At 64.0% G+C, this 57,416-nt stretch carries 54 protein-coding genes (2 of these 54 cut by a window edge); 32 read left to right on the top strand and 22 right to left on the bottom strand.

What is annotated here, in order from left to right:
- The 11 genes from npdG to selA all read left to right on the top strand — a co-directional run.
- Window positions 1-323 carry the end of an NADPH-dependent F420 reductase gene (npdG, locus tag JHW40_RS21155; RefSeq protein ID WP_090611446.1) on the top strand. 346 nt of this gene lie to the left of the window's left edge, so 323 of the gene's 669 nt are visible here — the last part of the coding sequence; its start codon lies beyond the left edge, outside the window; the stop codon is at window positions 321-323.
- A gap of 31 nt (window positions 324-354) precedes the next feature.
- A complete protein-coding gene (locus JHW40_RS21150) occupies window positions 355-1,356 on the top strand; it encodes a TIGR03842 family LLM class F420-dependent oxidoreductase (protein ID WP_090611445.1) in 1,002 nt (333 codons plus the stop codon).
- Between the two features lie 193 nt (window positions 1,357-1,549).
- The gene (locus JHW40_RS21145; RefSeq protein WP_090611444.1) at window positions 1,550-2,566 is read left to right on the top strand and encodes an ABC transporter substrate-binding protein; all 1,017 of its coding nucleotides are present in this window, start codon (window positions 1,550-1,552) and stop codon (window positions 2,564-2,566) included.
- 29 nt (window positions 2,567-2,595) lie between these two features.
- A complete protein-coding gene (locus JHW40_RS21140; protein ID WP_090611443.1) occupies window positions 2,596-3,384 on the top strand; it encodes an ABC transporter ATP-binding protein in 789 nt (262 codons plus the stop codon).
- The gene (locus JHW40_RS21135; protein ID WP_090611442.1) at window positions 3,384-4,148 is read left to right on the top strand and encodes an ABC transporter permease; all 765 of its coding nucleotides are present in this window, start codon (window positions 3,384-3,386) and stop codon (window positions 4,146-4,148) included. The genes JHW40_RS21140 and JHW40_RS21135 overlap by 1 nt, the downstream gene beginning before the upstream one ends.
- Window positions 4,145-4,801 (top strand): adenosylcobinamide amidohydrolase, encoded by a 657-nt coding sequence (locus tag JHW40_RS21130; RefSeq protein ID WP_419182486.1) that lies wholly within the window; start codon window positions 4,145-4,147, stop codon window positions 4,799-4,801. The genes JHW40_RS21135 and JHW40_RS21130 overlap by 4 nt, the downstream gene beginning before the upstream one ends.
- A gap of 235 nt (window positions 4,802-5,036) precedes the next feature.
- Window positions 5,037-8,117 (top strand): formate dehydrogenase-N subunit alpha, encoded by a 3,081-nt coding sequence (gene fdnG, locus JHW40_RS21125; protein WP_090611441.1) that lies wholly within the window; start codon window positions 5,037-5,039, stop codon window positions 8,115-8,117.
- The gene (gene fdxH / locus JHW40_RS21120; RefSeq protein ID WP_090611440.1) at window positions 8,114-9,097 is read left to right on the top strand and encodes a formate dehydrogenase subunit beta; all 984 of its coding nucleotides are present in this window, start codon (window positions 8,114-8,116) and stop codon (window positions 9,095-9,097) included. Before fdnG ends, fdxH begins: the two co-directional genes overlap by 4 nt.
- Window positions 9,097-9,807 carry a formate dehydrogenase subunit gamma gene (locus JHW40_RS21115; protein ID WP_090611439.1) on the top strand — a complete coding sequence of 237 codons (711 nt, stop codon included), beginning with the start codon at window positions 9,097-9,099 and terminating at the stop codon, window positions 9,805-9,807. The genes fdxH and JHW40_RS21115 overlap by 1 nt, the downstream gene beginning before the upstream one ends.
- A gap of 98 nt (window positions 9,808-9,905) precedes the next feature.
- Window positions 9,906-10,817: a formate dehydrogenase accessory protein FdhE gene (gene fdhE / locus JHW40_RS21110; RefSeq protein ID WP_090611438.1), complete on the top strand. Its 912-nt coding sequence runs from the start codon at window positions 9,906-9,908 to the stop codon at window positions 10,815-10,817.
- Window positions 10,817-12,193, top strand: a complete 1,377-nt coding sequence (gene selA, locus JHW40_RS21105) for an L-seryl-tRNA(Sec) selenium transferase (protein ID WP_090611437.1) — start codon at window positions 10,817-10,819, stop codon at window positions 12,191-12,193. Before fdhE ends, selA begins: the two co-directional genes overlap by 1 nt.
- Here selA and JHW40_RS21100 read toward each other — a convergent pair.
- The gene (locus tag JHW40_RS21100; protein WP_090611436.1) at window positions 12,160-13,845 is read right to left on the bottom strand and encodes a thiamine pyrophosphate-dependent enzyme; all 1,686 of its coding nucleotides are present in this window, start codon (window positions 13,843-13,845) and stop codon (window positions 12,160-12,162) included. The genes selA and JHW40_RS21100 overlap by 34 nt on opposite strands.
- Window positions 13,846-13,979: 134 nt before the next feature.
- Here JHW40_RS21100 and JHW40_RS21095 point away from each other — a divergent pair, with 134 nt between their 5' ends.
- Window positions 13,980-14,804 carry a glycosyltransferase family 2 protein gene (locus tag JHW40_RS21095; protein WP_244519154.1) on the top strand — a complete coding sequence of 275 codons (825 nt, stop codon included), beginning with the start codon at window positions 13,980-13,982 and terminating at the stop codon, window positions 14,802-14,804.
- Here the strand turns inward: JHW40_RS21095 and JHW40_RS21090 are convergent.
- A complete protein-coding gene (locus tag JHW40_RS21090) occupies window positions 14,801-15,787 on the bottom strand; it encodes a bile acid:sodium symporter family protein (RefSeq protein WP_090611435.1) in 987 nt (328 codons plus the stop codon). The genes JHW40_RS21095 and JHW40_RS21090 overlap by 4 nt on opposite strands.
- A gap of 510 nt (window positions 15,788-16,297) precedes the next feature.
- Here JHW40_RS21090 and JHW40_RS21085 point away from each other — a divergent pair.
- Genes JHW40_RS21085 through JHW40_RS21065 form a run of 5 tightly spaced genes read left to right on the top strand, consistent with a single transcriptional unit; the run spans window position 16,298 to window position 21,704 of the window.
- Window positions 16,298-17,467 (top strand): nucleotide sugar dehydrogenase, encoded by a 1,170-nt coding sequence (locus JHW40_RS21085; protein ID WP_090611433.1) that lies wholly within the window; start codon window positions 16,298-16,300, stop codon window positions 17,465-17,467.
- Between the two features lie 39 nt (window positions 17,468-17,506).
- Window positions 17,507-18,508, top strand: coding sequence for a glycosyltransferase family 2 protein (locus JHW40_RS21080; protein ID WP_170851786.1), 1,002 nt, complete (start codon window positions 17,507-17,509; stop codon window positions 18,506-18,508).
- A gap of 14 nt (window positions 18,509-18,522) precedes the next feature.
- Window positions 18,523-19,818, top strand: coding sequence for a glycosyltransferase family 2 protein (locus JHW40_RS21075; RefSeq protein ID WP_090611431.1), 1,296 nt, complete (start codon window positions 18,523-18,525; stop codon window positions 19,816-19,818).
- Complete coding sequence (locus JHW40_RS21070) at window positions 19,815-20,663, top strand: hypothetical protein (protein ID WP_090611430.1); 849 nt, start codon at window positions 19,815-19,817, stop codon at window positions 20,661-20,663. The genes JHW40_RS21075 and JHW40_RS21070 overlap by 4 nt, the downstream gene beginning before the upstream one ends.
- 54 nt (window positions 20,664-20,717) lie before the next feature.
- Complete coding sequence (locus JHW40_RS21065) at window positions 20,718-21,704, top strand: hypothetical protein (protein WP_090611429.1); 987 nt, start codon at window positions 20,718-20,720, stop codon at window positions 21,702-21,704.
- Between the two features lie 61 nt (window positions 21,705-21,765).
- Here the strand turns inward: JHW40_RS21065 and JHW40_RS21060 are convergent, their stop codons facing one another.
- From JHW40_RS21060 to JHW40_RS21050, 3 genes are read right to left on the bottom strand one after another with little or no spacing between them, the layout of a single operon-like run.
- Window positions 21,766-22,500 carry a hypothetical protein gene (locus JHW40_RS21060; protein WP_139208142.1) on the bottom strand — a complete coding sequence of 245 codons (735 nt, stop codon included), beginning with the start codon at window positions 22,498-22,500 and terminating at the stop codon, window positions 21,766-21,768.
- Window positions 22,497-23,771, bottom strand: coding sequence for a GSCFA domain-containing protein (locus JHW40_RS21055; RefSeq protein WP_272849134.1), 1,275 nt, complete (start codon window positions 23,769-23,771; stop codon window positions 22,497-22,499). Before JHW40_RS21055 ends, JHW40_RS21060 begins: the two co-directional genes overlap by 4 nt.
- 23 nt (window positions 23,772-23,794) lie before the next feature.
- Window positions 23,795-24,811 carry a LacI family DNA-binding transcriptional regulator gene (locus JHW40_RS21050; protein ID WP_090611426.1) on the bottom strand — a complete coding sequence of 339 codons (1,017 nt, stop codon included), beginning with the start codon at window positions 24,809-24,811 and terminating at the stop codon, window positions 23,795-23,797.
- Between the two features lie 111 nt (window positions 24,812-24,922).
- Between JHW40_RS21050 and JHW40_RS21045 the strand changes: the two genes are divergently transcribed.
- The 14 genes from JHW40_RS21045 (at window position 24,923) to JHW40_RS20980 (ending at window position 38,227) form a co-directional block, all read left to right on the top strand.
- On the top strand, window positions 24,923-25,936 hold the full coding sequence (locus tag JHW40_RS21045; protein WP_090611425.1) for a TRAP transporter substrate-binding protein: 1,014 nt from the start codon (window positions 24,923-24,925) through the stop codon (window positions 25,934-25,936).
- A 1-nt stretch (window position 25,937) separates the two neighbouring features.
- Entirely contained in the window at window positions 25,938-26,450 is a 513-nt protein-coding gene (locus JHW40_RS21040) for a TRAP transporter small permease (protein ID WP_090611424.1), read from the top strand.
- Window positions 26,447-27,724 (top strand): TRAP transporter large permease, encoded by a 1,278-nt coding sequence (locus JHW40_RS21035; RefSeq protein ID WP_090611423.1) that lies wholly within the window; start codon window positions 26,447-26,449, stop codon window positions 27,722-27,724. Before JHW40_RS21040 ends, JHW40_RS21035 begins: the two co-directional genes overlap by 4 nt.
- A gap of 3 nt (window positions 27,725-27,727) precedes the next feature.
- Window positions 27,728-28,267 (top strand): VOC family protein, encoded by a 540-nt coding sequence (locus JHW40_RS21030; RefSeq protein WP_090611422.1) that lies wholly within the window; start codon window positions 27,728-27,730, stop codon window positions 28,265-28,267.
- A 3-nt stretch (window positions 28,268-28,270) separates the two neighbouring features.
- Complete coding sequence (locus JHW40_RS21025) at window positions 28,271-29,527, top strand: RuBisCO large subunit C-terminal-like domain-containing protein (protein ID WP_090611421.1); 1,257 nt, start codon at window positions 28,271-28,273, stop codon at window positions 29,525-29,527.
- Window positions 29,528-29,531: 4 nt separating this feature from the next.
- Window positions 29,532-30,764 (top strand): four-carbon acid sugar kinase family protein, encoded by a 1,233-nt coding sequence (locus JHW40_RS21020; protein WP_090611420.1) that lies wholly within the window; start codon window positions 29,532-29,534, stop codon window positions 30,762-30,764.
- A gap of 115 nt (window positions 30,765-30,879) precedes the next feature.
- A complete protein-coding gene (locus JHW40_RS21015; protein ID WP_272849133.1) occupies window positions 30,880-31,014 on the top strand; it encodes a hypothetical protein in 135 nt (44 codons plus the stop codon).
- A 214-nt stretch (window positions 31,015-31,228) separates the two neighbouring features.
- Window positions 31,229-32,737 carry an ABC transporter substrate-binding protein gene (locus JHW40_RS21010; RefSeq protein ID WP_090611419.1) on the top strand — a complete coding sequence of 503 codons (1,509 nt, stop codon included), beginning with the start codon at window positions 31,229-31,231 and terminating at the stop codon, window positions 32,735-32,737.
- An 87-nt stretch (window positions 32,738-32,824) separates the two neighbouring features.
- A complete protein-coding gene (locus JHW40_RS21005) occupies window positions 32,825-33,766 on the top strand; it encodes an ABC transporter permease (RefSeq protein ID WP_090611418.1) in 942 nt (313 codons plus the stop codon).
- Window positions 33,766-34,629, top strand: coding sequence for an ABC transporter permease (locus tag JHW40_RS21000; protein WP_090611417.1), 864 nt, complete (start codon window positions 33,766-33,768; stop codon window positions 34,627-34,629). Before JHW40_RS21005 ends, JHW40_RS21000 begins: the two co-directional genes overlap by 1 nt.
- Window position 34,630: 1 nt before the next feature.
- Window positions 34,631-35,755, top strand: coding sequence for an amidohydrolase/deacetylase family metallohydrolase (locus JHW40_RS20995; protein ID WP_090611416.1), 1,125 nt, complete (start codon window positions 34,631-34,633; stop codon window positions 35,753-35,755).
- A 21-nt stretch (window positions 35,756-35,776) separates the two neighbouring features.
- A complete protein-coding gene (locus JHW40_RS20990) occupies window positions 35,777-36,772 on the top strand; it encodes an ABC transporter ATP-binding protein (RefSeq protein WP_090611469.1) in 996 nt (331 codons plus the stop codon).
- Complete coding sequence (locus JHW40_RS20985) at window positions 36,769-37,731, top strand: ABC transporter ATP-binding protein (protein WP_090611415.1); 963 nt, start codon at window positions 36,769-36,771, stop codon at window positions 37,729-37,731. The genes JHW40_RS20990 and JHW40_RS20985 overlap by 4 nt, the downstream gene beginning before the upstream one ends.
- Window positions 37,721-38,227 carry a RidA family protein gene (locus tag JHW40_RS20980; protein ID WP_090611414.1) on the top strand — a complete coding sequence of 169 codons (507 nt, stop codon included), beginning with the start codon at window positions 37,721-37,723 and terminating at the stop codon, window positions 38,225-38,227. Before JHW40_RS20985 ends, JHW40_RS20980 begins: the two co-directional genes overlap by 11 nt.
- On the opposite strand, the gene JHW40_RS20975 is transcribed toward JHW40_RS20980, so the two are convergent.
- Complete coding sequence (locus tag JHW40_RS20975) at window positions 38,215-39,015, bottom strand: IclR family transcriptional regulator (protein WP_090611413.1); 801 nt, start codon at window positions 39,013-39,015, stop codon at window positions 38,215-38,217. The genes JHW40_RS20980 and JHW40_RS20975 overlap by 13 nt on opposite strands.
- Window positions 39,016-39,100: 85 nt before the next feature.
- On the opposite strand from JHW40_RS20975, the gene JHW40_RS20970 reads away from it, so the two are divergent.
- Window positions 39,101-40,324 carry an aminotransferase class V-fold PLP-dependent enzyme gene (locus tag JHW40_RS20970; protein WP_090611412.1) on the top strand — a complete coding sequence of 408 codons (1,224 nt, stop codon included), beginning with the start codon at window positions 39,101-39,103 and terminating at the stop codon, window positions 40,322-40,324.
- A 280-nt stretch (window positions 40,325-40,604) separates the two neighbouring features.
- Here JHW40_RS20970 and JHW40_RS20965 read toward each other — a convergent pair whose 3' ends face one another.
- From JHW40_RS20965 to JHW40_RS20890, 16 genes are all read right to left on the bottom strand, one after another.
- On the bottom strand, window positions 40,605-41,066 hold the full coding sequence (locus JHW40_RS20965; protein WP_090611411.1) for a hypothetical protein: 462 nt from the start codon (window positions 41,064-41,066) through the stop codon (window positions 40,605-40,607).
- A gap of 13 nt (window positions 41,067-41,079) precedes the next feature.
- Window positions 41,080-43,692, bottom strand: coding sequence for a type VI secretion system ATPase TssH (gene tssH / locus JHW40_RS20960; RefSeq protein ID WP_090611410.1), 2,613 nt, complete (start codon window positions 43,690-43,692; stop codon window positions 41,080-41,082).
- Window positions 43,693-43,707: 15 nt separating this feature from the next.
- Entirely contained in the window at window positions 43,708-44,670 is a 963-nt protein-coding gene (gene tssG, locus JHW40_RS20955) for a type VI secretion system baseplate subunit TssG (protein ID WP_090611409.1), read from the bottom strand.
- Complete coding sequence (gene tssF, locus JHW40_RS20950; RefSeq protein ID WP_090611408.1) at window positions 44,667-46,577, bottom strand: type VI secretion system baseplate subunit TssF; 1,911 nt, start codon at window positions 46,575-46,577, stop codon at window positions 44,667-44,669. The genes tssG and tssF overlap by 4 nt, the downstream gene beginning before the upstream one ends.
- Window positions 46,574-47,158 carry a type VI secretion system baseplate subunit TssE gene (locus tag JHW40_RS20945; protein ID WP_139208141.1) on the bottom strand — a complete coding sequence of 195 codons (585 nt, stop codon included), beginning with the start codon at window positions 47,156-47,158 and terminating at the stop codon, window positions 46,574-46,576. The genes tssF and JHW40_RS20945 overlap by 4 nt, the downstream gene beginning before the upstream one ends.
- A 130-nt stretch (window positions 47,159-47,288) precedes the next feature.
- Window positions 47,289-47,786: an Hcp family type VI secretion system effector gene (locus tag JHW40_RS20940; RefSeq protein ID WP_090611406.1), complete on the bottom strand. Its 498-nt coding sequence runs from the start codon at window positions 47,784-47,786 to the stop codon at window positions 47,289-47,291.
- A 37-nt stretch (window positions 47,787-47,823) separates the two neighbouring features.
- Window positions 47,824-49,314 (bottom strand): type VI secretion system contractile sheath large subunit, encoded by a 1,491-nt coding sequence (tssC, locus tag JHW40_RS20935; protein ID WP_090611405.1) that lies wholly within the window; start codon window positions 49,312-49,314, stop codon window positions 47,824-47,826.
- Between the two features lie 2 nt (window positions 49,315-49,316).
- Entirely contained in the window at window positions 49,317-49,835 is a 519-nt protein-coding gene (gene tssB, locus JHW40_RS20930; protein ID WP_090611404.1) for a type VI secretion system contractile sheath small subunit, read from the bottom strand.
- A 74-nt stretch (window positions 49,836-49,909) separates the two neighbouring features.
- The gene (locus JHW40_RS20925) at window positions 49,910-51,238 is read right to left on the bottom strand and encodes a type VI secretion system protein TssA (protein ID WP_090611403.1); all 1,329 of its coding nucleotides are present in this window, start codon (window positions 51,236-51,238) and stop codon (window positions 49,910-49,912) included.
- A 12-nt stretch (window positions 51,239-51,250) separates the two neighbouring features.
- Window positions 51,251-52,384, bottom strand: coding sequence for a type VI secretion system-associated FHA domain protein TagH (gene tagH, locus JHW40_RS20920; protein WP_090611402.1), 1,134 nt, complete (start codon window positions 52,382-52,384; stop codon window positions 51,251-51,253).
- Between the two features lie 5 nt (window positions 52,385-52,389).
- The gene (locus JHW40_RS20915; RefSeq protein WP_244519152.1) at window positions 52,390-52,974 is read right to left on the bottom strand and encodes a DUF6931 family protein; all 585 of its coding nucleotides are present in this window, start codon (window positions 52,972-52,974) and stop codon (window positions 52,390-52,392) included.
- 140 nt (window positions 52,975-53,114) lie between these two features.
- Window positions 53,115-53,840 (bottom strand): SDR family oxidoreductase, encoded by a 726-nt coding sequence (locus JHW40_RS20910; RefSeq protein WP_090611401.1) that lies wholly within the window; start codon window positions 53,838-53,840, stop codon window positions 53,115-53,117.
- 8 nt (window positions 53,841-53,848) lie between these two features.
- Window positions 53,849-55,471 (bottom strand): FGGY-family carbohydrate kinase, encoded by a 1,623-nt coding sequence (locus tag JHW40_RS20905; RefSeq protein WP_090611400.1) that lies wholly within the window; start codon window positions 55,469-55,471, stop codon window positions 53,849-53,851.
- A 22-nt stretch (window positions 55,472-55,493) separates the two neighbouring features.
- Window positions 55,494-56,225 carry an SDR family oxidoreductase gene (locus JHW40_RS20900; protein ID WP_090611399.1) on the bottom strand — a complete coding sequence of 244 codons (732 nt, stop codon included), beginning with the start codon at window positions 56,223-56,225 and terminating at the stop codon, window positions 55,494-55,496.
- Window positions 56,226-56,262: 37 nt separating this feature from the next.
- A complete protein-coding gene (locus JHW40_RS20895; RefSeq protein WP_090611398.1) occupies window positions 56,263-57,231 on the bottom strand; it encodes an ABC transporter permease in 969 nt (322 codons plus the stop codon).
- Window positions 57,221-57,416: the final stretch of a sugar ABC transporter ATP-binding protein gene (locus JHW40_RS20890; RefSeq protein ID WP_090611397.1), read on the bottom strand. The gene runs 1,307 nt beyond the window's last position; 196 of the gene's 1,503 nt are visible here — the last part of the coding sequence; its start codon lies beyond the right edge, outside the window; the stop codon is at window positions 57,221-57,223. Before JHW40_RS20890 ends, JHW40_RS20895 begins: the two co-directional genes overlap by 11 nt.

Raw genomic sequence — 57,416 nt, 5'->3', positions numbered from 1 at the left:
AAGGGTCCGCGACCGAGGCCGCGCAGGCGTTGCTGGGTGACGATATCCCGGTGGTGGGGGCGCTGCACAATGTCTCGGCCAGAACGCTGGGGACGCTGGACCAGCCGATCAATTGCGACATTCTGGTCTGCGGCAACGATCTTGAGGCGCGGCGCAAGACGATGGCGCTGATCCGAAGGCTGGGGGTCGAGGCCTATAACGCAGGCGACGCGCAGGCCGCCCGCTGTATCGAGGCGATCACGCCGATCCTGATCCGCATCAACATCTCGAAAGAGGTGCCCTTCAGCCATGCGGGAATCCGCATCTGGGCCCCCGAACACTGACGGAAAAACGATGACAGGGAGAGTTAGAGAAATGGAATTTGCAATCTGTTTCAAGGGCTTCGTCGAACCGAACCGGGCAAGGGCCCTGGTGCGGCAGGCGGAAAACGCGGGCTTTGCCTATTGCTGGTTCTATGACAGCCATATCCTGTGGCGCGAAAGCTATGCCGCGATGGCGATGTGCATGGAACACACCACGAAGATGCGCTTCGGCCCCTGCGTGACCAACCCCAATACCCGCGAATGGTCTCATGCGGCGTCGCTGTTCGGCTCGCTGGCCAAGCAGTCGGGCGGGCGTTTCGATATCGGTCTGGGCCGGGGCGACAGCGCCGTGCGGGTCATGGGCCGCAAGCCCGCCCCGCTGGCCCGGCTGGAGGAATTCGCCCATGTCGTCAAGGCGCTGGTCCGGGGCGAGGCGGTGCAATATGGCGAAACGCCCGAGCCGGTGCAGTTCCCCTGGGCCGATGGCTATGAACTGCCGGTCTGGGTCGCGGCCTATGGGCCGAAGGCGCTGTCCTCGGCCGGGCGGGTGGGCGACGGGCTGATCCTTCAGATCGCCGAGCCCTCGATCGTGAAATGGCTGGCGGACGAGGCGAAGAAGGCGGGCACCGAGGCCGGGCGCGACATGTCGAACTATCGCGTCATGTCGGCCGCCCCCGCCCATACCGGCCCGATGGACGAGGCGCTGGAAAAGACCCGCTGGTTCCCGGCGATGGTGGGCAACCATGTCGCCGATATCGTCGAGAAATACGGCGCCGATACCGACAGGGTTCCGGCCAGCCTGACCAGCTATATCGAGAACCGGCGCGGCTACGATTATTCCAAGCATGGGCAAAGCGATAACCCCTATCTGGACTTCATCACCGACGATATCGTCCAAAGCTTCTGCGTCCTTGGCACGCCCGAACAGCATGTCGAGAAGATCCGCGAATTGCAGGCGGCGGGCACGACGCAGTTCAACATCTATCTGGACAGCGGCGACGAGGAAAAGATCATCGCCGATTACGCCGAAAAGGTGATCCCCGCCTTTCGCTGACACCACCGGCCCGGCCATGCGGGATGCCGCATGGCCGATACGACGATGATGCGCATTTTCTGGACACAAGGCGCAAGGATCGTGCAAGACTGGTAGCCGATTCACTTTTGCCCGGCTTTTCAGCCGCTTGCCCTTCACCAGCCGACGACTGTCTGGCAAATGATGTGCAAGACAGACGAACAGGAGCTTCGCCATGCCCGTTTCCGCCCTTCGCGGACTGACCGCAGCCACGTTTCTGGCCCTGACCGCATCGGCGGCAGCCGCCCAGACCCCGATGGCCTTTACCCTCGACTGGAAGTTCGAAGGCCCCGCCGCCCCCTATACGCTGGCCATCGAACAGGGCTTTTACGCCGAAGAGGGCCTGACGGTCGAGATCAGCGAGGGCAACGGTTCGCTGGATGCGATCCCGAAGGTGGCGACGGGGGCGTTCCCGGTCGGGTTCACCGATGTCAGTTCGCTGATGAAGTTTCTGGACCAGAACCCCGATGCGCCGGTGACGGCGGTGATGATGATCTATGACAAGCCGCCCTTCGCCGTGGTCGGACGCAAATCGCTGGGGATCGAGGAACCGAAGGACCTTGAGGGCAAGGTGCTGGGCGCCCCGCCGCCCGATGGCGCCTGGGCGCAATTCCCGATCTTTGCCGCCGAACAGGGGCTGGACATGGACCAGATCACCATCGACCCGGTGGGTTTCCCCGTGCGCGAACCGATGCTGGCCGAGGGCAAGGTGGCGGCGGTCACGGGCTTTTCCTATACCTCGTCGCTGTCCACCGAACGGTTGGGCGTGCCTGCCGATGATCTGACCGTGCTGCTGATGGCCGATTACGGGGTCGAGCTTTACGGCAATGCGATCATCGTCAATACCGATTTCGCCGAGGCCAACCCCGAGGCCGTGACCGGCTTCATCCGCGCGACCGCAAGGGGCTGGAAAGAAGCCATCGCCGATCCCGAAGCCGCCATCGCCACGCTGGCCTCGCGCAACCCTGCCTCGGACAGCGCGCTGGAACAGCGCCGCCTGATGCTGTCGGTCGAGGGCAATGTGCTGACCGATTACGTCCGCGAACATGGCATGGGCAATATCGACCCCGAGCGTTTCGCCCGATCCATCGAGCAGACCAAGACCGTCTATGACTTCCAGTCCGAACCCGACGCCGCCCGCTTCTTCGACGCCTCTTATCTGCCCGATGACGGCAGCCTGATGATCGAGTGACAGGCAAGGCAGCGGGCGGACCCGGACGGATGCAGGATCTGATCGAAATCAAGGGCGTCAGCCACGCCTATCAAACGCGACAGGGGCCGTTGCCGGTGCTGGACGGGCTGGATATCTCGATCCCCAAGGGAGAGTTCTGCGCCGTCGTCGGCCCCTCGGGCTGCGGCAAATCCACCCTGACGCGGCTGATCTCGGGGCTGATGAAGCCCGCCAGCGGCGAGGTCTGGCTGGAGGGGCAGAAGGTGACCAGCCCGCGCAAGACCGTGGGCATGGCGTTCCAGAACCCGGTCCTGCTGGAATGGCGCACGATCATCGACAACGTGACCCTGCCGCTGGAAATCGTCGCGCCAAAGACGACCAGGGCGCAGGCGCACGACCGGGCCATGCATCTGCTGGACATGGTCGGGCTGAACGGATTCGAGAACAAGCGCCCGTCCGAGTTGTCGGGCGGGATGCGCCAGCGCGCCAGCCTGTGCCGCGCCATCGTCCACAAACCCAGCGTGCTGATCATGGACGAACCCTTCGGTGCGCTGGACAATTTCACCCGCGAGGATCTGTGGCAGACGATGCGCGACCTGCGCGCCGCCGAAAGTTTCACCTGCGTGCTGATCACCCACGACCTGCGCGAAAGCGTCTTTCTGGGCGATCAGGTGGTGGTGCTGTCGGGCCGCCCTGCCCACACGCAATTTGTGCTGAATGTCGATCTGCCCGCCGATCGCAGCATCGACATCCTCTATGAGCCGAAGGCGGTCGAGATGCTGCATGTGCTGCGCGATCAGATCCGTATCGCGCAGGGCCGCGACGGCGAGGTGCATTGATGGAAAGTTTTCAGAAGATCGCCGTTCCGCTGGCGGCCATCGCCGTCTTTCTGGCGCTGTGGGAGTTCGTCGTCTGGATCAATGGCTGGCCGACCTACAAGATGGCGGCGCCGTCCGATCTGCCCGCCGCCTTCTGGAAGTTCCGCACCATGTTCATCGACATGGGCTGGCAGACGCTGTGGCGCACGGTTCTGGGCCTTGGCCTTGCGGTGATCTTCGGCACCGCCCTTGGCATGGTCATGGGCTTTTCCCGCATCGCGCGCGAGGGGCTGTATCCGCTGCTGGTCGGCTTCAACGCCATCCCCAAGGCGACGCTGGTGCCGGTGATCGCGCTGATTTTCATTGGCCAGCACGACCTGAACACGGTGCTGATGGCCTTCATGATCTCGTTCTTTCCCATCGCCGTGTCGGTCGGCATCGGCCTGTCCACGCTGGAGCCCGAATATCGCGACATCCTTGCGGCGCTGGGGGCGTCAAAGCTGACCATCTTCCGCAAGATCGCCCTGCCCAAGACCCTGCCAGAATTTTTCGGCGCGCTGAAGGTTTCGGTCACCTTGGCCTTCATCGGCACCAATCTGGTCGAAATCGTCTCTCCGCATGGGCGCGGCCTTGGCGCGTTGTTCCTGTCGGGACAGATCAACAGCGACTATCCCCTGATGTTCGCGGTCCTGATCGCGCTCGCCTTTCTGGGGATCGTCCTCTACTACGCCGTGGTCGCGCTGGAGCGGATCTTTGCGGGCTGGGCCGAGCGCGCCCCGAATTGACCGACGCGCCGTCATGGCGGACCTGCGATCCGTGGCTGATCGTCGATCTGGGGCGGATGCGGCGGGTGCTGTCCTTCGCGCCGCACCGGCCGGGGCTGGTCGATGCCCGGCATCTGCTGTGGCGTCAGGTGCGTGATGCCGATCTGACGCCGGGGTTTGACGCCTGCGACTGGCTGGCGGCAGAACTTTCGCGGATCGGACATGCCGGTGACGTGGCGATGATGACCTCGCGCGACCTTGGCCATCTGCAACAGGCGCGGGTCGGCGCGGTCACCTGTCTGGCGACGGTCGGGCTGGGCAATGCCGAGCGGGTCGGCCATCACCGCGACACCCCGCGCAAGGGCTGGGGCACGATCAATCTTGCGTTGCTGATCGAGGACGGCCTGACCGACGCCGCCATGATCGAGGCCCTGACCATCGCCGCCGAGGCACGAACGGCGGCGATCCTCGATTGCGGGCTGCGGATCGGCAGCGGTTTTGCGACCGGAACCGGCACCGATTGCATCGCGCTGGCCTGCGATTCCGGCCCGAAAACCTTTGCCGGAAAGCATACCCGATTGGGGCGCGATCTGGGGCGCGCGACCTATGACGCGGTGCATCGGGGCGCACAGGCATGGATCGGGGTTCACGGCAACCGGCTGAATGATGCCTGATCCGTGCAGCCAATTGCGCGCAAACCCTTGCCATGATGCGACTTTGCATCACAGCCCGTCAGAATCACCAGAATTCCGACCAATTGTTCAAATTCAACACTTGCTTGGACATGCAGTGGCATACACGGATAAGTTACGGAAAAAAAACGATCTGCCTGCTTGATCCTTGACTTATGCCCAAGGAAAGGGCGACGATAGTCTTACCCATCTTGACGACAGGTACGAAGGAGGTCCCATGAATATCGACCTTTCGCGCCGCGGATTTCTGCGGCTTGCGGGGGCGGGGGCGGCGGCGACCACGCTTGGAGCCATGGGCTTCGGGCAGGCAGAGGCTCAGGTGGCTGCGCATGTGCGCAGCTTCAAACTGGCCACCACCACCGAAACCCGCAACATCTGCACTTACTGCTCGGTCGCCTGTGGGATCATCATGTATTCCAATGGCGATCTGAACGCCGGCGAGAAGGCAGAGTTGATCCACATCGAAGGCGATGCCGACCACCCGACCAACCGTGGCACGCTTTGCCCCAAGGGCTCTGCGCTGAAAAGCTATGTCAACGCGGAAACCCGGCTGACGCATCCGCGCTATCGCGCGCCGGGTTCGGACCGGTTCGAGGAAATCTCGTGGGATGAGGCGTTCGACAAGATCGCCCGCGCCATCAAGGACGACCGCGATGCCAACCTGATCGAGACGGATGACAAGGGCACGCCCGTCAACCGTCTGACCACGACCGGTTTTCTGGCCGCATCGGCCACCACCAATGAAACCGCATGGGCGACCTGGAAAGTGGTCCGCTCGCTCGGGATCGTAGGATTCGACAACCAGGCGCGCGTCTGACACGGCCCCACGGTGTCCAGTTTGGGCCCGACATTTGGCCGTGGAGCGATGACGAACTCCTGGACCGATATCAAGAATACCGACCTCGTTGTCATCATGGGCGGCAACGCTGCTGAAGCGCATCCCTGCGGCTTCAAATGGGTGACAGAGGCCAAGCACCATCGCGGTGCCAAACTGATCGTCGTGGACCCGCGCTTCAACCGCTCGGCTTCCGTGTCGGATTACTATGCCCCGATCCGCCCCGGTACGGACATCGCCTTCCTGATGGGGGTGATCCGCTGGTGCATCGAGAACGACAAGGTGCAGTGGGACTATGTCCGCAACTATACCAATGTCGGCTATCTGGTGCGTGCGGATTTCGGCTGGCAGGACGGCATGTTCACCGGCTATGACGAAGAAACCCGCAGCTATGACCAGACCAGTTGGGAATACGAGTTGGGCGATGACGGCTATGTCGTCAACGACGAGACCTTGCAGCATCCGCGCTGCGTCTGGCAGTTGCTCAAGGCGCATGTCGATGTCTATACGCCCGAATTCGTCGAGAATGTCTGCGGAACGCCGAAGGATCGTTTCCTGAAGATCTGCGAGATGATCGGCGAATGCTCGACGCCCACCAAGACCATGACCTCGATGTATGCGCTTGGCTGGACACAGCATTCCAAGGGGTCGCAGAACATCCGCGGCATGGCGATGTTGCAGCTGTTGCTGGGCAATATCGGCGTTCCGGGCGGCGGCATGAACGCACTGCGCGGGCATTCGAACATTCAGGGTCTGACCGATGTCGGCCTGATGTCGAACCTTGCGCCGGGCTATCTGGCCATGCCACGCGAGAACGAGGTCGATTTCGAGACCTATATGTCCACCCGTGGCAACCAGCCGCTGCGGCCCAACCAGATGAGCTACTGGCAGAACTATAACAAGTTCATGGTCAGTTTCCTCAAGACGCTGTGGGGCGATAATGCCACGGCCGAAAACGGCTGGGGCTATGACTGGCTGCCCAAGCTGGACATCGCGGAATATGACGGCCTGCGCATGTTCGACATGATGTCGAAGGGCGAGGTGAACGTCTATTTCTGTCAGGGTTTCAACCCGATCCTCGCCTTCCCCAACCGGGGCAAGCTGACCGAGGCCTTCTCGAAGCTGAAGCTGCTGGTGGTGATGGACCCGCTGGAGACCGAAACCGCGTCGTTCTGGGAAAATCACGGCATCCACAACGATGTGGATACCGCCTCGATCCAGACCGAGGTGCTGGAGCTGCCTACCACCTGCTTTGCCGAGGACGAAGGCGCCACGGTGAACTCGGGCCGGTGGCTGCAATGGCACTGGGCGGGGGTGACACCTCCGGGCAGCGCCAAGACCGATATCGCCATCATGGCGAATATCTATCAGCGCGTGCGCAAGCTTTATGAGGAAGAGGGCGGCAAGGCACCCGAGCAGGTTCTGAACCTGGACTGGAGCTATGAGGACCCGCTGCATCCCAGCCCGGCAGAACTGGCGATGGAGCTGAACGGGCGGGCGCTGGTCGATGTCTTCGACCCCGAGGAACCCGGCAAGAAGATCCTCGAAGCCGGCCAGCAATTGTCTGGCTTCGGCGAGATGCGCGACGATGGCACCACCACCGGCGCCTGCTGGATCTATACCGGTTGCTGGACCAAGGATGGCAACATGATGGCGCGTCGCGACAACAGCGACCCGTCGGGCATGGGCACCTATCTGAACTGGTCCTTCTCTTGGCCCGCGAACCGCCGCGTGCTGTATAACCGGGCCTCTTGCGATATCGACGGCAAGCCCTGGGATCCCAGCCGGACGCTGATCGAATGGGATGGCGAACGCTGGGTCGGCAACGACGTGCCCGACATCGCCGTCACCGCCAATCCACGCGAGGTCGGGCCGTTCATCATGAACCCCGAGGGCACCAGCCGGTTCTTCTCGCGGCGTCTCATGCGGGACGGGCCTTTCCCGACCCATATGGAGCCGTTTGAAAGCCCGGTGGCCAATCCGCTTAACCCCGGCATGCGCGGCAACCCCGTTGCCCGGATGTTCGAAGGTGACGTGGCGCAGCTGGGCACCAGTGACGAATTCCCCTTCGTCGCGACGTCCTATCGCCTGACCGAGCATTTCCACTATTGGACCAAGCACAACGTCACCAATGCGGTGACGCAGCCCGAGTTCTTCGTGGAAATCAGCGAGGAACTGGCCGCCGAACGGGGCATCCGCAAGGGTGGCCGGGTGCGCGTCTGGTCCAAGCGCGGTCAGATCTGGGCCAAGGCGGTCGTCACCCGGCGGATCCGTCCGCTGGCCTGTGACGGCAAGCAGGTCCATGTCGTGGGGATACCGATCCACTGGGGCTTCAAGGGCGCCGCGCGCAAGGGCTTCGGCCCGAATACGCTGGGGCCGTTCGTGGGTGATGCCAATATCAACACCCCCGAATTCAAGGCCTTCCTTGTGAATATCGAACCCGCAGAGGAGCCGGTGGCATGACCAACACAGCCGACTTCCCCACCACCGCCGTCGCGAACCCTCCGGTTCAGCCGATGGAGGCCAATTTCGGGGCGCGCGATGTCATGCGCGTCTCGGCCACAACCACCCAACCCACGCCGGATCGCGAGTTGACCAAGCTGGCCAAACTGATCGATGTGTCCAAATGCATCGGCTGCAAGGCCTGCCAGACCGCTTGTGTCGAGTGGAACGACACCCATCCCGCGATCGAGGAGAATGTCGGGGTCTATGACAACCCGCATGATCTGACGCCCGAGATGTACACGCTGATGCGGTTCACCGAATATGAAAACCCGGTGACCAACGATCTGGAATGGCTGATCCGCAAGGACGGCTGCATGCATTGCGAGGATCCGGGCTGCCTGAAGGCCTGCCCGGCCCCCGGCGCGATCGTGCAGTACACCAACGGCATCGTCGATTTCATCTCGGACAACTGCATCGGCTGTGGCTATTGCGTGAAGGGCTGCCCCTTCGACATCCCGCGCATCTCGAAGACCGCGCATGTGTCGAAGAAATGCACGCTCTGCTCGGACCGCGTCGCCGTGGGTCAGGGGCCGGCCTGCGCCAAGGCCTGTCCCACGCAGGCCATCGTCTTCGGCACCAAGGAGGACATGATCACCCATGCCGAAGGCCGCATCGCCGATCTGAAATCGCGCGGCTATGACAATGCCGGGCTTTACGATCCCGAAGGCGTCGGCGGCACGCATGTGATGTATGTGCTGCACCATGCCGACCAGCCCTCGCTTTATGCCGGATTGCCGGATGATCCGCGGATATCTCCGCTGGTCGAAGGCTGGAAGGGCCCGGCCAAGACTGTCGGTCTGGCAGCGGCCGGTCTGGCGGCGGCGGGCGCGGTGCTGCATGGCCTGTTGGCACGCGCCAACGAGGTCAGTGCCGAAGAAGAGCATGAGGCCGAGGAACTGGTCGAAGCGTCCGACCACGATGACGAGAGGGGGGCGTGATGGCTGTCAAACGTGTCTATTCCGCCCCCGGCGACAGGATCGAGGCCAAACACCCGGTGCTGGTGAACCGCTATCGCGGCTTTACCCGCGCCAATCACTGGCTGACGGCGATCTGCATGATCCTGTTGCTGATCTCGGGCTTTGCCTTCTTTCACCCGTCGCTTTACTGGATGACGGGGCTGTTCGGCGGCGGGCAGAACGCCCGCTGGATGCACCCGATCATCGGTCTGGTGCTGGTCGTCAGCTTCATCGGCCTGTTCATCCAGATGTGGCGGCTGAACCTGCCCGCCCGCGAGGATGTGGAATGGAGCCGCAAGATCGGCGATGTCATTCAGGCGCGCGAGGAAAACCTGCCCGAGCTTGGCAAATACAATGCCGGTCAGAAAATGGTGTTCTGGGGCATGACCTTCCTGATCCTGACCATGATCCTCAGCGGGATCGTGATTTGGGAACAATATATCTATCTGTGGGAAGGTTACGCGCCCTTCTTCGCCTCGATTCCGGTGCGCCGGGTGGCGGTGGTGATCCATGCGATGGCGGCGGTGGGGTCGATCCTGATCTTCATCATCCACGTCTATGCGGCGATCTGGACCCGTGGCACCATCCGCGCCATGACCCGTGGCACGGTGACCGGCGGCTGGGCCTTCCGTCACCACCGCAAATGGCTGCGTGAACTGGCTGGACGCGGGACCGACCGGCCGTCAGAATAGGCGTGACCACACTGACAACAGACGGCCGGACCCTTCGCCCCCGCGTCGGGTCCGGTCTGCATTGAATGAACCGGCCTGCCCACGCCGATGAGGATTGAATGACCGATAATCTGCAACCCGACCCCTCGATGATCGGCGGTGTCCCGCAGGCGCCGCTGGCCTTTCTGCCCGACCCGGTCAAGCTGTTCCAGACCCGCGCCAAGCGCTTTGCCTTTCTGGCCGAAACCAGCGAACTGGCGCCCTACCTGCGCTTTCTGGCCGATATGTCGCGGCTTCAGGCGCGTCTGGCGGTGACGCTGCCGCCGGTTGCCCCGTTGCCCGACGCACGCCGCGATCAGGCCCGCGCCGCCAATATGCCGCCGATCGACCGCCGGGCGATGCTGCACGACGCGGCCCTTGCCGATACGCTGGCCGCGCTGACCGAGGCCGCGCTGGAGCTGGAGATGCCCGACGAGGCGCGGCTGGCCCTGAACGCGGTGCGCGCCGCCGATGACGCCGACCGGCAATGGCTGCTGGAAAACATCCTGTCCGACACCATCCCCGAAGACAGCCCCGCGCCGCATCTGTTCGTGGCCTGCGCGGTGCAGGTGCATATGGCCCGGCTGGCCGCGACGCTGGATGCCGAGCGGCTGGTGCCGGTGGGGGTGGGCACCTGTCCGACCTGCGGCGGACGGCCCGTCACCTCGTCCGTCATGGGCGCGCAGGGGATCGAGAATATCCGCTATGCCACCTGCGCCTGCTGCAATACGCAGTGGAACGAGGTGCGGGTGAAATGCCTGTGCTGCGGCTCGACCAGGGGCATGACCTATCGTTCGGCTGAAACCACCGACGCGACCGTCAAGGCCGAGGTCTGCAAGGAATGCAAGTCCTGGGTCAAGATCTTCTATCAGGTTCGCAATGCCAGTCTGGAACCCGTGGCCGATGATGTCGGCAGTCTGGGGCTGGACATTCTGATGAAAGAGACCGAATTCAGAAAGGGTGGCTTCAACCCGTTTCTCGCAGGTTATTGATGGATGGTTTTCGCGCGCTTCCCTCGGTCGATCAGTTTCTGCTGACGGATGCCGGGCAGGCATTGACCGCGCAGCATGGCCGCACCGCCACGCTGCTGGCGCTGCGGGCCCGGCTGGACGCCGCGCGGGCCGAGATCGCCGCCGGGGCGGATGGCGCGGATGTCGCCGCCGGGATCGCGGCGGCGGTGGCGGCGGATCTGGACGCCGCCAGCCGCTCCGGGCTGCGGCCGGTGCTGAACCTGACGGGCACGGTGCTGCATACCAATCTGGGCCGCGCGATTCTGGCCGAACAGGCGATCCGCGCCGCCAGCACTGCCATGGCCCATCCGCTGGCGCTGGAATTCGATCTGGATGGCGGCGCGCGCGGCCAGCGCGACGACCATCTGCGCGGGTTGCTGTGCGAGTTGACCGGGGCCGAGGACGCCACCATCGTCAACAACAACGCCGCCGCCGTGCTGATCGCGCTGAATACGCTGGGTCAGGACCGCGAGGCCATCGTGTCGCGCGGCGAGCTGATCGAGATCGGCGGCGCCTTCCGCATGCCCGACATCATGTCCCGCGCCGGAACAAAACTGGTCGAGGTCGGCACCACCAACCGCACCCATCCGCGCGACTACGAGGCCGCGATCACGCCCGAAACAGGGGTGATCCTCAAGGTCCATACCTCGAATTACCGCATCGAGGGCTTCACCGCCGAGGTCCCTGCCCCGCGCCTGTCCGAAATCGCCCGCAAGGCCGGGGTGCCGCTGCTGAACGATCTGGGCGCGGGATCTCTGCTGGACCTGTCGCGCATCGGGCTGCGGCGCGAACCGACCGTGGCCGAGGCGGTGGCCGAGGGCGCCGATCTGGTCACGTTTTCGGGCGACAAGCTGCTGGGCGGCCCTCAGGCGGGTTTCGTCGTCGGCCGCAAGGACCTGATCGCGCGGATCAACAAGAACCCGCTGAAACGCGCCATCCGGCTGGACAAGATCCGCATCGCGGCATTGGAGGCCACGCTGCGCCTCTATCGCGATCCCGACACGCTGCTGGAACGGCTGCCGACCTTGCGCATGCTGTCGCGCCCGCAAGCCGATATCGTCGCGCAGGCAGCGCGGTTGCAGCCGCAGGTGGCGCGGATCGTCGCGGAATGGGGCTTTGACGCCGCCATCTGCGATTGCGCCAGCCAGATCGGCTCGGGCGCGTTGCCGGTCGATACCATTCCCAGCGCCGGGCTGCGGCTGACCGGCACCGGCGGCGATGCGCCCGACCGGTTGTCTGCCCGGCTGCGCGCCGCGCCGGTTCCCGTCATCGGCCATATCCGTGACGGGGCGCTGATCCTCGATCTGCGCTGTCTGACCAGCGATCAGGCGCTGCTGGAGGCGCTGTCCGCCGCGTGATGCGCCGCCATCGCCGCTTCTCGCATCTGGGTGAGGGTCTGGCGCGGCGTCAGCGCCTCGGCCGAGATATTCAGGTCCAGCACCGCGCCGGTGGGTGAGGCCAGCGCGCGGGCGAAGGCGGCGGCAAAATCGCCGGTCTGCCCGACCCGTTCGGCGTAAAAGCCATAGGCGCGGGCCAGCATGGTGAAATCGGGGTTCTGCATCGTCGTGCCCGAGACGCGACCGGGATAATTGCGTTCCTGATGGGCGCGGATCGTGCCATAGATGCCGTTGTTCAGGACCAGCACGATGGGCTGCGCGCCCGCCTGCATGGCGGTGCCAAGTTCCTGACAGGTCATCTGGAAATCACCATCCCCGGCAAAGCAGACCACGACGCGATCCGGCGACTCCAGCCGGGCGGCGATGGCCGCGGGCAGGCCATAGCCCATCGCGCCCGATTGCGGCGCCAGCAGCCGCGCATTGCGCCCGAAGGCAAAGAACTTGTTAGGCCAGATCGCGAAATTCCCGGCACCATTGGTGATGATCGCATCCCCGGGCAGGGTGTCGCGCAGATGGGCCATGACCGCCGCCATATCGACGGGCGAGGGCTGGGCGGGGGCGGTCAGGCTGTCCTGAAAATCACGACGAGCCTTCGCGCGCCAGGCGCCCCAATCGCCGCTGACGGGGGTCAATGCGGCGGCAAAGGCGTTCGGCCCGGCATGTATCCCCAGCGCGGGGCGATAGATCTTGCCGATCTCGCGGTCCGAGCCGTGGACATGGATCAGCGCCGAAGCCGGGACCGGCACATCCAGCAGGCCATAACCATCCGTCGTCATCTCTCCGAAACGGACATTGACGGCAAGGATCACGTCCGCATCCCGGATCAGCGCCTTGACATGCGGCGGCATGCCCACCCCGGCCTCGCCCGCATAGACGGACGAGTGATTGTCGAACCGGTCCTGATACCGGAAGGCGACGATGGCCGGAATATCGCTGGCCTCGGCAAAGGATTGCAGGGCCGCGCGGCCCTCATCGCTCCAGTTGCAGCCGCCCAGCAGGATCAGCGGACGCGCCGCGCCGGCCAGCATCTCGCGCGCCTGCGCCAGTGTTGCAGCATCCGGGGCCGGTTCCGCGATAAGGGCGGGACCGGGCAGCGGCGACCGGTCGGTCCGGCTGGTCAGCATATCCTCGGGCAGCGCGACCACGACCGGACCGGGGCGGCCCGTTGTCGCGGTGATCCATGCGCGGGACAGGATTTCGGGGATGCGATCAACATCGTCGATCTCAACCGCCCATTTTGCCATGCTGCCGAAAACGGCGCGATAGTCGATTTCCTGAAACGCTTCGCGCCCCTTCATATCCGTGCCGACCTGCCCCACGAACAGGATCATCGGCGCGGAATCCTGCATGGCGGTATGCACCCCGATCGAGGCATTGGTGACCCCCGGCCCCCGCGTCACGAAGCACAGCCCCGGCTGACCGGTCAGCTTGCCATGCGCCGCCGCCATGAATGCCGCGCCGCCCTCGTTCCGGCACAGCACGAAATCCAGCCGGTCCTGCACATCGTAAAGCGCATCCAGCACCGCCAGATAGCTTTCGCCCGGCACTCCGAACCCACGCCGCGCCCCCAGCGCCACAAGGCTGTCCACCAGCAGCTGTCCGCCGTTTCGCATCGCCTGATCCTCCTGTCCGGCTTTTTCCAAGGCGTGACACGCAAATGATGTGCCTTCAACCCCGCCGTCGCGACGCGGTTGACCCATTTCGCCCCGCACCGCATAACCCCCTTGATCGCAACAAGGAAACCGCCGTGCTCAGCGTCATCATTCCCGCCCATAACGAGGAGGGCTGGATCGGCCCCTGCCTTGATCACCTGCTGCAAGAGCCTGCCCCCGACGCAGGGGCCGAGGTGGTCGTGGTTGCCAATGGCTGCACCGATCGGACGGTGGAACTGACGCAGACGCGGGCCGGGCAGGCAGAGGCGCAGGGCTGGGGATTTCAGGTGCTGGACCTGCCCGGGCTGGGCAAACCCGGCGCTCTGAATGCCGGGGACCGGGCAGCTTCGGGCGATATGCGACTGTATCTGGACGCGGATGTCCGCATCGGCCCCGGCGTCATCGCCGGGCTGGTGCGGGCGTTGTCCGGGTCGCAGCCGCGCTATGCCAGCGCCCGGCCACGCATCGCCGCGGCACGATCGGGCCTGACCCGGCATTATGCGCGGTTCTGGCAGCAGTTGCCTTTCGCGCAAAGCCCGGCGCCGGGTTTCGGTCTGTTCGCGGTCAACGCAACGGGGCGGGCACGCTGGGACGAGTTTCCGCGGCTGATCTCGGACGATACCTTCGTGCGGCTGCTGTTTCGTCCCGGGGAACGGATCGAGGTTAAGGGCAGTTATGAATGGCCGATGGTCGAGGGGTTCTCCGCATTGGTCCGGGTGCGGCGCAGGCAGGATGCCGGTGTGGCCGAGATCAATCGGCTGCATCCCGACCTGATCGCGAATGAGGCCAAGCCCCGGTTGACCAAAGGCGCCCTGATCGGGATGGCGCTGCGCGATCCCGTGGGCTTTGCGACCTATGTGGCGGTGTCGCTGGCGGTTCGTGCAAAACCGGCGGACGGGCAATGGACGCGGGGCCGCTAGGCCGCGTTCCGCCGTGCCACCTGCTGAGAACGCACCATTTTCTGAGAGATCGCCGAACACAGCAGCAATTGCGTCATGTGATAGATCATGATCGGCAAGATGATCGCGCTGACCTGGGCTGCGGGAAACAGCGCCATCGCGATGGGCAACCCGCTGGCAAGGCTTTTGGTCGCACCGCAGAACAACAGCGCCGAGCGGTCCGCCTCGGACAGCCCGGCCAGACGTCCCGACAGCCGCATGATCGCCACGACCATCAGCAGGAACAGCAGCACGATGGCAAAGGTAATCGCCAGACTGGTCGCGGGAATCGTTGACCAGACGCCCGCCATGGTGCCCGCACTGAAGGCCGCAAAGACGATCAGCAGGATCGAGCCGCGATCCACCACCATGCTGATCATCCGGTGACGGTTGATCGGCCCCGCGATCCAGCGCCGCATCAACTGGCCCAGAATGAAGGGCAGCAGGATCTGCACGCCAATCTTCTCGATGGCCTCCAGCGTGACCCCTGCCCCCTCGATCTGGATCAGCCGGGTGACCAGCAGCGGCGTCAGCACCACCCCCAGAATATTCGACAGCGAAGCCGCGCAGATCGCCCCCGCGACATTGCCCCCGGCGATCGAGGTGAAGGCGATCGAGCTTTGCACCGTCGAGGGCAGCACCGCCAGAAACATCAGCCCCATGGACATTTCCGGCCCCAGCACCCGACCGAACACCGCAATCAGTGCCAACCCCAGCAACGGAAACAGCAGATAGGTCGCGCCAAAGGTCATCCCCTGCAGGCGCCAGTTCAGCAGCCCCGCCCTGACGGCCAGCGGATCCAGCTTGCCACCATAGAGGAAAAACAGCAGCGCCACCGCCCCATAGGTGACATGGCCCAGAATCTCGGCCCCGATACCGCGCGCGGGCAACAGCACACCCAAAACCGCCGTCACTAGCAGCAGGATCATATAGCCGTCGATCCCCAATCGTCTGAATGCGTTCATCGGTTCGTCCGCCTGTGCCCGGCGTGTCCCTGCCGTAACTCCGCCCGCAACGCAAGTGCAGGAAACAGTCAACCACAAGGGTTCCGGTTCGAAATCCATTGATCGCCAAAGCCGGAAGCTGACGGCTGCGGCGAGAACGATGGCCGAGGCGCTACGATCTTTCTTCGTAAACCGAGGGGCATGCTATCGCAAAGATGCCGTGCCCGCCGATATCGATAGGCGAATTTCGCGGCGGCGCGGGTTTCGGGCCATACCCTGATCCGGCAGACGCGTTTCATCCGCTGTGACCGCAGCCAGTGGGACCGCCAGATCGTCGATAAATACCTGCGCGACAACGGGCTGCGGGTTCAGAAATGGCTGGATCCGGACGGGCTGAAACTGCGCAAGACGCTGCTGGAAAAGGGGTGACACGGGGTCTGCGAACATCCGGGCATGGGAAGTTTCTTGAACCTGACGCGACTGTATGGTTCAGGGGCTATCGACGCGACCCCATTTCGAGCAGGAGCTTACATGACGATCATCGCGGTTGCAGGGCTTGGCTATGTCGGGCTGTCGAATGCGGTCTTGCTGGCGCAGTCGCACGAGGTGCGGGCGCTGGACATCGATGCGCACAGGGCGACGCAGGTCAATGCCCGGACATCGCCCATCGAGGATACCGAGATCTCGGAGTTTCTGGCGGGGAAGGATCTGATCCTGACGGCCACGACCGACCCCGCGACGGCTTTGGCCGGGGCGGAATTCGTCGTTATCGCCACGCCCACGAATTATAATCCCAGCAGCAACCGTTTCGACACCTCGACGGTCGAGGCAGTGATCGGCGATGCCCGCCGCCTTGCCCCCGAAGCCACCATCGTTGTCAAATCCACCGTGCCGGTCGGCTTTGTGACCCGGATGCGGGCCGAGACGGGGTATGACGGCATCATCTTCTCGCCCGAGTTCCTGCGCGAGGGGCGCGCACTTCATGACAACCTCTATCCCTCGCGGATCGTGGTCGGCGATCACAGCCCCGCTGCGCGGAGATTTGCCGATCTGATGGTCGAGGGGGCGATCCGCAAGGACATGCCCGTGCTGCTGACCGGCCCGGTCGAGGCCGAGGCGATCAAGCTGTTTTCCAACACCTATCTGGCGCTGCGGGTGGCCTATTTCAACGAACTGGACACCTATGCCCTGCGCAATGATCTGAACACCCGCGAGATCATCGACGGCGTCGGCCTGGACCCGCGGATCGGGGATCACTACAACAATCCCAGTTTCGGCTATGGCGGCTATTGCCTGCCCAAGGACACCAGGCAATTGCTGGCCAATTACGAGGATGTGCCGCAAAACCTGATCTCGGCCATCGTGCAGTCGAACACCACCCGCAAGGACTTCATCGCCGAGCAGATCCTGTCGCGAAAGCCCTCGGTGGTGGGCGTGTACCGACTGGTGATGAAGGCCGGGTCGGACAATTTCCGGGACAGTTCCATTCAGGGGATCATGAAGCGGATCAAGGCCAAGGGCATCGAGGTGATCGTCTATGAGCCGATGTTGCAGGAGGACCTGTTTTTCAACAGCCGGGTGCTGCGCGATCTGGACGCCTTCAAGGTCGAGGCCGACCTGATCATTGCCAACCGCCGCGCCGACGCACTGGTTGACGTCGCCGACAAAGTCTATACTCGCGACCTGTTTGGTGTCGATTGAGACCATAAGCGAAGCCCGATGCCCATAGAGGAGCTCTGTATGAACGCGGCTGCTGCCCGGAAGGATGGCCCTGATCTCAGCGTGATCGTGCCCGTCCATAACGCCGAAGATCACTTGCCAGAACTGGTCGGGCAGGTTTTCGCGCTGGAAGATTCCGGGCTGCGTTGTCAGATGATCTGCCTTGACGACGCATCGTCGGATGACAGCGTCGCAGTCCTGCGCGATCTGGCACAGCGCCATCCCGGCCTCGAAATCATCGAGCGGACGGAGAACCGCGGGGCGGGTCACGCCCGCAACGACGCCTGGCCGCATGCCTCGGGGCGCTATACGATCTTTTTCGACGCCGACGACACGCTGCATGGCGAGGTGCTGGCCGAGGCGATCAGTGACATGGATGCCGATCCCGAGGTCGATGTGGCGGTCTTCGCCTACCGCTATGAGCGCGAAGAGACGGCAAGTTTCACCGACATGGGCTATGAGGATCAGAAGATCCTTGAACAGTTGTTGCAGGGCGGGCGGATGACGATCGGCTCGGTCGAGAACATGGCCCGGCTGCTGGGCTTCACCAACTATCCCTGGAACAAGCTGCTGCGCACCGGTCACTACAAGCGCGCGGGGATGCGGTTCGGCAGCACCAAGGTGAACAACGACATCCTTGGCCATTGGCACAGCCTGCTTCTGGCCCGGTCCATCATGGTTTGCCGGGCGGTCAACTGCACCCATATCGTGCATCCGCAGGGCAACAACCTGACCAACGCGTTTGGCGCCGAGCGCCTGACGATGTTCGATGCGCTGGAGGAAACCTACGATTTTCTGGAAGGCCGTCCCGATCTGCGCCGCCGGTACGCGCATCATTTCTGGGCGCTGGCCAATCGTCTGGTGCGTTGGGCGCGCCCGCGACTTGATCCTGCATTGCACCTGCAATTCGAGGCACGCTATGCGGATCTTCTGGGACGGCTTGATCTTGGTGATCTGACGCGGATGCGGACCAAGCATGCGGCGGACCTTGCCGATTCGCTTGTCAATCATCTGACCCGCTGAGAAAGATTCCCGTCATGCCCAAGATGTCGATCATCGTCACCGCCTATAATATCGACGCCTATATCCGGCAAAGTCTGGACTGTGTTCTTGCCCAGACCTTGCAGGATATCGAGATCATCGTCGTCGATGATGGCTCGACCGATGGCACAGCGGATATCATCCGCGAATATGCGCAAAAGGACGCGCGCATCAAACCGATCCTGTTCGAGACAAACACCATCGGCGGCGTGGCAACGGCGGCGAATGCCGGGATGGATGCCGCGACCGGCGATTTCATCGGCTTTGCGGATGGCGACGACATCTATGATCCGCAGATGTTCGGACGGCTTTACGATGCCGCGGTGGCACATTCCGCCGACCTGGCCATGTGCGGATATCAGTTGTTGGACGTCTCGACCGGACAACTGTCGGATCCGGCCGATATCGACCGCTGGCGCGCCTATCCGCAGGAAACCGCGCTTGAACTTGACGACACGACGCGGCGGGCGATGTTGCGCTTCGTCTCGGTTCCGTGGCGCAAGATCTATCGCCGCGATCTGGTCGAGCGGATCAATCTGCGCTTTCCGGTCGGCGATTACTTTTTCGAGGACAATCCCTTCCACTGGGCCTCGATCCTTGGCGGGCAGCGCATCGTCCTGATCCCTGAAAAGCTGTGTCAGCACCGCGTGGCGCGGGTGGGACAGACCATGGCAACCGTGGACAGCAAGTTGTTGAAGATATTCAAACATCACGACAACATCCGCGATTGGCTGCGCCATAACGACCAAGAGGATAACTATGGCAAGGACCTTCTGGCCTGGACGGCGAACCAGCTGTCATGGGTCAGCCAGCGCGCCGAAGGACCGCTGATCCGAGAGCTTTATGACGCGCTGCGCCCGGTGATCGACCAGTATGATCAGGACGCCATCGAGGATTTCGGCGGCAGAAATGGCCGGGGCCGCACCTTCCTGATGCTCAAGGCGCTGAGGGCAAATGATTTCGCGGATTTCACCCGGATCGTGAACGCGCAATCGCAGCGTGGTGGCCAAAATGCAGGACCGCACCGCCCCGGCACACTTGTTTCGCGTGGCCTCTATCACCTTAAATATTCCGGCGTCCGCGAGACGATGCGCATGGTCGGGCGCTATCTTTCTGCCAGAACCGGTATCGGTCCGATCCGCGTCGGCCGCCGGGAGGTTCAGGATAAGCATCGCGTGACGAATGAGGATCTGATCGCCGCCCTGTCCATCCTGCAACGCGATATTCGCAATCTGCGGGCAGAGGTACGGGCCGCGCGTCAGGATTCGCCGCGTCGAGAAGGTGACCAATGAGCCAGCCACAAGCGCGCAAGCCGATCCTGTGGCTGGGTGCCCACAAGACCGGAACGACATTCCTGCAAAAGGCGCTGATGCTGTCGCAAGAGGCGCTGGTTCGTCATGGGCTGCGGTACATGGATCTGGACGAATTCCGGGCCAAATACACGCGCCCATTGCTCTATGGGCGTGGTTTTGGTCGGGCCCCGGAGCCCGATGACGATCTGAATCTGATCTTTGACGAAAATATCCCCGGCCTTGTTCAACACGCGCTGAGTGCGAAGGGATTGTATCCCGATATTGCCGCGCGAAGCCGCAAGGTCTGCGCCCATTTCGGATTGCATGATCCCGATATCTATTTCGGGGTGCGGAATTATGTGGGATTCCTGCCGTCGCTTTATTGCGAGGCGCTGAAATCCACGCCCTATCGACCGTTCGATCAGTTCTATCGGGCAGGGCGGCATCGTATTGACTGGAACGATGTGCTCGACCAGTTGCGCCAGGCATTCCCCAATTCCCGGATATATGTTTATTTCTATGAGGATCTGCGCGGCAACGAAGCCCGGCTTCTGTCGCAGATAACCGGCGTGGCTGAATCGTCGTTCGTTATTCCCGAGAAGATTTCAAGGCCGGGATTTTCGCATGCCGCCGTTGAATCCCTCTTTGAGTTGAGCAAATCCGGACCGGTGACGAGAAAGGATGTATTTTCGGCCATATCTCGTTATCGGAAGGGAAAAAAATTCCCATCATATCAGCCATTTGATCAGGATGAGATTGATGATCTGGGCGCCCGATATCAAGACCATGTGGCGCGGCTGCGGCTGCGTGATGATATCGCTCGCATGGAACTGTCGCGATATTGACCGGGGAACGCCGCAACGATACCGCAGACGCAAGGCAAAAGAGTTGCGCGAATCGTGAGAAAGATCATCATTCATATCGGTCAACCCAAGACCGGCACGACGGCCCTGCAAAGGGCGCTGATACGCAACCGCAGGCCTCTGCTTCGACAGGGCTTTCTTTATCCCAAGCCAAAATTCGGCAACAATCACGGGGTGCTGACCGTTCCATTCGCGCGCGGTGTTCAGCGATCGATGGTCGGGCATCTTGGGAAGGACTATCAGCAGGCACGCCAGGTCGGGATGGATCATTGGCGCGCCGTCGCCGCCGAAGCGGCCCGGAACCCCGATACGACACTTGTTCTGTCCAGCGAGTTCTTCTTTGCCGCACCCGATCTTGGCCAATTGCCGGGCCTGATCGGCGAGTTGTTCGGCACCGAGGCACAAATCGAATTCGTCGCCTATCTGCGCACCCCTTCGGAACATTTCATCTCGCTGGTCCAGCAAAAGCTGAAGGCCAGCCACAAGCTGCCTCCACCCGGTCATGGCCGCCTGAAACGTCTGAAGGATCTGGCGCTGATTGCGCCGGTCCATGCCCGCAAATTCGCACGCGACACGCTGACGGACGGCGATATCGTCGCGGATTTCTGCGCATATTGCGGTATCGACAGAACCCGGTTCCGCCGCGCCGCCGGTGAGGCCAATATCAGTATCTGCGCCGAGGGCATGGTGCTGATCCAGGACTATCGCCGCCGCCATCATGCAGATGCGTCCAATGTATTTACCAAGGACACCAATCGCCTGCTCCGCGCCATTGCAGCCGAAGAGGCCGCCCATCCCGGCTGCTATACACGACCCAGACTGCGGCCTGAATTTGCCCAGTGGATGGATCAGGACACGCCCATCCTGACATGGCTGAACCGAAAATACGGTGTCGATCTGCGCAAGGATCACGGCGTGCCTGCCGATCTGATGCGCGATGTTGCCGGGGTGGAGGATGTGACCGATCTGGTCGCCTTCGATCCCGACGCGCTGGCGCGGCTTCGCAGCGCCGTCAGTCTTTGACCATCACAGGGACCGTCGCGCGAATAGGCGACGGCCGGATATGTGCCGGGGTCGAAGAAACCTATCGTGCCGACAACAGGTACTTGTCCTTGATCGTCGTCAGCAGCGGCAGAAAATGCGTCAACCATACCCTGCCATATTCCTTGTTCATATGCAGGCGTTCGCCACTGTCATGCGCGGCCAGACCCTCTCCGGGTACGCGCAGCCTTACAGATCCCTCGCCATATTCCGGGCGGGTCGCCGAGCCATCAAGGATCGTCTCTGCCGGTTGTGGCACCAGCGTTGCGGACAGCGGCGAAAAGACAACCCGCTGAAGCAGGTCCATTTCGTCATGGTAATCCTTCAGTCGCGGCGCGGACTTGCCATCCTGCTGCGTCGGCAAGGGGCAAGGACAAATAAAAACCGGCTTGTCGGTGATTTTCCGCAGCCGGATCAGAAGACGCTCCGACAATAGGCGTTTGCGCGCGCGCTCAATCGTGACCCGATCTGCGAAGGCCGAACTGAACCGCGCCGCACCACCGCCCTTCAACTGTGCCTTGCCATAGCCGTAAACCAGGAAGGCATCGTAATCATTCGGGCGGACGGACCGTTTCCCGCCGGACGTCAGGGCAATCTGATCCGCCAGGATGTCGTCCAGAGGAACAAGCTCGTCACCACGGACCTGCAACTTGCCGATCCGCCCGCCGCGTGCTGCGAAAAACGTCAGGGCGATATCGGGGTGATCTGCGGACATCTCGTCCCAGGCAAGTTTCAAGGCGGCGGAATGGCTGTTCGAAAGCACACACAAGCGTATCATTTCCGGTCTCCGAATGCGGCCAGAAGTTGCTCTTCGCAGACCAGATCGTCGGCACTATCCGCCAAGGGCTGCCGCTTAGGCCGGGACTGCCGCCTCGGGGCAGCTTCTGCTTCGCCCGTTCCGAACTTTGTGGCCATGTCCCGGAAAAAGCTGTTCATGACGAAATCGACGCCCTTTGGCTTTACGCTGCGCAGGTTGGGCTCGAAGAAGGCTCCGCGGAAGACCGGGCTGGTGATGATTTCATAGGACGGAAAGTAATCCACATCATCGCAGCGATCCGCGAAATGTCCTGCAACGGCACGCAGCACGGATTTTGACTGCGTCGTCGCCGTCAGGACATGCTGCCCCGAGGCCGTGGCGGTCAGCGGAACCGGAGAGACGGTCAGGATGAACCGCAAGCCCGGATTGGCAGCGCGAAAGATGTCAAACGCCTCTTCAAGCGCCGTGACGATCCTGTTGTAGTCAAGATTCTCGAACTGGTGCTTTTCCGGGTCGAAACGTCCGCCAGCCGTGCCCGGGCACATGGGATATTCATAACCGCCCTGTCCATTGATCCACCTTTCGGTCAGGCCAAGCGTAAACACGAAATACCGCGCCTCCAGAACGCTTTTGCGGAACGCGCGCAGGGTCACGCCGCGCATCCTGCGCATCTCGTCGGCCGAGGCAAAGCCGTCGGGTTCGATCCGGGGGCGGAACGGATCGACGGCGCGGCCCGCATCCAGCCACACCTCGTCAGGGGCTTCGGCCTTGCCAAACGACCAGCGCGCCCATTGCAGCAACAGCGTCGCGGTATAGATATTCGCCGTCCGGCTGGAAAAGACCCGATAGTTGTATTCGCTTGCCGTCTCGTCGGACACATCCTCGGGCGGGTTTTCGGTGCTGAGCCAGCGGTATTTCCGCGCCTTCAACGCGCGCCCGATATGCTGCGCGAAGCAGGAACCATAGGTCACGACGTTGTCGGTCCGCTCGATCAGGAATTTGGGCTGCCACAACCCCGCGATGTCATGCCGAGCCGGCTCGGCGACAGCACTTCGCCAGAACGCGGATGCAGGAAGGGCCGAATAGGGGTTCATCTCTCGCTCCTTGACAATCGTGGCGCGGGAAACATGACCTGCCCCCTCGCAGGCCGACATATCCCAGGTGATTTGGCATTTGCCGGTAAGGTCGCGTAAATTTATGGATGAAACAAGCGCTTTGGCGCATTGCTGTCTCTGTCCTCGCGCCGGACGGGTCTGAGAGCGCGCAACCGTTTCGCCACTGGCCGGCCCCATCCGGCGTCACGGTCGATGGCCAGTCACGGCAGATTCGTCGGAAAGATGAACTGCAACGGCAGAAAAGACGGGGCCGCCACTGCATGAAGCTGATCCACCATCACCTCCATCAGGGATCGGCTGCGCTGGGTCAGAACCGCGCTCATCACCCCTTCGGCCAGCAATTGCCGCGTGCCGGGGCTGAGGCCGTGGCCGATCAGCTGGACCTGACCCGCGCGTCCGCGACGGCGCAGTTCCGCCCCGATCCCCTCTGACGCGCCGCCGACATTATAGATCCCGATCAGATCCGGCGTTCTGTCCAGCAATTCCGCCGTCAGCCGCGCATTGATCTGCGGATCGTCCTGCCCTTCGACCGTGCCCGCAAAGCCGAGGCATGGCCAATCCCGCCCGATCAGCTGCTGAAATCCAAGTTCGCGTTCCACATGGGCCCGGTAATGACGCGTCGCGGCAACAAGGGCGATCTTGCCACCTTCGGGCGGCGCGGCGCGGGCCATCAGGAAGGCCGCCGTGCGCCCGGCCGCCAGATTGTCGATGCCGATATAGGCCTGCCGCCGGCAGCCGGTCACGTCGCTGATCAGCGTCATCACCGTCTTGCCGGCATCGACCAGCGCATTGGCCTCGTCACGGACCAGCGGATGATCCACGCCAAAGAAAGCCACCGCATCCGCCTTGCGCCCCAGACGCCGCAGGCAACGCACCATGTCATCGGGCGCCATCGAATCGACAAGAAAACTCTGGATCCGCGCGCCGCGATCGCGCGATTGCGACCAGATCCGCAGGTCGTCGTTCAGCCCCCGGATATAGGAATTCGCACCCCCCGGCAGCACCACGACCAGCCGCAGCCGATCGCGACGCGCCAGCCGCGCCAACTCTGCATCGGGCAGATAGCGACATTCGGCGGCGGCGGCCAGAACACGTTCGGCGGTGGCGCGCCGGACATTCGGGCGGCCATGCAGCACCCGGTCCACCGTCGCCTCGGACACCCCGGCCGCGCGGGCGATCTCGCGGATACCGGCACGGTTGGGTGGCGCGCGATCCATCAAAACCCCTCAAAAAACTGTCGTTGTTGGCTCTATGCACTTCCCATAATGTTTTCGTCAATGCGCGGCGTTCGAAAGCCTCGTCGCAGAATCTGCTTTCGGGAGGGGAAGATGACGAATTCGATCCGCATTTCGCGGCGGGGTCTGTTGATCGCCGGTGGCGCCGTGCTGGCAACACCATATCTGGGCAAGGGCGCAGCGGCGGCAACGACCCTGCGTTATGGCCATATGCACACGCCGAATTCCATCGCAGGTGCGCAGGCGGAATGGTTTGCCGAAGCGGTAGCCGAGAAGACCGGCGGCGAGATCAATATCCAGATATTCCCCAACTCGCAGTTGGGAAAACTTCAGGAACTGGCCGAAGCGGTCTCGACCGGCTCGATCGCATTCTCGCACAATACCGCGGGGGCGATCGGTTCGCTTTATGCGCCCTTTGCCGCATTTGATACGCCCTATCTCTATCGCGATATCGATCACCTGCTGGCGGTGACCGATGCCGGCGGCCCGGTCATGCAGTCGCTGAACGACGGGCTGATCGCCGCATCCGGAACCCGGGTGATTTATGGTTTCTATTTCGGGACCCGACACCTGACCACCAATCAGGCGACCCTCAAACCCGGGGATCTTGCGGGCCAGAGGATCCGCGCCATTCCCTTCCCGATCTATATGGCGACCGTCGAGGGGCTGGGCGCCGTGCCGGTGCCCGTGGACTGGTCCGAGGTGCCGACCGCGCTGGCCACCGGCGTCGTGCAGGGACAGGAAAATCCGCTCAATGTGATCCTGACCGCCAATCTGGCGGATGTGCAGTCGCATCTGATCCTGACCGGCCATACCTCGGCTGCGCAGATGGTGATGATGAATGACGATGTCTGGCAGGGTCTGCCCGAGGCGCATCAGCAGGCCATCGCCGAAGCCTCGTCCGAGACGCGCGCCCGTGCCTCGACCGAGATGCAGGCATCCGAAGCCACCGATCTGGAGGCGTTGCGCGAACGCGGCATGACCATTGTGGACGAAGCCGCCGGGCTGGACCTTGATGCCTTCCGGGACAGCGTGAAAACCCGGATCGCGGGCGAGTTCGACAGCCAGTATGGTGAATTCTACGCCGAAGTCGCCGCGATTTCCTGAGATGTCCGATATCATCACCCCGCCCGAACCAGCGCCCGCCCCCCGGGCGCTGGAATGGATCTCGACCGCCCTTCTGACCGTGGCCACCGGCCTGATGCTGCTGATCGTCGCGTTGATCGTCGCGCAAATCGCGGCGCGCAATATCTGGAACATGGGTCTGCCCCGTGCCGAAGAGATATCGCGGCTGGCCGGGGTTCTCTGCGTCTATCTGACCGCGCCGGTTCTTGCGCTGAAGGGGCAGCATGTCGCGGTTGATGTCTTCGTCAACCTGCTGCCCGCAATGCCCAGAAAGCTGTGCCTGATCCTGGCCGAGCTTTCGATCATCGCCTTCGCCGCGATGAGCATCTGGGGCGGATACCTCTATCTGTTTCGGGCATGGCGCTTTCGCACCGCCGCACTGGGGATGCAGAACATCTGGTTCTATGCCCCGATCCTGGCCAGCCTGCTGCTGCTGATCGTCATGGCGGCGTGGCGCATCCGGTCGCTGCTCAAATCCGAAAGGAGCGCGTCGTGACGCTGACCCTTCTGATCGGCTTTGCCATCCTTCTGGTCATCGGCGCCCCGATCGCCGTCGCACTGGGTTTGTCGGCGGGCTTTGCGATCTTCTGGCATGACCTGCCGCTGTCTGTCCTGCTGCAACGCGCCGTCAACTCGATCGACAGCTCGCCCCTTCTGGCGGTGCCGATGTTCATTCTGGCCGCCGGGTTGCTGACCGCCACCGGCGTCACCCGCCATATGTTCGATCTGGTGCGGATGGTCGTCGGGCGCGTGCGCGGCGGCATGGCGCATGTCAACGTGCTGCTGTCGCTGGTCTTTGCCGGGATGTCGGGGGCCGCGCTGGCCGATATCGGCGCGATGGGCGCCATGCAGGTCCGCGAGATGGTGGCGCAGGGTTACAGCCGTCGCTTTGCCGCAGGGCTGTCGATTGCCGCGGCCACCATCGGTCCGATCTTCCCGCCCTCGATCCCGCTGATCATCTTTGCCACCGCGGCCGAGGTTTCCGCCGTGAAGCTGCTGCTGGCCGGTATCCTGCCCGCCTTCATCATCACCGCCATGCTGATGGCGTATATCGCGCTGATCGCCCGTCGCCATAACCTGCCGCGCGATGATGTTTCGCCGACCTTCCCGGCATTCGTGAAACTGTCGGTGATCTCTTTTCCCGCGCTGCTGACGCCGGTTCTGCTGATCGGGGGATTGCTGTCGGGGATGTTCGGCCCGACCGAGGCCGCCGGGATCACCGTGGCCTATGCGATCCTGATCGGTTTTCTGATCTATCGCAGCCTGACCATTCGCGCGCTGGTCGAGGCCACCCGGGACACCGTTCTGGCCACCGCGAACATCCTTTTTGTCGTGGCGGCGGCAGCGGTCTTTGCATGGGTGCTGACCATGGACCAGATCCCGGCAAGGGCGGGGGCATGGCTTCTTGGCATCTCGGACAATCCGCTGGTGCTGCTGCTGATCCTGAACCTTGTGCTGCTGGTGGCGGGGATGTTCCTCGAAAGCATCGCCGCCATTCTGATCATCGCCCCCATCGTGACGCCCGCGCTGATCCAGGCCGGGGCGCCGCCCGAACAGATCGGCGTGGTCATGGTGCTGAACCTGATGATCGGCCTGCTGACCCCTCCGGTCGGCATGAGCCTCTACATGATGTCGATCGCGGCCAAGATGCCCTTCGGCGAGGTCGTGCGCGGTGTGGCGCCCTTCTTTCTGCCGCTTTTCGTGGCGCTTGTTCTGGTCACCCTGTTTCCGGGCCTCAGCGCCTGGCTGCCCAACTATCTGATGGAGTAACCCATGAGCCACTTTCTTGGCCCGATCCGCCAGCTTGGCTTCGTCGTCCCCGATATCGAGAAGGCCATGCAACACTGGTCCGAGGTAATGGGGGTCGGTCCCTTCTTCTATAACCCGCGCGTGCCGATCGAGGATTACATTTTCGAGGGCCAAAGCCATGAGCCGCACAATTCCGTCGCGCTGGCGAATTCGGGCTATATCCAGATCGAGCTGATCCAGTGCCGCAATGCCGTGCCCTCGTGCTACAAGGAATTCACCGATGCCGGGAACTGGGGGTTGCAGCACACCGCCTGCTGGAGCGAGGATTATGACCGCGATCTGGCGATCATGGAGGAACGGGGCTTCCGCGTGAAGATGTCGGGCAAGGTCGGCGAGGACGGGCGTTTCGCCTATTTCGACCGCGAGGCCCATCCCGGCACCTGCATCGAGCTGTCCGAGGTCAGGGGCCCAAAGGGCCGCATGTTCGACATGATCCGCGCCGCTGCCGACGGCTGGGATGGTCAGGATCGCGTCCGCCCCTTTCCTGACCTGTCGAAGATCTGACCCATGATTCGTGCGACCTATATCGTGGAAACGCCCTGCCCCATCGCCGATGTCGCGGCGATGATGGCCGGGGAACAAAGCGCGGGCACCTTTGTCCGCGTCGATGGCGAAACGGACGAGTTGCGCGCGCGCTTTGGTGCCGTGGTCGTCAGCACCGGGCAGATTGGACATTCGCAAACCCCCACGCTGCGTTCGGCATGGGTCGAGCGGAAGGGGTTGAACGGCCCCTGTGGCGTTTTCCGTGTCGTGATCGACTATCCCGAGGACAATGTCGGCGTGAACCTGCCCACGCTGGCATCGGTCGTGGCGGGCAACCTCTATGATCTGGGCGAGGTTACGGGCCTCAAGCTGATAGATGTCGCGGTGACGCCCGGGTATCGCGCCCGGTACGAGCTGCCGCAGGTCGGGATCGACGGCACGCGCGCCCTGAGTTCGGTCCCTGACCGGCCCCTGTTCGGCACGATCATCAAACCGAATATCGGCCTCTCGCCCGAGGATATCGCCGATCTGGTCGCAAGGCTGTGCGAGGCGGGGGCCGATTTCGTGAAGGATGACGAAATCGCGGGCACCCATCCCCATGCCCCGGTGGATGCGCGTATCCGCGCCGTGATGGACCGCGTGCGCCGTCATCGCGACCGGACCGGCAAACTGGTGATGGTCGCCTTCAACATCACCGATGAAACGGATGCGATGCGCCGCCACGCCGATCTGCTGGCCGCCGAGGAAGGGACCTGCGCGATGGTTTCCCTGAACTGGGTGGGGCTTTCGGCGGTGCAGACGCTGCGCCGGCATTCGCCGCTGGCGATCCACGGGCACCGGAACGGCTTTGGCGGCATGGGCCGGCATCCGCTGCTGGGGATGGGGGTGCGGGCCTATCAGGCGCTGTATCGGCTGGCCGGGATCGACCATCTGCATGTTCATGGCATGGGCGGCAAGTTTTCCGACCTTGACGAGGACGTGACCGAAGCCGCGCGCCATTGTCTGACGCCGATGGCGGCGGGTGATGACCGGGTGATGCCGGTCTTTTCATCCGGTCAATGGGCGGGAACGCTGCCGCATACGCTGGCCCGGATCGGATCGGACGATCTGATGTTCCTGTCGGGCGGCGGGATCATGGCGCATCCCGACGGCCCGGCGGCGGGGTTGGCCTCGTTGCGTCAGGCGCATGAGGCGGTGGTCGCGGGCATCCCGCTGGAGCAATACGCGCGAACTCACGCCGAACTCGCACAGGCCATGACCCGTTTCGGCGCGAAGGGCTGAGATCGTGGCCTATGTATTTGTGGCGGATGACTTCACCGGCGCGTCCGATACGCTGGCGACATTGGCACGGGCGGGGCTGAAGGCGCGGCTGTTTCGCGACCTGCCATGTCCCGCCGATTTGGAGGGGCTGGATGCCTGGGGGATCGCAACCGATGCGCGCGCGCTTGGACAAGGGCGGATAACGGCGCTGGCCAGCCGTCTTGGCAGCGGCCTTGCGGATTTTGCGCCCGATTTCCTGCATCTCAAGATCTGCTCGACCTTCGACAGCAGCCCCCGGACGGGCAATTTCATCCTGATGGCCCGGATCATGGCCCGCGCCCTCGGCATCGCCAATCTGGCCATCATCGGCGGGCAGCCCTCGCTGGGTCGTCATGCGGTGTTCGGAACGCTTTTCGCGCGTGGCCCGGATGGCAGAACCCACCGCATCGACCGCCACCCCGTGATGTCGGTCCACCCGGTCACCCCGATGCTGGAGGCCGACATGCTGCGGCACCTTGCGCAACTGGGGCTGGAAGGGCTGGAGCTCGTGCCCCCCGGCGCTGCCGGCAGCAGCTTTCCCCGCTATTACGACGCGCTTGGTCAGGCCGATGTCGAAGCTGCCGGACGCGACCTTGCGGCGGCCAACAGCCGCTGTCTGGTGATCGGGTCATCCTCGGTGGCCGAGGCCTGGCTGGCCGCCCATGACGTCGTTCCGGCCAGCCCAGCCGGCCCGGCTGCAAGCGGCGATATGGCCGGTGGCCGCCCGATCCTTGCCTTTGCGGGCAGCCGATCATCGCTGACCACCGCGCAGATCGCCGCCGCAAAGGGTTATGACAGGTTTCCGATCACCCCGGCCGACATGCTTGCCGGAGGCCCCCGGCTGGACGAGGTCCAGAGCCGGATCGCGGCACAACTGACGAAGGGCCGGAACTGCATCGCATTGCTGACCGCCGACCCTGCCGGGCCAGTCTCTGCCGCGGATCTTGCGCAGGCCTCGGCAGGATTTGTGGCCGGGCTGGTCGGGACCTGCCATCCCGGCGGTCTGGTCGTGGCGGGTGGCGACACCTCCAGCGCCATCGTCGGGCGGCTGGCCCCGGCATGGCTGGATTTCGCGGGCATGATCTGCCCCGGCGTTCCGGTGCTGAAGGCCAAGCTGTCCGGGCGCTGCCTGCCGATGGCGCTCAAGGGCGGGCAGATGGGAGAGATCGACTTCCTTGATCGCGCCCATGCCGTGCTGCGCGGCCAGATCCACGCCTGAAGGCCCTCGTTCCCGTCGCAGTCGATATCGTGGATCAGAAGCTTACCATTCGGTATGGCATCGTTGGGCAGGCCCCCGGATTGCGTGATCGGATGATGTTGAGCGGGAAAAACCGATGAACACTCGGGACGCCGATCTAACCGTGCCGGGTATCGGCGGCGTGTTCTTCACTTCGTCGGGGATCCTGCATGCGCTCGCAGCCGGGGACGACGCGGCCTTGCCGGCGCTTTGGCCGCTGGATCTGCGCTGACGCCTTCTCCGCCGGACAGCGTTCTATTCCTGACACCGCCGCTGCCGATGAGGCTGGCGCAATGATTTGCCGCAGGCTCATCGCCGCCCGTTCCGTGCAGGCATTGCCGCCCGTATTCCCCAATTATGGATGATGGTTGACACTTATGGGCGCCGTCATCTTTACTCGTTACAGAGGATTATACACCATTATAAAAGAATACAGGGAGCCTCAGATGACATTCCGCGCCACCTGTCTGGCCAGTGCCGCTGTTTTCGCAGTTTGCGCCGCCGGACCTCTTGCCGCACAGAACAAGGTCGATGTCGCCATTGTCGGCGATCCCGACACGTTCGACCCGATGATCTCGACCAAGGATGTGGTCAGCATCGTCACCCAGCATTTCATGGAAACGCTCTATACCTTCGACGAAAGCTGGCAGGTCGTGCCGCTGCTGGCCTCGGACATGCCGACCATCAGCGAGGACGGGACGACCTATACCATCCCGCTGCGCGAGGGCGTCAGTTTCCATGACGGCTCGCAGATGGACAGCGCCGACGTGGTGGCATCGCTGAACCGCTGGCAAGAGGTCGCAAGCCGGGGCATGGCCATCGCCGACCGGATCAGCGGTATCGAGGCCACCGGCCCGGCCGAGATCACCATCACCCTCAGCGAGCCCTATGCGCCGCTGACGACGCTGCTGGCATTTTCCAACTCGGCTGCGGTGATCTATCCCGAAGAGATCATCGCCCCCCAGATCACCGACCCGATCGGCACCGGCCCCTATCGGATGGAGGCGCATCAGCCCGACCAATATACGCAACTGGTCCGCTTTGACGACTATGCGCAGCCGGGCGAGGCCGCAGGCGAACGGGCGCAGACCCCCGACGAAATCCGCTTCATCCCCGTTCCCGATACCAGCACCCGGATCGAGGGGCTGCTGTCGGGACAGTTCGACTATGCCGACAGCCTGTCCACCGAAGCCTTCGGGCGGATCGAGGCGTCCGATGTGGCCGAGCCGGTCCTGCTGGAGGCCTTCGGCTGGCCCCTGTTCGCGGTGAACCACAAGAAGGGGCTGATGACGGATCTGAACATCCGCCGGGCGGTGCAGGCCGCGCTTCCTTATGACGACATGCTGTTTGCGGCCTTCGGGGACGAGAAGTTCTTCCAGACCGATGGCGCGCTCTATCCCGAGGGCTGGCCGTGGCACAACGAGGCGGGGATCGAGCTTTACAACATCAACGACCCCGAAAAGGCCGCCGAATATCTGGATGCGGCGGGCTATGACGGTCAGCCCCTGCGCATCCTGACCTCGCGCCAATACGAGTTCCATTACCAGATGGCAGAGGTTGCCCAGATGGCGCTGGAAATGGCGGGTTTCACGGTGCAGATGGACGTCGTGGACTGGGCGACGCTGGCGCAGAACCGCGACAACCCGGATCTGTGGGACATCTATATCACCCATTCGCCGTTCCTGCCGGAACCGACGCTGACCTCTTCGCTGTTCGCCACCGCCCGCGAGGGCTGGGCCAATCCTGAAAAGGAAGCGATCCTCGAACGGTTTACCGCCGAGTCCGATCCCGATGCGCGCAAGGACATCTATGCCGAGTTGCAGCAACAGCTTTATGAAGATGTGGGTCTGATCAAGATCGGCAACTTCAACGAAGTTCAGGGCAAGTCGCGGTCGCTGACGGGGGTGACGCCCTCGCCCTGGCCGACCTTCTGGAACGCATCGAAGGACCAGTAACGCCGGACGCAAGCCGGGCCGCGCAAGCGTGCGGCCCCTTTCCCCGATGGCCGGGCCGCCACCCTTCGCAACGCATCGAGACTTGCCATGCGCAGCTATCTTCTTCGTCGCCTGATCGGCATGGTCGTCGTCATCTTTCTGGTGCTGACCATCACCTTCGTGCTGGTCCGACTGGCGCCGGGCGATCCGGCGGCCCTGATGCTGGGACCCGATGCCGCGCCGGCAGAGGTTGCCGCCCTGCGCATCCGGCTGGGGCTGGATCAGCCCATTGCGGTTCAATATCTGACCTTTCTGGGCAATATCCTGCGCGGTGATCTGGGCCAGTCGCTGTTCTTCAACCAGCCGGTCGCCACGGTCCTTGCCAGCCGGGCCGAGCCGACGATCTTTCTGGCCCTGTTTTCGCTGCTGGTGGCGCTGGTGATCGCGACGCCCATCGGTATCTGGGCCGCCTATCGGCGCGGCTCGTTTCTGGACCAGATGTCGATCACCTCGGCGATGCTGGCGGCCTCTGTTCCCAGTTTCCTGACCGGGCTGGTCTTTCAGCGTTACCTTGCCACCGATCTGGGCTGGTTCCCGGCCTCGGGCTATGGCGGCGCGGGCGCAAGCTTTACCGAGCGGATGCGCCATCTGATCCTGCCCGCGATCACGCTGGGGATCACCAATTCGGCACTGATCCTGCGCTTTACCCGCGCCTCGATGCTGGAAATCCTTGGCGAGGATTACGTCCGCACCGCCCGCGCCAAGGGCATGACCGAGCGCCGCGTGATCCTGCGTCACGCGCTGAAGAACGCGGGCATTCCGATCATCACCGTGATCGGGCTGACCTTCGCGCTGCTGGTCTCGGGCGCGGTCGTGACCGAGCGGGTCTTCAACCTGCCGGGCATGGGCAATCTGGTGGTGAACGCGGTGCTGCGTCGGGATTATCCGGTGATCCAGGGCACGCTGATCGTGGTCGCGGCGCTTTATGTGCTGGTGAACCTGGCCACCGATCTTCTTTATCTGGTCGTTGACAAGAGGGTGAAATACTGATGGCCGGTCCCGCCCCTGCCGCCTTCGCGGCCCCCGGTTTTCGCAAACTGCTGTTCCAGCGCCCCTCGGTCGTCGTCGCGCTGATGCTGTTTTTACTGATCGTCGCCACCTGTTTTCTGCTGCCTGCCCTTGGCGTCACCAGCATCGGCGGCATGTCGGTCAGAAACCGCCTGACACCGCCCGGCGCCGAATACATGCTGGGCGCCGACGCATTCGGGCGCGACGTGCTGGGCCGCCTGCTGGTCGCGGGACAGACATCGCTTGGCATCGGGCTGGGGGTGGCGCTGCTGTCCTCGGCGGCGGGGGTGGTGATCGGGCTGGTCGCGGGATTTTTCCGCAGGCTCGACACGCCGCTGTCACGGCTGATCGACGCGATGATGGCCTTTCCCGATATCCTGCTGGCGCTGTCGCTGGTGGCGATCTTCGGCGGCTCGATGGTGAACGTGATCCTTGCGCTGTCCGTGGTCTATGCCCCGCGTATCGCCCGGATCGTGCGGGCATCGACCCTCGTCATCCGAGAGTTGCCCTATGTCGAGGCCGCCCGCGCCCTTGGCACCCGCACGCCCACGATCATGGTCACCCATGTGCTGCGCAATATCCTGTCGCCGATCATGGTGCAGGCCACCTTCATCTTTGCCTATGCCATGCTGGCCGAGGCCGGGCTGTCCTTCCTTGGCGTGGGCGTCGATCCGAAGATCCCGACCTGGGGGATCATGATCAACGAGGGACGGCAATATATCGACAACGCCTTCTTTCTGATCCTCTTTCCCGGCCTTGCCATCGCCCTTTCGGTTCTGTCGCTGCAAATCGTCGGCGACGGGCTGCGCGATGCGCTGGACCCCAAACTTGCCAAGGAGACCTGAAGTGCCGCTGAGACTGACGAACTTCAAGGCCGTGGGCTTCGACGCCGTGCCAGACGAGATCTTCGTCGATGCGTCGGGCAATGTCGCGGCGGCACCGTCCGAGGGGGCCCGGGTGATGGACCTGAACGGCGCCTGGCTGTCGCCCGGCTGGTGCGACCTGCATGTTCATGTCTGGTATGGCGGCACCGATATCTCGGTCCGCGCCTCCGAGGCGGGCCGTCCGACCGGCGTCACCGCCATGGCCGATGCCGGATCGGCGGGCGAGGCCAGTTTCCACGGGCTGCGCGAATATGTCATCGACCCGGCCAGCGAGACGATCAAGGCGTTCCTCAACATCGGCTCGATCGGGCTGGTGGCCTGCAACCGGGTGCCGGAACTGTCCGACTGGCGATCCATCGACATCGACCGCACGCTGGCGGTGATCGAGGCGAACCGCGACGTGATCTGCGGCATCAAGGTCCGCGCATCCGGCGTCATCGTCGGCAGCTGGGGCATCACCCCCGCCAAGATCGCCAAGCGGGTGGCGGAAATGGTGAACATGCCGCTGATGGTCCATGTCGGCGAACCGCCCCCCCTGATCGACGAGGTATTCGAACTGCTGACGCCGGGCGATATCGTCACGCATTGCTTCAACGGCAAGGCGGCGGGTTCGATCCGCGACACCGAAGCCCTGTTCCGGATGGCGCAGGACATGGCGGCGCGCGGCATCCTGATGGATATCGGCCATGGCGGCGCGTCGTTCAACTTCAAGACCGCGCGGGATTCCATCGCGGACGGGCTGCGCCCCTTCTCGATCTCGACAGATCTGCATCAGCATTCGATGGCGAAGCCGGTCTATGACATGGCCACCACCGTCTCGAAACTGCTGGCCGTGGGGCTGAGCTTCGAAGATTGCATAAACGCCACGACCGACGCGCCCCGCTCGGTCCTTGGTCTCTCGGGCAGGGACGGGCTGGCACCGGGAACAAGGGCCGATTTCACGGTCTTTGATCTGGAGGACGCCGCCATCGACGTGATGGACAGTCAGGGCAACCACATGGTCATGGACCGCGTGTTCGAGCCGCGCATGACCATTCTGGGCAGCGATGCCAGACCCGCCGCGCGCCGCCTGCCACCCGAACGCTGATGGAAGGGGAATGCGATGCAGATGCCTGACGACATGATCCTGTCGGTCGAGGGGTTGCGGGTCGGCTTTGGCCGTGGCGCCGCGACCGTCACCGCCCTGCGCGATGTCAGCTTTACCCTTGGGCGGGGCCGCACGCTGGCGCTGGTGGGCGAAAGCGGCTCGGGCAAGTCGGTCACCTCGCTGGCGCTGATGGGGCTGCTGCCGCCTTCCGGGCGGATCCTGTCGGGACGGCTGAACTTTCGCGGCCGCGATGGCACCGTCACCGACCTGACGCGGCTGGGCGCGGCGGGTTATCGCCGTCTGCGGGGGCCGGGTCTGTCGATGATCTTTCAGGAACCGATGTCGTCGCTGAACCCGCTGTTCACCATCGGCGACCAGATCGGCGAGATGCTTCTGCTGCATGAAGATGTCACCGCCGCCGAGCGCAACCGGCGGGTGATCGAGATGCTGGAACTGGTCGAAATCCCCGGCGCTGCGGCGCGCGCGAAAACCTATCCCCACGAATTGTCGGGCGGGATGCGCCAGCGGGTGATGATCGCCATGGGCCTGATCTGCAACCCGGACCTGCTGATCGCGGACGAGCCGACGACGGCGCTGGACGTGACCATTCAGGCGCAGATCCTGGACCTGATGCGGCGGCTTCAGAAAGAGCTGGGCATGTCGATCCTGTTCATCACCCATGACATGGGTGTGGTGGCGGAAATGGCCGATTACGTGGCGGTCATGTATGCCGGCGCGGTGGTTGAACAGGCCGGGGTGATGGATCTTTTCGACCATACCCGCCATCCCTATACGCGCGGCCTTCTGGCCTCGATCCCGCGCGACGATCTGGCGGCGGATGAGCGGCTGGTCCCCATCCCCGGTGCGGTTCCCTCGCTGACCGCGCTGCCGCCGGGCTGCGCCTTCGCGCCCCGATGCAGCCATGCGCAACCCGAATGCCGTCAGCCCGTCGCGCTGGAGAAAAAGGCGCAGGGCCACCTTTCCGCCTGCATCTTCGATTTCGCGGGGGCGGCATGAGCGACGCGCTGCTGCAAATCCGCAACCTGACCAAGCGGTTCGAGACCCCGTCCGGCACCGTCCACGCGGTCGAGAATGTCAGCTTTGACATTCCGCGCGGCTCGATCATGGGGCTGGTCGGCGAAAGCGGGTCGGGCAAGACCACTCTGGGCCGCACGCTGCTGCGGCTGATCGAACCGACCAGCGGCGAGATCCGCTTTGACGGCACCGACATCACAACGCTGAATGCCCGGGCCATGCGCGACATGCGGCGGCGGATGCAGATCATCTTTCAGGACCCGGTATCGTCGCTGAACCCGCGCCTGAAGGTGGGCGACCTGATCGCCGAGGGCCTGCGTGCCTTCCGCATCGGCAGGGGTCGGGACCGCCGCGATCGGGTGGCCGCGCTGCTGGAAGAGGTCGGCCTCAGCCCGGATCACATGAACCGCTATCCGCACGCCTTCTCGGGCGGGCAGCGCCAGCGCGTCGGCATCGCCCGCGCGCTGGCGCTGGAACCGGATTTCATCGTCGCCGACGAAAGCGTCTCGGCGCTGGATGTGTCGATTCAGGCGCAGGTGCTGAACCTGCTGCTGGACCTGCGCGCGCGCCGCAACCTGACGATGCTGTTCATCGCCCATGACCTGTCGGTCGTGAACTATCTCTGCGATCAGGTGGCGGTGCTGTATCTGGGACGGCTGATGGAGATCGGGCCGACCGGCAGCATCCAGCGCGCCTCGGCCCATCCCTATACGCGGGCGCTGAACTCGGCGATCCCGCAGCCCGATCCGCGTGCCGCCCGCAACCGCACCCCGCTGCAAGGCGACATACCCAGCCCGCTGGCACCGCCGTCGGGCTGCGTCTTCCGCACCCGCTGCCCGCATGTCGCGGAATACTGTGCTTCGGGCAGGCCCGAGGCGCATCTTCTGGGCGGGCAACACCACAGCTATTGCAAAAGAACCGAGGAACTTTATGGACAGTGACGCGCTGGCGACCAGCCCCGAGACCCGCCTTGCCGCAATGGGCATTACCCTGCCCAGGACCGCGCCGACGCCGATCGGATCGTTCCGAAATGTTCGCCGCTCGGGCAACATGGTCTATGTCTCGGGCCAGGGTCCGGTCCTGGCCGATGGCTCGCTTCATCGCGGCAAGGTCGGCAGCGAGGTGACGGCCGAGGAAGCCCGCGAACATGCGAAACTGGTGGCGATCAACATCCTGTCGGCGCTGCGCGACGCGCTGGGTTCGCTGGACCGGGTGGGGGGCGTGGTCAAGCTGTTGGGGCTGGTCAATGCCGACCCGGATTTCGAGCGGCACCCCTTCGTCATCGACGGCGCCTCTGACCTGCTGGCCGAAATCTTCGGCGAAAGCGGCATCCACGCGCGGTCGTCCTTTGGCGTGGGCTCGCTGCCCAACCGCATCTCGGTCGAGATCGAGGCGATCTTCGAGGTCTCGGCGCAACTTGCGGATCAGCCGCGATGATGCAGGCCAAGCGCCCTTTCGACCGACCGCGCGGCTTCGCGCACCTCGTGCGAGACCATCTCGAATTTTTCGGGCACGCGATGCTTGGGCATGACCACCGACAGCGTCAGCTCGCAAGTGCCGTCCAGCCCGCGAATGGGCGCGGCGATGCAGGCCACCTGATCCTCGGACGTGTCGATCTGCACCGACAATCCGCTCAGGAAATCCTCGCGCGAGATCTGCGCCAGCTTGACCGGATCGGTTTCGGCCAGCCCGGTATTCGAGGGCCGCGCGTGGTCGCGAAACACCGCCAGCCGCGCATGGTCGGGCAGATGCCCGATCAGCAGCCGCCCCGAGGCGGTCCAGTTCAGCGGCACCCGCGTCCCGACATCCGAGGTGACGCGGAACGGCCCGGTGCCCTCGGCCATCGCCACCACCTGCATCATGCCGTCGTCGCGGGCGCAGATCTGGACCATCTCGCCCACCCGCTCATTCAGCGCGAACATCGCCCGTTCGGCCTCGCCGAAGGCGCTCATCCGGGCGCGATAGGCAAGGCCATAGCGCATCAGCCGCGGCCCCAGCCAGACCCGGCCATCACCGCTGCGCGACAACATCGCCCTTTCCTCAAGCTCATCGATCAGCTTGTAAACGGTCGAGGGCGGCGCCCCGGTCACCTTGGCCAGCTCATAGGCCGTCATCGGCTGGTGCCGCTCCGACAGGATGTCGAGGATTTGCAGCGCCCGGTCGATGCCGCTGGTGCGCGACCGCCGCGGCGGGTCACTCGTTTCCTTCGCCGGTTCGATCTTCATTCGACCACCTGCCATCGCGCCTTCCATCCTTTTGGCGCAAATACCACAGTTATGGAATTTTCCACAAGCACTGAAAGACGGAACCATGCTTAGAAATACCGACTATCCGATCGACTGGACCTGGCACGATGCCGAGGGATACGGCCGAATGGTCAATGTTTCAGGGACGATGACCTCTTTGGGGGGGTCGATCACCTCAGAGCGCGTGGCCAGGGCAACCGCCGCCGCCATGCCCCGCTTTGCCCGTATCCACGAGATGCAGGCCCGCGCGTCAGAGGTCATCGCCCGCCTGACCGGCGCCGAAGCGGGTTTCCTGACCGCCTCGGCCAGCGCCGGGATCACGCTTGCGGTGGCGGGCGCGATCACCGGCATGGACCCGGCCCGGGCCGAGGCGCTGCCCGCAGATCCGGGTCCGCGCAAGGCGGTCGCGGTGCAGATGGGGCATCTGTGCGAATATGGCGCGCCGGTTTCTCAGGCCATCGCGCTGGCCGGGGCCACGACGCGGATCGTCGGCCAGTCCACGCTGGCCAAGGATTATCAGCTTGAGGCCGCGCTGGACGACAGTTGCGCCGCGGCCCTTTACGTCGTGTCGCATCACGTCGTGGATTACGGGATGATCCCGTTCGACACCTTTGTCGAGATCGCCCATGCCAAGGGCGTGCCGGTGATCGTGGACGGCGCGTCGGAATACGACCTGAAAGGCTTTCTGGCCAAGGGCGCGGATGTCGCCATTTATTCGGGCCACAAGTTTCTGGGCGGCCCGACCTCGGGGATCGTCGCGGGCAGAAAGGACCTGATCCGCGCCGCCTATCTTCAGAATATCGGCATCGGCCGTGGCATGAAGATCGGCAAGGAAAGCATCGCCGGGGCCATCGCCGCGATGGAGGAATGGATGGAACGTGATCACGACGCCATCCGGGCCCGGGAAACCCATGCACTGGAGATGTGGCAGGCCGCCATCGCCGATCTGCCGGGCATCACCCCGATCCGCATCCCCGACCCGACGAACAACCCGCTGGAACGGTTGCAGGTATGGGTCGATCCCGCGCAGGCGGGCGCCTCGGCGGCGCAATTCGCCGAGGCGTTCGGCCGCAATGACCCGCCGCTGATCGTGCGCGGGCACGAGGTCGAGCAGGGCTATTTCCAGCTGGACCCCTGCAACCTGATGCCGGGACAGGCCGAACTGGTCCGCGATGTGTTGGTGAACGTCCTGTCCGACAGCAGCGCGGCCGCCAAAATAAATATCCGCGCCGCTTTGGCCGCCGCGCGAAATGGCGGCACCGAGGCCTATATGAACTGGCTTTCCTGAAAAGCCCGCGGGCGTCCGGGACCGGGCGCTCTGACCGATCTGGAACAGATGGCTGAAGTTCCTTCACGCAGCCATCCTGCGTGGTGGTGAAGAAGGCGCATCGCCGGGGGCGGGCGATGCGCCTTGTCACGATGAAAAGTGAGGTCCGGCAGGCTGGCGTCGATCAGATCAGTGGGCGTTGCAACCGCGGCAGACAATCCACCCCGATCGTGCATCAGTCAGTGTTCATCTGCTCAAGATCGACACCGCTTTCGATTCTGAGTCAGAGCTCCAGCATCACCTAAAGCGCGGTGACCTTGTCGAAAGCCTCGCGTGCGGTACGCTCGAAGCCTTTGCGGATCACCACCTGTTTGACCATGTTTCCGGTGATGACGCGGGCGACGCCGGTTCCCGCCGCGCGGACGCCGCGCTTGAAATAGACCGACCAGACCGCGTCCACGACCATGCTTTGCGCGAAACCGGCGAAGATATTGGCGCTCATGCCGTAAAAGCCCGAATCACGTTCGGCGATCAGCGGGTTCGAGCGGCCCTGCATCGCCACTTCGGCAATAGCCGCGCCATCCAAGCCTATGGGCGACAGTGTCGAGACGATGCGTTCACCGACGCTGACCTTGCCATCCTTGTCGGCGTCGCGGCTGTCGAAGAACGAGGCGATGGCCACCGCATCATCCCCGATGAAACCCACCGCGCCGATATCGCGGCCTGTACGGTCCTGAACGATCACCCAGTCGAAACCTGCCATCTCAAATCCTCCTTCAATTGAAATCATAGTCGAAACCCTGATCCGCCACGCGAATGGTGACGTCCTGCATCGCCTGCCCCGCGACCATGCGGCCCAGAACCTGCCGCGACAGGTCGGGCAGGATCGAGTTGGTGATGATGTTGTCGATCATCCGCCCGCCGCTGTCGGGATCGCGGCACTGTTCGACAATCGCGCCGATCACTTCGTCGCCGTAATGCAGCACCGCACCCTGCGATTCACGCATTCGCCGCGCCACCGCGCCCAGTTTCAGCCGGGTGATGCCGCCCAGAACCGCGCGCGACAGCGGCACATAGGGAATGGTCACGATCCGGCCCAGAAGCGCGGGCGGGAAAGTGCCCAGAAGTTCCTCTTTCATCGAGGCTTCCAGCGTCTCGGCATCGGTGATCCGGCCTTCCGGCGCCAGCGCCATGATCGTGCCGGTGCCGACATTCGAGGTCATCAGGATCAGCGTGTTGCGGAAATTGATCGGGCGGCCATTGCCATCCTCCATCCGTCCCTTGTCGAAGACCTGAAAGAACAGCTCGTGCACATCGGGATGGGCCTTTTCCATCTCGTCCAGCAGCACCACGGAATAGGGCTTGCGCCGCACCGCCTCGGTCAGCCGCCCGCCCTCGCCGTAACCGACATAGCCCGGAGGCGCGCCCTTCAGCAGACTGACGGAATGGGCCTCCTGAAACTCGGACATATTGATGGTGATGACATTCTGTTCGCCGCCATAGAGCGATTCCGCCAGCGCCAGCGCGGTCTCGGTTTTGCCCACGCCGGACGGGCCGCAGAGCATGAAGACCCCGATGGGCTTTTCCGGATTGCCAAGCCCCGCCCGCGCGGTTTCCACCCGCCGCGCGATCATCTGCAAGCCTTCGTCCTGACCGATGACCCGCTGTTTCAGGTGATCGGCCAGACCCAGAACCGCCTGCAATTCATCGGCCACCATGCGGCCCGCCGGAATGCCGGTCCAGTCGCTGATGACGCTGGCCACCGCCTGATCGTCCACATGCGGCCAGATCATCCGGTCGTCGGCATGAATCGCCTCCAGCCCGCGCATCCCTTCAGCCAGTTCCGCGCGGATGCTGTCGGCATCGTCACCGCCCAGACGGGTGCGCAGCGCAAGGATGTTATCGACAATGGCCTTTTCGTCGCCATAGGCGGCCTCCAGCGCGGTCAGCCGCGCGCGCCGTTCGGTCAGATCGGTCTCAAGCTCGGCCAGACGCGCCTCGGGGGCGGCACCCAGATCACGCTCGGCGGTCTTGGCGGCGATGTCCATTTCCAGCGCGGCGATCCCGGCGCGTGTATCGGCGATGCGGGCGGGAATGGCGCTTTGGCTGACGGCCACCCGCGCGCAGGCGGTATCCAGCAGCGACACCGCCTTGTCGGGCAGTTGCCGCGCGGGCAGATAGCGCGCCGACAGCTTCACCGCCGATTCCACCGCCGCGTCGGAAATGCGGACCTTGTGATGGGCCTCCATCGGGCCCAGCAGCCCGCGCATCATGAAACACGCCACCTCGATCGAGGGTTCATCGACCGAGATCGGCTGGAACCGCCGGGTCAGCGCCGGATCCTTTTCGAAATAGTTGCGATATTCGGCCCATGTGGTCGCGCCGATGGTGCGCAGCGTGCCGCGCGCCAGCGCCGGTTTCAGCAGGTTCGCCGCGTCGCCTGTGCCCGCAGCACCACCCGCGCCGATCAGCGTATGGGCCTCGTCGATGAACAGAATGATCGGGGTGGGGCTGGCCTGCACCTCGTCGATGACAGAGCGCAGGCGTTGTTCAAATTCGCCCTTCATGCTGGCGCCGGCCTGCATCGCGCCGATATCCAGCATATGCAGCCGCATCCCCTTGAGCGCCGGGGGCACCTCGCCCGAGGCCAGTTTCTGCGCGAAGCCCTCGACCACGGCGGTCTTGCCCACGCCCGCCTCTCCGGTCAGGATCGGGTTGTTCTGGCGCCGCCGCATCAGCACGTCGATGATCTGGCGGATCTCGTCGTCGCGGCCCACCACCGGATCCATCCGGCCTTCCGCCGCATCCGCCGTCATGTCGACCGAGAACCGCCCCAGCGAAGTCGAGGGCCCCGCCGCATCCCCGCCAGCCCCCGCGCGCAGGCCCGAGCCGTCCATCGGGCGCATGTCCTCTTCCTCGGAGCCCGCCCACAGCGTGCGCGCCTCGGCCCCCAGCCGGTCGGCGGACAGATCGTCGAAGACGCCGGAATATTGCACCAGCGCATGGCGCAGCGCGTGATCGTTCAGCAGCGCCACCAGCAGATGACCGGTGCGGATCTGCGCCTCGCCAAAGAACAGCGTCGCATAGGTCCAGGCGTGGTTCAGCGCATCGGCCAGCCGTTCGGATATGCCCGGCGTCTCGGTCACGTTCTTCTGCAACGCCCCCATCGCCCGGTCCAGATCTTTCAGCACCCTGCCCCGGTCCAGCCCGCTTTCGCGCAGGGTGACCGAGATGTCGCAATTCTGGTCCGAGATCGCGTGGAACAGCCAATGGCACAGTTCCACATTGCGATTGCCGTCGCCGCGCGCCTGACGCATCGCCTGAAGGAAGGCGTCGTAACCCACGCGGTTCATCTTGCCGGCGAATTTCTCGATGGTAATGGCAGTCATTCAAACCTCGTGATGTCAGTGACCCTGCGACAGGGCAAAGCGTGCGATCTCGATCTGCGGGGCGCTGCCCGCCAGGGCCTCGGGGCGCAGGGCGGCCAGCCAGCCGATGGCAACGGTCTGGCCCAGCTGCGCGGAAGGCACACGGTCGGGCGGCAGGGTCAACGCCAGATCGACCTCATAGCTGCGGCCCAGATACCAGAACACCAGATCGGCCAGCCGGTCGTGGCGGGCCTGACCGGGCAGGAATTCGCCATATTGACCGGCATCGGGCAGATGCAGGTGGATACAGATCTTTTCATTCACCGAACGCAGCCGCGCGCCCAGATACATGTCGCGCCCCAGCGCGCCGCCCATGCCCAGACCGTGCATCTCGTCGGGTTCGAACTCCAGCCATGCGGGGACGTGTTCCTCGACTTCGACCGGCAGCTGGAAATACCGCTCCAGCATCTGGCGCAGCCGCACGGCGCTGCGCACCCGACCGCCAAAGATCGACACCAGCGGCAGCCGGGCGATATCGGGAAAGCTGTCATGCTGCATGAAAGCCGGAGAGCCGATCCCCGCCACCGCCGCGACATAGCTGGCAAAGCGATCCTCGTCGGGGCGGTCGAACTGGCTGATCGGATGGGCGTCGGACCAGGCCCGGAAGAACAGCTGATAAAAGCGGCCGGCGAACAGATCGGCAAAGCGGACGAAGGCCTCTTCGCCTTCCTGCTGCCAGCGCATGACCTCTTCGGTCATGTTCAGCGGCAGCGCGCCCTGCGGCCCGAAATAGCCCATGAACTGCGCCCGCAGACGCCTGCGGTCGTAGGGGCCGGGCGCGGCCTCGCTGATTTCGGCTGTGGGAAAGGCAAGCTGCGGGTCCTGCCCGATCTCGACGATATCATCGGCCAGCCGGGTCGAGCGTCCGATGCGCGGCTTGTCCGCCGCCTCACGCTCCAATCGGCGCAGCAGCGCCAGAAATCCCGCCGCCCCGGTCATATCAGCGGCCCGGACCCCGTGCGCGGCGGCCAGCGCTTGATGACGCCGCGCTGTTTGCTGATCGTCACCGTCTGGGTAAAGCTGTTGATGCTGACATATTCGGCAAAGAAGCGGTCCAGAACGGCGGCCAGCAGAACGATGCCGCTGCCCTCGAAGGCGGTTTCGTCGATGGTCAGCGAAATCTCCAGCCCGCGCGCGGGAAAGAACCCCTCGGGGCGGCGGATCGAGCGGGTGACGGGGCGCACGTTCAGCCCGGTGATCCCCGCAATCTGGGTTTCCGTCACATTGTCGGACAGATCGGCGAACAGGGTCAGGATCTCGCGCAGGCTGGCGGCGCCGTCGCGACCGAAGCGGTCGTCCAGCCCGAAATGGTTCAGCGACAGATAGGATATCAGCCGCCAATAGACATCGCCCTGCCCGGTGCGGTGAGGGCCTGCGCGCTCGATCTCGGTCATGGCCTCGCGCGGGGCGGTGGGGCCGTTCACGCAGGTCAGCGTCATCAGCTGATCCGAGACCAGATTGAAATCCTCGGACCGGGCCAGAGGCAGCGAGGCGGGCAGATGCCGGTTGGAACACAGCGTTCGCAGATGCAGCCGCTGCGCCCGCCTGCCGATGACGGATTCGGGCGGCTCATAGATGGAAATCCACGTCTCGGTGCCGCGATAATCGGTGCGCCTGCCGCTGCGCCGCTCGGCCTCGGTCAGCCGCCGCTGCTTGCGCCGCATCGTATAGTAATAGGTCGCGCGCGGCGCGCTGCTGTCCTGCGGCAGGGCGTAAAGCGGCACCACCTCGACCCGGTCATGGGCGGTGCCATAGCTGGCATGGACCCGCAGGATGCGGTGGATCTCGTAATGGGTGATCGGGCTGGAATCGGGCATGACCACATATTCGTGGCGGCGGTCGTCCAGCCGGATCTGGTTCGAGCTTTCCTCGAACAGGTTGATGGCGGGGGCGCAGTTGATGCGGATGTCGCGTTTCTGGATCTGCCGCGCCAGATCGTCATCGACGCGGTCGAATTCGAAGATCACCTGCATCTCGGTGCTGTTCACCGCCCGCAGCGCATCGCCCAGCCCGGTCAGCCGGAAGCCCAGATATTTGCGCGGAAAGGCAAAGAAATCACGCAGCAGCGCAAAGCCTTCGAACAGATTGCTGCGCCGGTCCAGCAGCAATTCGTCGTCGTCAAAGCCGATCTGCGCGACCTGAGCGGGCGCCAGCCGCAGAAAGGCCGGGTCGCCATTGGGTTGCAGCCAGCGCAGCGACACCCGCAGCGTGCTGCAATGGATCTGCTCGTACAGCGCCATCGCCCGCAGCATGTCGGCGGTCAGGTGGAAGGTCAGATCGTCGGTCCGCAGTTCCGCAAAGCTGTGCCCGTCGGTCTTGGTCAGGTCCAGTTGCAGCCCGGCCCGCGCCAGCCGGTCGGGGTCCTGCCCCAGCCCGCCAAGCGTCGTCGTCCGGTCGTGATAGGTCAGCCCGGAAATCGCTATGGGCTGCACTGTCAGGGCCGAGGTCAGGCTGAAACGGCAGGTCACCCGCTTGTCGGAATCGCGAAACCGCGCGTCCAGATATTCGCCGCGCGGGAAAACCCTGGGGGCGCCGTCACTGGTCGGGCGGGTCTGGGGCGGGGCCTCGACGATCATGCAACTGGGAATGGGGGTCAGCGCGTCGGGAAAGATTTGCTCCAGCAGTTCCATGGTGAAGCCACGGAATTCCTCGTCCAGCTTCAGCTGCACCCGCGCCGACAGAAAGGCCGCGCCTTCCAGCAGACCGGCGATGGAGGGGTCGATATTCTCCCGCAGCACCCCGCCCAGACGGTCGGCCAGCCCCGGAAATTCCTCGGCGAACTCGGCCGAGCGTTCATAAAGAATATCCAGTTCGCGCTCGTAGGCGTCGCGGAAAGCCTTTTTCATGCGCCGCCCTGCATTCGTTTCATCGCGATCTTGCCCGCCCCCGGATCGACCTCGGCAAAGAATTGCAGCGGAATGTCGGTCGGGTCGGAAATCATCTCGGCCAGAATCTCGAAGCTGAGCCGCTGATCGACCGAGGGTGCAACCTCATCCAGCCGGACCTCGATGCTTTCGGGGCGCAGGCGCGGCTCGGCCCGGATCAGGGTCTCGCGGATGGCGCGGGCCAGTTCCGCAGGGGTCTGACCGCCGCGCCACAGGCTGTCCATGTCCTGAAAGCCAAAATTGACGACGGAATCGCGCACATGCGGAACGTCGGACAGATCAGAGCAGACATCCAGCCGGATCGTGTTCATCAGGCTGGCGATATCCAGCGCCAGATTGGCCCGCAGCGCCTGTTCGCTGGCCCCCTCGCGCCGTTTCTGGCTGAGAATGGTCAGATCGCGTTCCCCGTCGGTATAGGTCCGGTCCTGATGCCGAGCATCCCGGCGGGCGGCGGAATCGCGGAAGATATGCATCAAGGACATCTCGCGCAGCCCGCCGATACGGGTATCGCCGCTGCCCGAGGGTTGACGATGCTGCGCCATGACCACCCCGAATGTTCAGAACCCAGCCGGCAATGGCCTGCCGGTCGAAATGAAGCAGGGTCGGCACAGCAAGCCGACCCCGCCCCGAAGTGTCAGATGATCCATCCGTGACGGATCGAAGCGGGCTCTGTTACGAGTTCCACTCTTTGTTTTCGGCAATGTCCCAGCCCGCCAGGGTCTCGGCGCCCGAGGCACCCGAATCTTCCTGAAGGGTATAGAGAACTTCGAACTTGCGGAAGTTCAGGGTCAGGGTTTCCTGAATACGGTCCAGACCATCCTTCTGACCACCGGTCGAATAGCTGGTGATCATGATGTTTTCCATCTTGATGCGGAAATACTCGACCGGGGCGGTGCCGCCCGATTTGCGCACGATCAGTTCACCATGCTCAAGATGCTCGCCGTTGGTGCAGCGCTTGATCAGGTCGTTCGAGGCCAGATCGACATATTTGGTCAGGGTGATGTCCTGGACATTCACCTTGCCGCCGCCGCCGCCTTTGCCGATATGCGTGGTGCCCGACTGGGTCAGACCCCAGTTCCAGGCCAGCACATCAATCTCGTCGCGGTGCGTATCGTCCTGCGATTCGCCTTTGATGTTGTTGGAAAGTTTCAGAAAGATATCGACAGCCATAGGTCAAACTCCTCGATTTCGGCGGTCTGCTAAAAACTCATTTACCTTTGGGTAGCTTGGAAACGAGCGACATCCCGACATCCATGCCTTCCAGCTGGAAATGCGGTTTCAAATAAAATTTCCCCATATAATAGCCGGGATTCTCCTCGTCCTCTACAACCTCGACTTTCGCGCCGGCAAGTGGCTTCTTGGCCTTTTCACGCTCGGAAGCGCTTTCAGGATTGCCGGACACATACTTGTTGACCCAGGTTTGCAGCTGGGTCTGAAGCTGAAGCCGATCGGGGCTTTGTCCGATCTTGTCGCGGACCATACACTTCAAATAGTGACTGAACCGTGACACGGCGAAAATATAGGGAAGGCGAGCCGACATATTGTCGGACGCCGTGGCCTGCTCGTCCACGTATTTCTTGGGGCGATACAGGGTCTGAGCACCGATGAACGCCGCCTTGTCCGTATGCTTGCGATGGATCAGGCCGATCAGGCCCGCCTTCGACAGCTCGGCCTCGCGCCGGTCGGTGATCGAGACTTCGGTGGGGCATTTCAGATCCTTGGACCCGTCGCCCGTGTCGAAATTATGGGTGGGCAGGTTCAGCACCTCGCCGCCCGACTGCACGCCGCGGATCTGCACGGTCCAGCCGTGATCCTTGTGGGCGCGGTTGATATTCGCCGCCATCGCATGGGCCGCGTTCATCCAGGCATATTTGATGCCCTCGTGACCGTCGGTCTCTTCCTCGAAGTTGAACTCTTCGACGACCGAATTGGCGCCCTGCCCATAGGGTTCGCGCGACAGCACGCGCGGCAGGGTCAGCGCGATATAGCGCGAGTTTTCCGAATCGCGCAGCCCGTTCCAGGCGGCGTAATCGGGGGTATCGAAGATCTCGGACAGATCGGGCGGCGTGCCCAGCTCGTTCCAGCTGTCCAGACCCAGCAATTCGGGCGCAGCAGCCGAGACGAAGGGCGCATGGGCCGCGGCGGCCACCTTGCCCATGTCGCGCAGCAGCGCCACATCGGCGGTCGAGTGGTCGAAATAGTAGTCCCCGATCAGCGCCCCGAAAGGCTTGCCGCCAAGCGTGCCGAACTCGGCCTCATAGACGATCTTGTTCAGGGGCGACTTGTCCCATTTCGCGCCGGGATAGCGGCGCATCATCTGCTGCAATTCCTTTTTCGAGACGTTCATCACCTTCACCCGCAGCGAGGCGTCGGTCTCGGAATTGTTGACCGTATAGGCCAGCCCGCGCCACGACGATTCCAGCTTCTGGAATTCCTCGTGGTGGATGACCTCGTTCAGCTGTTCGGTCAGCTTCTGGTCCAGCTTCGACAGCATCGCGTCGATGGTGTCGATCACGTCCTCGGCGATCAGGGTCTGGTCGTCCAGCGCCTCGCGCACCAGCGCGACAACGGCGTTATCGACCTCTTTCGCGGCGACATCGGTGCGCGGCTTGATCGTCTGCCGCAGGATATCGGAAAACTCGTCCAGTCCGGACAGTGCGCCAGCGTCGGCAACCTGCGCCTGCTTTTCCTGCGCCATGTTCAGCTGTTCCCTTCAGATGTGTCCGTTGTGCCTTCGCGCTCGGACAGGGCCGCCATCAACTCGGGGTCGTTCAGCAGCTTGCGGATCTGTTCCTGCGCCTTCGGCTTCGAGTTCATATAGCGTTGCAGGTTGGCCAGATGCTGCCGCGCCTCCAGCAGCTTTTTCAGCGCCGGAATCTGGGCCGCGACCTTGGCCGGGTTGAAATCTTCCATGCTCTCGAAATGCAGCGAGACGCCCATGCGGCCATCATCGCCCATCTTGTTCTCGACATTGAAGGACAGGCCGGGGGCCACGCTTTTCATGTAGTCGTCCAGCGTCGAGGCGGTCACATCGACGAAGTCGCGCTCTTCCATGTCGGGCTTGTCGGTTTCGGACGCATTGCCGGACAGGTCGGACATCACCCCCATGACGAAGGGAAGTTCGACCATCTTCTCGGAATCGTAAGGGTCTTCGTAGGAAATATTCACCCGCGGCGGGCGATTGCGTTTCAAAAAATCAGTCGATTTGTCGGATGCCATTCTTTCAATCCTCCGCTGCGGCACAGCAGACGTAAAATTCACTACAGAGTCAATCCAAACAAGCCACGGTCATGTCAATCAATTTGTCCGGGCGGCACAAGAAGTTCAGCCATAATGGCATCAAATCGCTTGCCCAGCATGTCACGAGCCTTCAGCAGAAGCAATGGGATTGGGCTCGCGGGTTCGTGAACGGTGAAATAGCCCTCCACGCCAGTCAAAAAGCCGTTGATGTCCGCCCGCGCCCGGATGGGCGGCAGCTGGATGGGCGAATCTTCGCCGATACCCCCGTCCTTCAGGCCGCTTTGGGACAGCGTTTTCAGCCGCTCCATCGGCAGGCTGAAGCCGCTGCCGTGGCCGATATTCAGAATCGCGCTGCCCGCGCGGTCGGGCATCAGCACCTCCATCGCCTCGACCAGCGAGGCGCCGACCAACAGCCGCGACTGTTCGACCAGCAGCAGCGCGGGGGATGAGGGTTCATGCCGCGCCATCCATGCCTGCACCGCCTCCAGCGCCGCCGCAGCCGTCGCCCGGTCGGTGATCGCGGGGCCCGATCCGCCTGACGCCGGGGCGGCCGGCGCTTGTGGCGTGTCGGTCAGCGCCTCGGGCGCGGGTTCGGCGGGCAGTTCCGGGGTCGCGGCCTCGGACCAGGGGCGCAATTCGGGCCGCGCGGTGGCGATCATCGCCTGCATATCCGCAATCGCCGTGCGCACCGCGCCCAGTTCCGGGGTGAAGCGCGCCCCGGGATGACTTTGCGTCAGACGCTGGATGCGGAACAGGGCGTCGGCGGCGCGCGACAGCTGGTCATTCACCGCCGCCAGAGGTCGCTGAACCGCGTCCGGGCGCAGCGCCGCCAGCACGTCGGTGCCGGGCAATTCCTGTTCGGACATACGAGGCGCGGCCTTGCCGCTGGCGACCATGTGGCGACGCAGCGTCACATCGCTGCCGGGCAGCAGCGGCAGATGCAGAAGCGGCATCACCGAGGCGGGCTGGCTGTTCAGGGCCTCGATCGCGGCGCGACGATCCGCTGCCCCCGAATCGACGCGCGGATGCAGATCATCCGGCCATTGGCCCATCAGCGCCGCCATATCCTCCAGACTTGAAGTGAAGTCTGACAATTTTCCGGCAAGTATCTGGTATCTCGCCAGAATGCTGACCAACCTGAGGTCGCGACTGCGCGTCAAAAGCCCCCGGATCGCCGCCGTCTCGGCGCCCAGATCAACCGAACGTGGATCGAACAGCCGGTCCTCGCGCCCGTCTCCGGTCGAGCCGGGAATGAAATAGCGTTCCGGCAGGCGCGACTCGGCCTCGAAATAGTAATCCAGAAACGCCTCATCATCGGCGCGTTCAAGATCCGGGCCGCAGGGATCACTTTCCGATACCGGCTCCAACAGGTTCAACGCCATGGTCGCTCCTTGCTATTTCCGACCCTGCTCGTCTGCCTTGCGATAGGCGGCGGCGAACAGGCGGGTGAATTCATCCAGAATGCCGTTCTCGCTGGCGGTCTTGGCATCCCAGCGCTGTACGAAGGTTTCCCATGCCCGCCCCTTGCGCCCGCCGGTCAGGGCGCTGCCCCGCGCTTCGGCCTCGATCCGGCCGGGGTCCAGATCGTGCAGCAACTCGATCAGCGCTGGTTGCAGCGCGGCGAACAGCGCGGTCTGGTGGCGGCGCAGATCGGACAGCGCCTCCTCGAACCCCGCGGCCCCGGTCAGGAAACCCGCGCGGGGCTTGAGGAACAGCGCCTCTATCGCCTGTTCCGGATCGGGCAGGAATTTCAGCGGGTTGTTGTCACTTGCGCCGCGCATGGTGCGGTCTCCGGCGCGGGTGAAATGGCGCGCGGCGGCGCGATCCTGCAAGGCCAGCATCAGCTGCGAGGCACTGGCGCGCAGGGCCTCGCCCAGCACACGCCCGAACGCTTCGGGATCGGCCTGCGGCATATCGCCGCCCTCAAGCCCGGCACCGCGCATGAAGCCACGCAGAAACGCCGCCTCATCGACCGGCGCGGGGGGTGGTGGCGCGGCAGCCGCCGCCGGTTCAGGTTGAGAAGCCGCTGGCAAATCAATGAAATCATCGGAAAAATCAGGATGCCGGGCCGAGGATTGCACCGGCAGCGGATCGACCGGCGCACCGCCAAAGCCATCCAGCGCCCAGGGGTCCTCTTGCGGGGCTTCCTCGACCGGGCGGTCCATCCGATGTTCCGGCAAGGACGCGGGCGACAGCGCCGCCCCCCCGTCCGGCATGTCGAAAACCGCCACGATGATATATTGCCCGACCTGAAACCGGTCGCCGTGGCTCAGCGAATGCGGCGCACCCAGCCGGTGGCGATGGCCCTGCAAGAACGTGCCATTGGTCGAGACATCGGTCAGCCACCATGTCGCGCCGTCAAAACTGACCTCGAAATGATGGCCCGAGATATAGCGGCTGGCATCGGGCAGCACCCAGTCCATGCCGTCGCGGCGTCCGACGCGGATCCCGCTTTCGGGGACAAGGATGCTGACCGGGCCGCCATCATCCAGAACGTGGAAATTCTCTATCTGCAGGGTCAGGGTCATATTGCTTACGTCACCCCGAACAAGGTTTCGGCCATGTCGAGGATACGCGCAAGAAAAATGGAACGCTGGGACAAGGGGACACGCGCCAGACAGGACAGCACCGCGCTGTTGACAGCAACCGGGGTCTTGTGGGTCGGTGAGGGATCGGGATCGTTCGGCGCGGGCCTGCCGGTGGACCAGCCCACCGCAAGGCCCAGCAGGACCGAGGGGCCACGGGTCGGCATCCACAGCGCCTCTTTCATCAGCTGATGGCGCAGCCGGGTCGTCGGATTGCCCAGCCAGGTGCCGATCTGCTCCATCATCTGGCGTTCCTGCGGTTGCAGATGCTCGGCCATCAGGCGCAGACATTCATAGCCCCAACCGGCGGCCGAGGGCGGCAGTGCGGCAAAGGCGGTATAGGTCACCGCCTCTTCCGGCGTGGTGGAAAATCGCAGCCGGGCCAGAAAGCGCAGGTGGTCCTCATCCGGCAGCGGGCGCAGCTTGACCAGTTCGCCCAGCTGCACGATCCGCGCGAACAGTTCAGCCGGGCTTTCCGGTCGCATACGGCGCTGCGGCCGTCGGGTCGTTTCTTCGGTAACGCTGGAATTCATCTGTCCCCGCCTGCGACCGGCCTTGCCTCAAGTGCCGGCGCCCCAAGTTTCGGCGGATTATGGAAATACTGCGGGCCGGGCGCAACCCGCCCCGGCCCGTTATTCACCGCTGAGCCCGCCCGGCGCGGCAGAAGGCCGGATCAGACCGACAGGAAACCGCCGTCCACCGGCAGGACCGCGCCCGAAATCATCGCGCTGCCGGGTGACAGCAGCAAGGCGATGGCGGTTGCGACCTCATCTGCCTCGGCAAAGCGGTTCAGCGGGTGGCGCACCATCATCGGCTGGCTTTTCTGCGGATCGCTCCAGGCCTCTGCCGCCAGTTCGGTCAGGGTGATGGTGGGGGCGACGCAGTTGACGCGGATGCCGTGGGGGCCAAGTTCCTTGGCCATGACCCGGCTGGCGCCCTCCAGCCCCGCCTTGGACGCGGCATAGCACAGATGGTCCTGAAACCCGCGATGACCGGCGATCGAGGTGATGTTGACGATCGCCCCGCCGCCGCCCGCCGCGATCCGGGCGCGGGCGAATTCCTGACAGGTGATCAGCGCGGCCCGCAGGTTGATGCCCAGAACGGCCTCGTATCCCGCCTCGGTCATGTCGGTGACGGATTCCAGCACGTTGATCCCGGCACTGTTGATCAGGAAATCGCAGGTCCCTGCCCCGGCCATGGCGGCGCGGGTGGCCGCCACATCGGCCAGATCGACGCGGATTCCGCGCGCCCCGGTCTCGGCCTCAAGGCTGTCCAGATCGGACTGCGTGCGGCTGAGGGCGACAACCCTTGCCCCGCGTTCGGCCATGACTTTGGCACAAGCGCGGCCGATGCCCTTGCCCGCGCCGGTGATGATGACGGATTTACCGGAAAACTGCATGTCGCCTCTCAGGATGTGACGGGGGTTTGCAAGGGCGCCAGCGCCTTGCGGATCTCGCGCGCGCTGCGTTGCAGGGTCAGGAAGGCATCGTATCGCGCATCCTGCAAGGCGCGGCTGCCGGGATCGGGCGCGCAGCTTGCGGCAATGCGCGACATGGCGGGCATGGCGGTGGCAAGGTCGGGATGAACCCCCGCCGCCACCGCCCCCAGCATGGCCGAACCCAGCAGAACGGGTTCGGGGCATTCGGTGATCTGGACCGGCAGGCCCGTCGCATCGGCCAGCAATTGCCGGGTCAGAGGGTGCGCCCCCGCCCCGCCGCTGATGCTGATGGTTTCCACCGGCGCACCGTGGGCGGCCTGCGTCTCGATGATCTGGCGCAGCCCATAGCCCAGCCCACAGATCCCCGCGACATAAAGCGCGACCAGCGAATCCGGCCCGGTCTCCATCCCCTGCCCCATGATGACGGCGCGGGCATGCGGGTCGGCAAAGGGCGCGCGGTTGCCCAGAAACTCGGGCACGACATGCAGGTCGTCGGCCAGCCGCAGCGGATCACGCGCCAGTTCCAGCGCCCGATCCGCCAGCCATTGCGGCAGGGATTTCCCCGCGGCAGCGGCCAGCGCGGTGGCATCAGCGGTGGCCGGATGCAGCTGCACCAACTGGTCGATGGCGGCGCCGGCGGCGGATTGCCCGCCCTCGTTCAGCCATGCGCCCGGCACCATGGCCGAGTAATAAGGCCCCCATACGCCGGGCACGAAGGCCGGGTCGCGCGTGGTGGTCATGGTGCAGGACGAGGTGCCGAAGACATAGCCCAGACAGGCGCGCGCATCGCCCCCCGCCGCAACCGTGCCGACGCCGCCCGCATGGGCGTCGATCAGCCCCGCTGCCACGGCGATGCCGGGACGCAGGCCCATATCCGCCGCCGCACTGTCGGTCAGCCCCTGCCCCAGCCGCGTGCCGGGATCGACGACGCTTTGTCCGATACGGGCGAATTCCTGATCGGCCAGATCGCCCAGACCGATCTGGCGGAAATAGCCCGCGTCCCAGCGCCCCTCATGCGCCAGATAGGTCCATTTGCAGGTCACCGTGCAGGCCGAACGATCCAGCGCCCCGCTGGCCTTCCATGTCAGGAAATCGGTCAGGTCAAAGAAATGCGCGGCGGCCTCATAGACCTGTGGCCGGTTTTCGCGCAGCCACAGCAGTTTCGGCGTCTCCATCTCGGGCGAGATGCGGCCGCCGACATATTTCAGCACCTCGTGGTCCTGACGGTTGATCCGCTCGGCCTGTTCGGTGGCGCGGTGATCCATCCAGACGATGATATCGCGTTCGGGATGGGCGGGGTCGCCGACGGGCAGGCCCGCGCCATCCGGCCCCAGCACGACCAGCGAACAGGTTGCGTCAAAGCCGATGCCCGCGACCTGCGCCGGGTCGATGCCCGCGTCCGCCACGGCCTCGCGCAGCGATTCGCAGACCGCCTGCCAGATCTGGGCGCTGGACTGTTCGGCGATGACGCCCCCTTCGCGATGCATGACGATGGGCCGTTTGGCCGTGGCCAGCAGCACGCCCGCGCTGTCAAAGACGCCCGCCCGGGCCGAGCCGGTGCCGACATCGATCCCGATCAGATACTGGCTCATGGTCGTGGCCCCCCGTTCCTGCCTAGACCCGATCGAAATTGGTGGGCAGCACCAGCATGTCGCGGATGGTCACCGTGCGCTTGCGGGTCAGCATATAGATCACCGCATCCGCGACCTCTTCGGGGTCGATCAGGCTGCCGGATTCGCGGGCCTTGCGCAGGTTTTCCTCGGGCCAGTCGGCCAGCAGCGCGGACACGACCGGCCCGGGCGAGACCTGCGCCACGCGCACCCCGTGCGGGATCATCTGCCGTCGCATCCCCTGCACGAAGCTGGTGATCGCCCATTTCGAGCCGGAATAGACCGGCTCCCACCATGTCGGGTAATGGCCGGCGATAGAGCAGGTGACGATGATGTCGCCGGTCTTGCGCGACGACATATGCGGCACGACCGCATGGACGTTCTTCATCACCGCATTGACGTTGAGGTTCAGCATGCGGTCGATGGCCTCGGGCGTCGTCTCGGTCAGATCGCCGCCGATATAGGTGCCCGCGTTGCAGTAAAGGATGTCGATGTGATCGACCTTCGACAGGATCTCGGGCACCATCGCATTGCAGCTGTCGGCATCCAGCAGATCGGTCACCTGCGCGATGGCCTTTTCGCCCAGATCGGCAGCCAGTTCGTTCAGCGCGTCGCGGTTGCGGTCCACCATGACCACGGTCGCACCCTGATCCAGCAGCGCGCGGGTCGCCGCCAGACCGATCCCCGAGGCCGCGCCGGTGATGACGGCAATCCGGCCTTCCAGCGATTCAGACATTCATATTCTCCTGTGTTCGAAGTCCTGCGGGCGGGGCTTATCGCCACTCGCGCCCGATATAGATGGCCAGCAGGATGATCGCGCCCTTGATCACGTCCTGCAGATAGGGGTTGATGCCCATCAGGTTCAGCCCGTTGTTCAGAATGCCCAGCAGCACCGCGCCGATCAGCGTGCCAAGGATCAGCCCGCGCCCGCCCGCGATGGCGGTGCCGCCAAGGACGACGGCGGCGATGGCGTCCAGTTCGAACCCCTGCCCGGCATTGGGCTGCCCGCTCATCAGGCGTCCGGTCAGGATGACGGCGGCCAGCGCCGAGGTCAGACCCGAGATGCCATAGACCAGCAGCTTGACCCGCTGCGTCTTGACGCCGGACAGTTTCGCGGCGGTCTCGTTGCCGCCAAGGGCATAGACATGGCGGCCAAAGGCGGTGCGTTGCAGCAGCACCCATGCAAGGCCATAGATCACCAGCATGATGATTACCGGCACCGGCACGATGCCGACGCGGCCCACGCCGAACCACGAGATCCAGCTGGGGATGCCGCTGATGGGATAGCCGCCGGAATAGATCAGCCCCAGCCCGCGGGCCATGCCCATCGTGGCCAGCGTGACGATGATCGCGGGCATCCGGCCCCATGCGACCAGCGCGCCATTGGCCAGCCCGATGCCCATGCCCAGCAGCAGCCCGATCATCAGCGCCACCGCGGGCGGCAATCCGGCATTGACCATCAGCCCGGCACTGATCGTGCCGACCAGCGCCATGACCGCGCCGACCGACAGGTCAATGCCGCCGGTCAGGATCACGAAGGTCATGCCGACCGCCAGAATCCCCACGATGGACACCTGCCGCAGCACGTTCATGATGTTGTTGACGCTGAAAAAATTATCGCTGGCAAGGCCCATCAGGACCGACACGACGATCAGCCCGATCAGCGGCAGCGCCAGCGGCGAATGCAGCAGGCGGCCAAGATTGAGACCGCCGCTTTTGCCGGTATTTGCTTCATGCGACATGTTCGACTCTCCCGGTCGTGGCGTGGGTCATGATCTCTTCGGAATTGATGGCGTCGCCTTCGACCGTGGCCACGATCCCGCCGGAACGGAACACGCAGACCCGGTCGGACATGCCGATCACCTCGGGCAGTTCGGACGAGATCATGATGATGGCGTTGCCCTGCGCGGTGAATTCGCGCATCAAG

Source organism: Paracoccus alcaliphilus (assembly GCF_028553725.1).
Classification (GTDB): domain Bacteria; phylum Pseudomonadota; class Alphaproteobacteria; order Rhodobacterales; family Rhodobacteraceae; genus Paracoccus; species Paracoccus alcaliphilus.
This window is presented reverse-complemented; position numbering and strand designations above follow the sequence as displayed.

Bases quoted from the DNA above. Each gene is read 5' to 3' on its own strand.
- JHW40_RS21150 (WP_090611445.1), top strand. From the start codon at position 355: ATGGAATTTGCAATCTGTTTCAAGGGCTTCGTCGAACCGAACCGGGCA.
- JHW40_RS21145 (WP_090611444.1), top strand. From the start codon at position 1,550: ATGCCCGTTTCCGCCCTTCGCGGACTGACCGCAGCCACGTTTCTGGCC.
- JHW40_RS21140 (WP_090611443.1), top strand. From the start codon at position 2,596: ATGCAGGATCTGATCGAAATCAAGGGCGTCAGCCACGCCTATCAAACG.
- JHW40_RS21135 (WP_090611442.1), top strand. From the start codon at position 3,384: ATGGAAAGTTTTCAGAAGATCGCCGTTCCGCTGGCGGCCATCGCCGTC.
- fdxH (WP_090611440.1), top strand. From the start codon at position 8,114: ATGACCAACACAGCCGACTTCCCCACCACCGCCGTCGCGAACCCTCCG.
- JHW40_RS21115 (WP_090611439.1), top strand. From the start codon at position 9,097: ATGGCTGTCAAACGTGTCTATTCCGCCCCCGGCGACAGGATCGAGGCC.
- fdhE (WP_090611438.1), top strand. From the start codon at position 9,906: ATGACCGATAATCTGCAACCCGACCCCTCGATGATCGGCGGTGTCCCG.
- selA (WP_090611437.1), top strand. From the start codon at position 10,817: ATGGATGGTTTTCGCGCGCTTCCCTCGGTCGATCAGTTTCTGCTGACG.
- JHW40_RS21100 (WP_090611436.1), bottom strand. From the start codon at position 13,845: ATGCGAAACGGCGGACAGCTGCTGGTGGACAGCCTTGTGGCGCTGGGG.
- JHW40_RS21090 (WP_090611435.1), bottom strand. From the start codon at position 15,787: ATGAACGCATTCAGACGATTGGGGATCGACGGCTATATGATCCTGCTG.
- JHW40_RS21085 (WP_090611433.1), top strand. From the start codon at position 16,298: ATGACGATCATCGCGGTTGCAGGGCTTGGCTATGTCGGGCTGTCGAAT.
- JHW40_RS21080 (WP_170851786.1), top strand. From the start codon at position 17,507: ATGAACGCGGCTGCTGCCCGGAAGGATGGCCCTGATCTCAGCGTGATC.
- JHW40_RS21075 (WP_090611431.1), top strand. From the start codon at position 18,523: ATGCCCAAGATGTCGATCATCGTCACCGCCTATAATATCGACGCCTAT.
- JHW40_RS21070 (WP_090611430.1), top strand. From the start codon at position 19,815: ATGAGCCAGCCACAAGCGCGCAAGCCGATCCTGTGGCTGGGTGCCCAC.
- JHW40_RS21060 (WP_139208142.1), bottom strand. From the start codon at position 22,500: ATGATACGCTTGTGTGTGCTTTCGAACAGCCATTCCGCCGCCTTGAAA.
- JHW40_RS21055 (WP_272849134.1), bottom strand. From the start codon at position 23,771: ATGGGGCCGGCCAGTGGCGAAACGGTTGCGCGCTCTCAGACCCGTCCG.
- JHW40_RS21050 (WP_090611426.1), bottom strand. From the start codon at position 24,811: ATGGATCGCGCGCCACCCAACCGTGCCGGTATCCGCGAGATCGCCCGC.
- JHW40_RS21045 (WP_090611425.1), top strand. From the start codon at position 24,923: ATGACGAATTCGATCCGCATTTCGCGGCGGGGTCTGTTGATCGCCGGT.
- JHW40_RS21040 (WP_090611424.1), top strand. From the start codon at position 25,938: ATGTCCGATATCATCACCCCGCCCGAACCAGCGCCCGCCCCCCGGGCG.
- JHW40_RS21030 (WP_090611422.1), top strand. From the start codon at position 27,728: ATGAGCCACTTTCTTGGCCCGATCCGCCAGCTTGGCTTCGTCGTCCCC.
- JHW40_RS21025 (WP_090611421.1), top strand. From the start codon at position 28,271: ATGATTCGTGCGACCTATATCGTGGAAACGCCCTGCCCCATCGCCGAT.
- JHW40_RS21015 (WP_272849133.1), top strand. From the start codon at position 30,880: ATGAACACTCGGGACGCCGATCTAACCGTGCCGGGTATCGGCGGCGTG.
- JHW40_RS21010 (WP_090611419.1), top strand. From the start codon at position 31,229: ATGACATTCCGCGCCACCTGTCTGGCCAGTGCCGCTGTTTTCGCAGTT.
- JHW40_RS21005 (WP_090611418.1), top strand. From the start codon at position 32,825: ATGCGCAGCTATCTTCTTCGTCGCCTGATCGGCATGGTCGTCGTCATC.
- JHW40_RS21000 (WP_090611417.1), top strand. From the start codon at position 33,766: ATGGCCGGTCCCGCCCCTGCCGCCTTCGCGGCCCCCGGTTTTCGCAAA.
- JHW40_RS20990 (WP_090611469.1), top strand. From the start codon at position 35,777: ATGCCTGACGACATGATCCTGTCGGTCGAGGGGTTGCGGGTCGGCTTT.
- JHW40_RS20985 (WP_090611415.1), top strand. From the start codon at position 36,769: ATGAGCGACGCGCTGCTGCAAATCCGCAACCTGACCAAGCGGTTCGAG.
- JHW40_RS20980 (WP_090611414.1), top strand. From the start codon at position 37,721: ATGGACAGTGACGCGCTGGCGACCAGCCCCGAGACCCGCCTTGCCGCA.
- JHW40_RS20975 (WP_090611413.1), bottom strand. From the start codon at position 39,015: ATGAAGATCGAACCGGCGAAGGAAACGAGTGACCCGCCGCGGCGGTCG.
- JHW40_RS20970 (WP_090611412.1), top strand. From the start codon at position 39,101: ATGCTTAGAAATACCGACTATCCGATCGACTGGACCTGGCACGATGCC.
- JHW40_RS20965 (WP_090611411.1), bottom strand. From the start codon at position 41,066: ATGGCAGGTTTCGACTGGGTGATCGTTCAGGACCGTACAGGCCGCGAT.
- tssH (WP_090611410.1), bottom strand. From the start codon at position 43,692: ATGACTGCCATTACCATCGAGAAATTCGCCGGCAAGATGAACCGCGTG.
- tssG (WP_090611409.1), bottom strand. From the start codon at position 44,670: ATGACCGGGGCGGCGGGATTTCTGGCGCTGCTGCGCCGATTGGAGCGT.
- tssF (WP_090611408.1), bottom strand. From the start codon at position 46,577: ATGAAAAAGGCTTTCCGCGACGCCTACGAGCGCGAACTGGATATTCTT.
- JHW40_RS20945 (WP_139208141.1), bottom strand. From the start codon at position 47,158: ATGGCGCAGCATCGTCAACCCTCGGGCAGCGGCGATACCCGTATCGGC.
- JHW40_RS20940 (WP_090611406.1), bottom strand. From the start codon at position 47,786: ATGGCTGTCGATATCTTTCTGAAACTTTCCAACAACATCAAAGGCGAA.
- tssC (WP_090611405.1), bottom strand. From the start codon at position 49,314: ATGGCGCAGGAAAAGCAGGCGCAGGTTGCCGACGCTGGCGCACTGTCC.
- tssB (WP_090611404.1), bottom strand. From the start codon at position 49,835: ATGGCATCCGACAAATCGACTGATTTTTTGAAACGCAATCGCCCGCCG.
- JHW40_RS20925 (WP_090611403.1), bottom strand. From the start codon at position 51,238: ATGGCGTTGAACCTGTTGGAGCCGGTATCGGAAAGTGATCCCTGCGGC.
- tagH (WP_090611402.1), bottom strand. From the start codon at position 52,384: ATGACCCTGACCCTGCAGATAGAGAATTTCCACGTTCTGGATGATGGC.
- JHW40_RS20915 (WP_244519152.1), bottom strand. From the start codon at position 52,974: ATGAATTCCAGCGTTACCGAAGAAACGACCCGACGGCCGCAGCGCCGT.
- JHW40_RS20910 (WP_090611401.1), bottom strand. From the start codon at position 53,840: ATGCAGTTTTCCGGTAAATCCGTCATCATCACCGGCGCGGGCAAGGGC.
- JHW40_RS20905 (WP_090611400.1), bottom strand. From the start codon at position 55,471: ATGAGCCAGTATCTGATCGGGATCGATGTCGGCACCGGCTCGGCCCGG.
- JHW40_RS20900 (WP_090611399.1), bottom strand. From the start codon at position 56,225: ATGTCTGAATCGCTGGAAGGCCGGATTGCCGTCATCACCGGCGCGGCC.
- JHW40_RS20895 (WP_090611398.1), bottom strand. From the start codon at position 57,231: ATGTCGCATGAAGCAAATACCGGCAAAAGCGGCGGTCTCAATCTTGGC.